Source organism: Streptomyces humicola (genome assembly GCF_024436035.1).
GTDB classification, from domain to species: Bacteria; Actinomycetota; Actinomycetes; order Streptomycetales; family Streptomycetaceae; genus Streptantibioticus_B; species Streptantibioticus_B humicola.
In genome coordinates, this window is sequence record NZ_JANFNG010000011.1 from 110,786 (window position 1) to 168,456 (window position 57,671).

A 57,671-nucleotide genomic window follows, 5' to 3' on the forward strand; every position below is an offset into this window, starting at 1 on the left:
TCGGAGACGGTCGCGACGGCCACCGCCAGCAGCAGCGGCAGCAGGGCGGCGAACAGCCACGGCGCATCGGTGCTGTGGGCGAGGCCCGAACCGGGGTCGGCGAGCAGCGGCCAGCCGAAGGCGACGACCCCGACCGCCGAGACGAGGGCGAGGGCGCACACCGACCGGGCGCCGAGACGCACGGGGTTGACGCGACGCGTCACTGCGACTCCCCAAGGACGCAGGCCACCTGAGTGACCGTCAGCCAGGGCTGTGGCTGCAGCACCTTGGCGACCTGCGGGGCGAAGGCGGGGGAGGAGACCACGACCTCGGCGGTCGGTGCGTCGGCGACGATCTCGCCCTCGGCCATGATCACCACCCGGTGGGCGACCTCAGCGGCGAGCTCCACGTCGTGCGTGGCGAGAACAACCGCATGGCCGCCGCCGGCCAGCGCCCGCAGCTGCGCGACCAACCGGGACTTGGCCGCGTAGTCGAGGCCGCGCGTCGGCTCGTCCAGCAGGATCAGCGGCGGACGGGCGGTGAGCACGATCGCCAGGGCGAGGCTCAGGCGCTGTCCCTCCGACAGGTCGCGCGGATGCGCCCGGCCGGCAACGCCTGGCAGCAGGTCGTCCACGAGCGCCCGGCAGGTGCCGGGCGGGACCTGCGCATCGGCGTCGGCCGCCGCGCATTCGGCGGCCACCGTGTCCGCGTACAGCAGATCGCGCGGCTCCTGCGGTACGAGGCCGACGCGGCGCACCAGTTGCTGCGGGCGCGTGCGGTGCGGGACCGCATCGCCGACGCGCACCGAACCGCCGCCCGGTGCGTGCAGACCGGCGAAGGAGCCGAGCAGCGTCGACTTCCCGGCGCCGTTGCGGCCCATCACCGCGACCACCTCGCCCGGCCGCACGGCCACGTCCACGCCGCGCAGCGCCTGGATCCGGCCGCGCCGCACGCACAGCCCGGACGACTCCGCGACGGCACGTCCGGCCTCCGGCGCCGCGGGAAGCGGATCCGCCGTGCACTGCGCCAGGCGCTCCCGCAGGCCGGACGCCCGGCGCCGCGCGTCGCGCACCGACAGCGGAAGAGGGCTCCAACCGGCCAGCCGGCCCAGCCTCACGACGGGCGGGGCCACCTGCGAGACGGCCATCACCTCAGCCGGTTCGCCCACCACCGGCGCGGCGCCGGGCCCGGGCAGCAGCACCACCTGGTCCGCGTACTGCACCACCCGTTCCAGGCGGTGCTCCGCCATCAGCACGGTCGTCCCCAGGTCGTGAACGAGGCGCTGCAGCACCGCGAGCACCTCCTCGGCCGCTGCCGGGTCGAGCGCCGAGGTCGGCTCGTCGAGGACGAGGACCCTCGGGTGGACGGTGAGCACGGAGCCGATGGCGACACGCTGCCGCTGTCCGCCGGACAGGCTCGCGACCGGGCGGTCCCGCAGCTCGGCGAGGCCCAGCAGATCCAGCGTCTCCTCGACGCGCCGCCGCATCACATCGGCAGGCATGCCCAGGGACTCCATGCCGTAGGCGAGTTCGTCCTCGACGGTGTCGGTGACGAAGTGCGCGAGCGGGTCCTGGCCCACGGTGCCGACCAAATCGGCCAGTTCGCGCGGCTTGTGGGTACGGGTGTCGCGTCCGCCGACCGTCACCCGGCCGCTCAGCGTGCCCCCGGTGAAGTGCGGCACGAGACCGCTCACCGCGCCGAGCAGTGTCGACTTGCCGACCCCGGACTCGCCGACCAGCAGGCACAGTTCGCCTTCCTGGATGGTCAGGTCGACGGAGCGCAGGACGGGCTCGTGCGCCCCGTCGTAGGTGACCGAGACCTCCTCGAAACGGATCACCGCGCATCTCCCCTCGGCAGGAGGGCGGGAACGAGCCCGACGAGCAGCGCGCCCGCGGGCCACAACGGCAGCACCGGTGCAGTGAGCGGCACGGCGGGCGGGGTGAGCGCCCGCGGATCGAGCGCCGCCGCCCAGATCGTCAGCGCCCCCACCGCGACGCCCGAGCCGGAGACCAGCCATGCGCGGGCGCCCCAGCGGTCGGGCCGGTAACGCGTGCGGATGCTGCGCCGTCCGCCGAGCCACAGCCCGGCGAGCGATGCCGTGACGCCAAGCAGCAGCACGGGCAGCCCGAGCCCCGCACCCTCCGCCGCCAGCAGTCCGTACGTGCCCGCGCACACGCCCAGCAACCCGCCCATCGTCAGAGCCGCCGTCAACCGCCGGACGGCGCATGGCACTTCGGCGGTACGGCCGTAGCCGCGGGCGTCCATCGCGGCCGCCAGGGCGACGGAACGTTCCAACGCGCCTTCCAGCACCGGCAGCCCGACCTGCAGCAGCGCCGTGATCCCCGTGTCGGCGCGGCCGCGCAACCGCCTGGCCGCGCACAGCCGTTGCACGTCCGCGACGAGATTCGGGGCGAAGGTCATCGCAACGACGACCGCGACCCCCGCCTCGTACAGCGCGCCGGGCAGGGACTTCAGCAGCCGGGCCGGATGGGCGAGCGCGTTGGCCGCGCCCACGCACGACAGCAGCGCGGCGAGCCTCACCCCGTCGTACGCCGCGAAGACCAGGCCCTCGGCGGTGACGGGGCCGCCGATCCGCACTCCCTGCGCCCAGTGCGGCAGCGGTATGCGGGGCAGCGTCAGGAGCACATGCGTGCCGGGAACCGGGGAGCCGAGCGCGATCGCGAAGACCAACCGGATCACGACCACGGCGATCCCGAGCTTGAGGAAGGCGCCGTAGCTCCGCGACCACGGCGCGTCGGTGCGGCACACGACGACGACATAGCCGGCCACCGCCACCAGCAGCGCGAGCAGCAACGGGTTGCCCGTGCGCGACGCGGCGGTGGCGAGCCCGAGCGCCCACAGCCACCACGCTCCGGCATGCACATGCATGACGTTCACGACTGCCGCCCGCGTCGCCGGGCCTGCCAGAACCCGGCCGCGGCGAGGGCGAGCACGGCCGCGGCCCCGGCGAGGACGCCGACGGACGGTCCGCTGCGAGAGCGGCCCGCGGCCGCCGGTGCGGCGGATGCGCCGCTCCGGACGGGGCCGCTCGCCTCCTCACCGCAGCCGGACTGCGGATATCCCGCGATCGCGCAGATCATCCCGGACGCGCTGTACCGCAGCGGCTTGGCGACCGCGGCGAGCGCATCGGCCGCGCTTGCGCCCGCGGGCACCTGGGCGCACGCGGTGTGCTCGGCGGGCGGGGTGGCGCCGGGCCGGGCGTCGTCGGCGGTGCCGAAGTCCAGCACCAGGGCGATGCGTTTCATCCCCGGCCTGGGCGCCGAACTGGCGCATATCCGGCCGAATGCGGCGTCATCGCGAGGGTGTGCCGCGCCGCCGGAGTCCGCGCTCACCGCGAACCGCCAGCCCTCCACGTCCCCGTCGGGCGGGGTGGTCGCCGCCGGTCCTTCCTGCGCGAACGACCAGGAGCCGCTCGTCCGTTGCCAGAACGACCAGTAGCGGTAACCGGCCGCCCGCGCCGGGCTCACCGATACCGTCAGCAATCCGGTGAGCAGGCAGGCGAGCAGCCCGGCCGACAACAGTGCCCTGCATCCGGTCACTTCTTGCCGTTCCTCCTGCCGCTGCCGCGCATGAAGCTGAACGCAAGGCCGATGCCGATGCCCGCGACCAGGCCCGCGCCGATCACCCACCAGACCGTGCCGCCGCCGGCGCTGCTCTGCCTGCGGACCTGCGCCGGGTCCGACGAGACCGCGGACCGGGGCCGCGGGCCGGTGTTCTCCAACTGCTGGACGAGGTCGGCGCCCGCGAAGTCGCGGGGATCGGCTCCCGTCGCACGGGCGGCGAGGACCAGCGACCCGAGCGCCGCCGGATTGTCCTTCGCCCATGTGCCCGCGTTCTTCGTCAGCCACGTGTACGCCTTCTTCGCGGCGACCGGATGACCGTCGGCGGCCAGCGCGATGACGGCGTCCGTCGTCGTACCGTAGTCCGGCGTCTGCTGGTCGGAACCCGGCTGGGCGGAGGACAGATGCTCCCCGCCCGCAGAGAGCGCCGTGGCGAGATAGGCCGAGGCCGCGTCGGCGGCGAGCGCGGGGTTGAGAGGCGCGGTGGCGCTGCCCGCCGTGGCCGAACAGTCCATCGGCTTGGGGTCCGTGTTCGACTGTGGGGCCGTGACCACGTACCCCTTGCCGAGCGCGGCGAAGGCGGCATCGGCCGTCGCCTTGGCGTTGGCGGCCAGGTGGCCTGAGGAATCGGGACGGTAGGCGAACGCTCCGCGCTGCGACGCCGTCGCAGTGCAGCCGAGCTGGAAGGAGAGCAGTGCGTTGTACGGGGACTTGCCGCCCTTCGTCGTCTGGGTGATGTCCCCGCCAGCCGCCGCCAGCGCGCCGATGACGACGGCCGTGGAGTTGGCGTCACTGGGCTGGTCGGGCTGATAGCCCCATCCGCCGTCGGTGTTCTGCACCTCGGCGAGCCAGTCCATGGCCTGCCGTACGGCCGTCGTGTGGCCGCCGAGCGCCGCCAGCGCCTGCACGGCGAGGGCTGTGGAGTCGACGTCCTCGTTCTGCGCGTCACACGGGGTGGTGCGCGATGCGCGGTACGAGGGGAAGGCGCCGTTCGCGCACTGCTGGTCGACGAGCCATGCCGTCGCCTCGTCCGCCGGTGTCACCCCGGCCGTCCTCAGCGCGAGCAGCGCGGTGGACTGCCGCCAGACGCCGTCGTACGTGGGGTCCGACGAGCCGTAGAGCGCAGCCGGCACGTCCGAGGACGACGTGGCAGGTGACGGGGACGAGGAGGCGGCGGCGGGAGCCGTCGCCGTGACGGTCAGCGCGGCGGCGGCCAGCGCCGCGGCCGTCGAGGTCATGGCGGTGCGGAGGGCCATGGCGAGGTCGTTGCCTTTCGGTGAGCGGAACGCGACCGCGCAGCCGCCCGGGTACGCATGGGTGGAATTGTCCGCAACACCTTATGTCAGACCGCCGCATAAGCCACCGGGCGGGTGCCCGCGACCGGCTCGGCGAGACCCAGCTTGACCAGGCGTCGAAGGTGTGCCTCCGCCTCCGACACGGCGATATTGCGTGAGCCGTACGGGATGTGCTCCCAGGGTCGGTTCCACTCCATCGCCTCCGCCACCTGCCACGGGGTGAGCGGGTGTGCCGCGATCAGCTCGCGCAACGAGGCGAGGCGCGCCGCGTGATGGGAGAGCAACTCGCCGACCCGTCCGGCGGCGTCGGCGAAGGCGTACTGGTGGGCGGGGAGCACCTCGGCCGGGGCGAGCCGGGCGATGCGCTCCAGCGAGTCGAGGTAGTCACCGAGCGGGTCGGTGACGGCGGCATCGTCGGGGTCCTCGTACAGGCCGATGTGCGGGGTGATTTCGGGAAGCAGATGGTCGCCGGAGAAGAGCCGGCCGCCGCGCCCGGGGTGCTGCGCTGGATGCTCCTCCTCAAGGTGGAGACAGACGTGTCCGGGTGTGTGACCCGGCGTCCAGATCGCGCGCAGCCGCCTGCCCGCCAGATCCACCAGTTCGCCGGGGACGATCTCACGGTCGGGCAGCGCGGCGCGCAGCCCGGGCAGCGCACGGCCCCTGCCGGAGGCGCGCGCGGCGCGCAGCGGCGCGAGATGGTCCTCCGGTGCCCCCGCGTCGGAGAGTTTGCCGATCAGGTAGTCGAGCCAGGCCGCCTGCGGCGCCGTACGGGTACGCCGGACCACCGCCGTGTCCGCCGGATGCATCGCGATCCACGCGCCGGACGCCTCCCGCACCCGGCCGGAGAGCCCATGGTGGTCCGGGTGGTGGTGGGTGATCAGGACACCATGGATCTCGGGCATCGACGTACCGCATACGGCGAGGCCGTCGGCGAGCGCGTCGAAGGAGGCGGGGTCGTCCCAGCCGGTGTCGATCAGCACCGGCCCGTGGTCGGTCTCCAGGACGTGCACGAGGGTGTGCCCGAGCGGATTGTCGGGGATCGGAACGGGGACGCTCCACACCCCGCCGCCATGGTCCGTCACGCGCCGCATCAGGTCTCCCGCTCTCTGGCTCTCTCCGACGTCTCTTCAGCAGACGCATTGCCCACTATAACTAGAACTGGTTTCAGGTTCTTCCTCAACTCACGTGACGATTCTGGGTGGTTGGCTGACCTGCAGCGATGCGGGTAGTGGGTGTCATCGTCTGTCGGCGGTGGTCGACGTCGGACGGCCCAGAGACGGCCCGGGAGGGTGTGCACTCGTCCGGCGACATCCGGCGCACGCCGTGACATCGGGCATGCCGAGGGCCATCTCGACCTCTTGCCGGTTGAGCCGGCCGCCGCCGGAGATGCGGCAGTCGCCGCGGTGCACGATGCCCTGGCCGGAGCCGTCTGCCCAGTGAGTCCGGACGATTGGCCCTCTGACCTCTCTCGACGCGGTCCCAGTCCCCAAAACCGTGGGCAAAGCCGCGGAGCCGACCGCCGTTTCACGTTGCTATCGCTTGGCGTAGTCCGCGAAGCCTTGCCAGTCGATGAAGACGCATGGCTCATCACCGATGATCCAGGCATCGTGGCCTGGCGGGCAGATCATGAAGTCGCCTGGGCCGTACTCCGCCTCCTCGCCGTCGTCCATGACGATCTTCATACGGCCCGCGATGAAGTAGCCCATGTGGGCCGCTTGGCAACTGTCGGTCTTCGCGATCGGTTTGATGTGCTTCGACCATTGCCACCCGGGTTCGAACGTTGCCCGGCCCACTGGCCCGGCATCGAGGTTGACAAGTTCGAGCTTCCCCTTGCCCTCTTCGAATGGGCGAACTTCCTCAGGCGTATCAAAGCTTTGCCGGATGAGACCAGCCATTGGGCACTCTCCCGGGTCGATTATCTGGCCTACTACCATCGTTGCTCGGACCCGCAGTACTCGCATCTCAGCAGGGGCACGGCGGTGCCGGGGGTTACATAGGACGGGCCTCGCGCTTTGCGGTGCATTAGCCGCGCGCCGGGCGGAGCCGGTGCGGGCACGGCAAGTTCGGTGGATTGGAGCACCAGTTTGGAAGAGTGCTTATGCGGATGTCCGCCGAGCTGGCACTCGCTGACCTGCGGGGGAGCGGTCGACTCCCTGTTGTTCCCCGTGAGTCCCCGTGTGTTCCCGCCGGAACGGGCACGCGAGGGGCACGGGCTATGCCGGTGATCACTCAAGTGACGGCATGGCGCCCACTCGCCGCCTTCAGAGGATCACCCTGAGCTGCCATTCCTGATTAGTAGACGCGAGTGGGGGCTGCGGGGGGAAGAGCTGAACCTGGGTGCCCGGGTGATTCCCTCCTCCCCTCACATCCATCGCGAGCGTCCCGGGGACCGCCTGGTTGGGTTCGATGCGAAAAATGCCGGGCCGCCCTGGATTCTGCGTGAGTACTCACAATTGGCTGGCGGAATTCGGGTCGTCCACATTGACAACGAGTGGGGTCTGGGGAGCGAAGCCGCCGGCGCCCAGGTCCAGGCTCAGGGTCATCGCATTGGTGGTGTCCGCTGAAGGCCGCTGAATCTTATAAATCCCATCGCCATTGTCTGACGGCGCGAAATACCACCCTGATAGGTGCCTTTAGTGAAGTCTTCCTGTACTACGTTGCCATCCCAAGTTGCACAGAGCGCCATGCTGTCGTCATTCCTGTCAGAAACGATCAACAACGCGGGTGTAGGGATGGGCATAGCCATGGCCAAGCCTCCCGCTTTCTGGAACAGTCGACATGCCGCATGTTTGACGCTTGAGGGCCCAGCCTCGTTCCCCGGCGCCGTAAAGCTTCCCGGGATCACGTACCTGAGCCTGCACTCCCTCTCCACCAGCGAAGCGGACGCAGGCTGGCTGGTTGACCTGTCGGTGAGTACGGCATCCCCTTCACAGTGCGCCGTCCGGCGAAACGGTGCAACCGCAGAGGCGTGTGCTGCGAGCAGGAGACAGGGCTGCCCACGGGCTCCGGTTGGCGCGGGTGCACGGCTTGTTCACGAGTTGCGGATATCCGGGCACAGACACGGGCGTGGCACGAGGCGCGCCTCTCGATGCGAACTATGGGCGGGACGGTCGCTGAGGTCCGCTCGACTGGTCAGTCGGTCGGTTGGAGCTGGTGGCGGTCGGGCGCGGTCAGTGGTTGCCGTACTTCGCTGCTGTACAGCAACCACCGGTTGACCAGCTTCTTGAGGGTCGGCGGCTACGTCTCCCTTCCCGGTGCCGCTGAGGTGTTAGATCGAGCCCTGGGAGTGCACGATTCCAACGCCTTCCGGGTCGGGGCCGATGCCCGTTCTGATGGTGTCGACGACAGTGTTGGTGTTGGTGTCGATGACGGACACGCTGTTCGAGTTGATGTTGGCGACGTAGACACGGCGGTGGTCCGGGGTGATGGCCACGCCGAACGGGAAGGATTCGACCTGAATCGTCGCTACGACCTTGTTGCGGTACGTGTTGATCACCGACACGGTGCCCGGGGTCGTGCCGTTGGTGACGTAGACATGGCGTTGATCCTGGGAAGCCACCGCACCGATCGGGTTGATCCCAACCGGGATGGTGGTAATGATCGCGTTGCGGTGGGTTTTGATCACCGAAACATTTTTTGAGTTGCCGTTAGTGACATAGACGTGACGACGATCCCAGGCCGCCGCCACAGCTGTCGGGCGTGAGCCGGACGAGGACGCGTCGGGGCCACCGTAAACCGTGGCAATGACGGTGCTGGGGGCGTTGATCACCGATACGCTGTTCGACTGGCTGTTGGCGACGTAGACGCGGCGGCTGTCCGGGGTAACCGAGACACCGATCGGGTCGCCGCCGACCGCCACCTTGAACACGACGGTGTTGGTGCGGGTGTCGATCACCGACACGGTGCCCGGAGTCGTGGCGTTCGTGACGTAGACGTACCTGCCGTCAGGCGCCGCTGCGACGCCGAATGGGTCGGGGCCGATGCCGCTGGAGATGGTGGTCGTCACGGTGTCGGTGCGGGTGTCAATCACCGACACGCTGTTCGAAGAGGAGTTGGCGACGTAGGCACGCTTGCCGTTTGGGGTGACCGCCACGCCTTCCGGGTCGAGGCCAATGCCAGCGGTGATGACCTTGATGACGGTGTTGGTGCGGGTGTCGATCACGGACACGCTGTTCCCGGTGCCGTTGGAGACGTAGGCCTTGAGGTGCTCATGCTTGCCTCCGGCGGAGGCCTGGGGGGCCACGCCCAACGAGGTCAGCAGCAAGCTCAGCAGCATGAAGCCGGCCAGTCGTGCCCGGCGCCTACGTCCTCGCCAACCGCCAGCTTGGCCCGCGGGACTCCGCAAGCCAGCCTGAGGCCTGACCAGACCCATCGCATCCTCCTTGCAGTCGACCGCCACGGCACTGCCCCGCCTTTGGCAGGCGACCGCGACGTCTTTGGGATCGACAAAAGTTGCAAAATCCAAATAAATGGATATCAGGCTTGTTGTGGGAGAATGATGCGGCGTGCCAGGGAACGCTCGAATGGCCGCTCAGCGTGGCCGATCATTCGAGGGGTTCACGCCGTGGGCAGCTGAGGACCCGCGCAGAAACGTGCCCACGCGGTCGGCGTAGCAGGGGTGATCCCGAAGCCGGGGCCAGGGGAGAAGTACAAGGAGTCCCGTGAGGACGGCATGCACGCGCTCCGTCACTTCTACGCCTCGGTCCTGCTCGACGCGGGAGAGAGCATCAAGGCCCTGAGTACCTACCTCGGACACAGCGATCCGGGCTTCACCCTCCGCACCTATACCCACCTGATGCCCAGTAGCGAGACCCGGACTCGGCAAGCCGTCGACTCCATGTTCAGGAAGGCTCGGAAGCCTCCCACGGCCCCATGACGGCCCCTGCGGCTTCACACAGCCCCCGGCTCAACGGGAAACCGCTGGTCGGGGGCGTTTTCGTCCCTTCCGTGGACTAGTTTAACTAGAACTGGTATCAGTTCTGAGGTGGCGTCAGGAAGGATGCGGTGATGAGCGGAGATCTCCAGTACGAGTACGGGCAGTTGTCCATCGGCGGCGAGCTCGTCGAGCCGCTCGGCGACGGCACCATCGAGGTGATCTCACCCCACACCGAGCAGGTCATCGGCCGCGTCCCGCACGCCTCGCCCGCCGACGTCGACCGGGCCGTCGCCGTCGCCCGCAAGGCCTTCGACCAGGGCCCGTGGCCGCGCATGACCCTCGACGAGCGGATCGAGGTGGTGACCAGGATCAAGGACGCCATCGCGGTGCGCCACGAGGAGATTGCGCGGATGATCAGCGCGCAGAACGGCTCGCCCGTCTCCTGGAGCATCCTCGCCCAGGCGCTCGGCGCGATGATGGTGTGGGACGCGGCGATCACCGTCACCCGCGACTTCCGCTACGAGGAGCAGCGCACCGGGGTGCTGGGGCCGCTGCTGGTGCGGCGCGAACCGGTCGGGGTGGTCGCGGCCGTCGTCCCGTGGAATGTGCCGCAGTTCGTCGCCGCGGCCAAGCTCGGGCCCGCGCTGCTCACCGGCTGCACCGCGATCCTCAAGCCGTCGCCCGAATCGCCGCTCGACGCCTATGTGCTGGCCGAGATCGCCGCCGAGGCCGGGCTGCCGGACGGCGTGCTGTCCGTCCTCCCGGCCGATCGCGAGGTGAGCGAGTACCTCGTCGGGCACCCCGGCATCGACAAGGTCTCCTTCACCGGCTCGGTGGCCGCCGGCAAACGCGTGATGGAGGTGGCGTCCCGCCATCTCACCCGCGTCACCCTGGAGTTGGGTGGGAAGTCCGCGGCGATCATCCTGCCCGACGCCGACCTGGAGGCCGCGGTCGCCGGCATCGTTCCCAACGCCTGGATGAACAACGGCCAGGCGTGCGTGGCCCAGACCCGTATCCTCGCGCCGCGCCGCCACTACGACGAGATCGCCGAGCGGTTCGCGGCGGCCGCGTCCGCCCTCGTGGTCGGTGACCCGCTGGACGCGGCGACCCAGGTCGGCCCGCTGGTCGCCGAGCGCCAGCAGCGCCGCTCGTTCGACTACATCGCACTCGGCCAGCAGGAGGGCGCGAAGGTGCTCACCGGCGGCGGACGGCCCGCGTCGCAGGCGCACGGCTGGTACGTCGAACCCACCCTCTTCGGCGAGGTGAACAACGCGATGCGGATCGCGCGGGAGGAGATCTTCGGCCCGGTGATCTGCCTGCTGCCGTACGGGGACGAGGAGGAGGCGGTGCGGATCGCCAACGACTCCGACTACGGCCTGTCCGGGAGCGTGTGGACCTCCGACGTCGGCCACGGCATCGACATCGCACGCCGGGTGCGCACCGGCACGTACTCGGTGAACACCTTCAGCCTCGACATGCTCGGCCCGTTCGGCGGGTACAAGTCCTCCGGCCTGGGGCGGGAGTTCGGGCCCGAGGGCTACTCCGAATACCTGGAGCACAAGATGATCCACCTGCCCGCGGGATGGGAGGGCGAGAACTGATGGGCGACCGCTGGCACATCGATGTCGACCGGTCGCTGTGCATCGGCTCGGGAATGTGCGTCAGCACCGCACCCGGCGGCTTCTGCCTCGACGCGGCGCGCCAGTCGCACTCGGTCGAGGCCGAGGCGGACGCCGGCGAACCGCTGCTGCTGGCCGCCGAGGGCTGCCCGGTCGAGGCGATCACGATCACCGTGGTCGGCAGCGGCGAACCGGTCTTCCCGCCGGAGGAGTGACAACACGCCGGTGCCGGACCGTGCATTCCGCACGGTGAATTCGTGACAGTTGTGACTGTTCCGCCCTTCGGGTCTCGTGGAAATCTTGATCCATCAGGCCCGGAGGGGGGACGGACGATGGACAAGCGATACGAGGTCTACTGCCTCGCCGGCACGCACTTCTACGACACGCCGGACCAGACCGGCGCGGACGACTTCGACACCGCCCGGCGTCCGGTGCCCGACGGCTGGACGTCGCTGCGCCACGGCGACTGGCTGCACTTACGCCCCTCGCCTCCGCCGGGCCGTGAAAGCCCGTCCCAGGGCTGGAAGGTCCATGTGTCGGCAACCCTGGAAGGCGCCGACAAGACCGCGGCGAAGGTGTGGGAATACTGCGTACCGCGCTCCATCCCCTTCAAGTTCATCCCGAGCCGCCGCCTGCTGCACCTGCGCAGCTCCAAGTACGCCGACCGAGGCTCCAGCGGGAAGTTCGTCACCGTCTACCCGGCGGACGAGAAGGAACTCCAGGCGATTCTTGGTGAGTTGGGCGACGAACTGCGCGGTGAGCCCGGCCCGTACATCCTCAGCGACTTGCGCTGGGGAGACGGTCCGCTGCATGTGCGCTACGGGGGGTTCGCCCCGAAGTACTGCCCCGGCCCGGACGGCGCTCTCGTCCCGGCGGTGGAGGACGCCGGCGGCCGGCTCGTCCCGGACCGAAGGGGTCCCGCGTTCCACGTCCCCACCTGGGTGAAACTGCCGACCTTCCTCGAACCGCACCTCGCCGCGCGCCGCGCCACGACCACCGACGGGCTGCCCTACCGGATCGAGCGCGCGCTGCACTTCTCCAATGGCGGCGGCGTCTACGCGGCGACGGACACGCGCACGGGCGATGCGGTGGTCCTCAAGGAGGCGCGCCCGCATGCGGGCCTCGCTTCGGACGGGGCCGACGCCGTCACCCGGCTGGAACGGGAGAAAGCAGCCCTCGAACGCGTCGCCGGGCTGGGCGTCGCGCCGCAGGTCCGCGACTGGTTCACCCTCGGGGAGCACAGCTTCCTCGTGATGAGCTTCCTGCCCGGCCGCACCCTCAACTCCTTCTTCGCCGAGCGGCATCCCCTGCTCGGGACGAGACCCGACATACGCGCCGTCGAGGACTACACCCGGTGGGCGCTGCACATTCACGCGGCGGCGGAGGAGGCGGTCGAGGCCGTCCACGGCCGCGGAGTGGTCTTCAACGACCTGCACATGTTCAACATCATGGTCGCCCCCGACGAACGCACCGTCGCGCTGCTGGACTTCGAGGCTGCCGCGGGGGTCGAGGAGGGTCGTCGGCAGTCCGTCGCCCACCCGGGCTTCGTCGCTCCGGCCGACAGGACCGGCTTCGACGTCGACCGCTATGCGCTCGCCTGCCTGCGCATCGCGCTGTTCGTGCCGCTCACCACCCTGCTCGCCGTCGACCGCTCCAAGGCGGGGCATCTCGCCCGGATCGCCGCCGAGCAGTTCCCCGGCATACCACGGGAGTTCCTCGACCGGGCGGTGGACGAGATCGCTCCCGTACGGGGAAGGCGGCGGCCCGCCCCAACGGACGCGCCGCTCACCTGTGGCGCGATGGCGGCAGCGATACTCGCCTCGGCGACGCCCGAGCGCGACGACCGGCTCTTCCCCGGCGACATAGCCCAGTTCGCGCCCGGCGGCGGCCTCGCCCTGGCCCACGGAGCGGCCGGGGTGCTCTACGCACTCGCCGAGACCGGGGCCGCCCGGTACGAGGAGGGCGAGCAATGGCTGCTGCAGCGCGCCGCAGAACCCGAGCACGGCACGCCGCCCGGGCTGTACGACGGACTGCTCGGCATCGCCTACGTCCTCGACCGGCTCGGGCACACCGGTCCGGCGCTCGACCTCGTGGAGCGGGCGCTCGCAGAGCAGTGGCAGCGCCTCGGCCCCGGGATGTACGACGGGCTTGCCGGACTCGGCCTCGTCCTGGACCACTTCGCGCAGACCACGGGCGAGAGCATCCTGCAGCAGCATGCGATGCACGCGGCGCGGCTTGCGTTCGGGCGCCCGGCGCTCCGCGCGGGGCTGCTGCACGGCGTCACGGGCACCGCACTGCTGCTGGTACGGCTCTACGAGCGCACCGGCGACATCGCGCTGCTGGATCTGGCCGCCGAGGCCCTGCGCCGGGACCTCCGCCGGTGCGTCGTCGGACGCCACGGCGCCTGGCTCGTCGACGAGGGCAGCCGGACCATGCCCTACGTGGGCGCGGGAAGCGTCGGGATCGCGATGGTCCTCGACGACTATCTGGGGCACCGTGACGACGAGGAGTTCGCCCGCGCCCGCGCGGGGATACTTCCCGCCGCCCAGTCGCGCTTCTACGCACAGCCGGGACTCTTCCGCGGCCGCGCCGGAATGATCCTTCATCTCGGGCGTACGACGACGCCGGGAGTGACCCCCAGGGCGCTCGACGACCAGATATCGGGGCTGGACTGGTACACCATGCGCTTCGGCGGGGGCACCGCCTTCCCCGGTGACCAGCTGATGCGGCTGTCGATGGATCTCGCGACCGGCACCGCCGGCTGCCTCCTCGCGCTCGGCGCCGCGCGCCGGGACGCCACCACCGGGCCCGGGCCGGCCGGGCTCCCTTTTCTGCCGCCGCCGCAGGGGCGGCGGTCGATGGATGAAACACCGCCTGAAAGGTAGGAGATGATCATGTCGCTTCTTGATCTGCAGACGTTGGAGACCGCCGAGCCGGCCGAGGCCGGCGAGAACTGGGAGAGCGGGCTCAGCCTGCTGCTGTGTGACAGCCTCGCCAGCGTCACCCTCTGCGTCTGATCCACCGTCGCGTCCGGGAGGGGGCCGGTGGGCAGGCGGATTCACAGCCAGCCGGCCCCCTGCGAGATGCGAATGGCGTCCACTCGATTGCGTGCTCCCGTCTTGCGGGTGATCGCCGCCATGTAGTTGCGCACCGTCCCGTTGGACAGGTGCAGGTGACTGGCGATCTCGGCGACGGAGGCGCCCTCGGCGGCGAGTGACAGCACGCTCAACTCGCGTGGTGTCAGCGGAAGATCGGCTGCCTGGAGGAAGTCGAATCCGAGTGAGTTGTCGACGAAACGTTTCCCCGCGGCGACGTGGCGAATCGCCCGTGGCAGCCCCTCCGCCGGCGCGTCCTTGTTGACGTAACCCATCGCCCGGGCCCGCGAGGCTCTCCGCAGCAGACCGGGCTTGCTCGCGGAGGCGAGGACGAGCAGCGCCGACAGCTCCGTCGGCGCGGCCGGGGTGCCGAGCGCCGCCGACCCCGGACAGTCCGCGTCGACCATGCACACGTCGGGCCGTAAGGATCGCGCGCTGTGGGCCGCGGTCCGCCAAGGCGCGGTCATCACATCGAGATCGTTCTCCCGGTCGAGCAGGGCCGCAAGCGCCGACCGCAGCAGACAGGTGTCGTGCACGAAAAGTACCCGGATCACGATTGCCCCTCCCAGAACCCCGTGCATCGCCGTGCGTGAAAGATCCCCGTGGCCCCGGGCACCCCCTCGTACCCCGCGCCGCTCACCAGAGCAGCATCATTCCTACCGGCGATCAACGGCCACTTGGACAGGGATTCCGGCCAAGGGGGTGCGCACCTGGCGCACGGGCGGCGCGCATACCACCACACTGCGCGCCCTGCTGCGCCCTCAGGGGCGGGGAGGCGCGGTGAGGTCGATCAGCCTGCAGACCATCTCTATGTCTATCTTGACCTGCGCGATCGAGGCCCGCCCCGACAACCACGTGACCAGCGCCGAATGCCATGTGTGCTCGATGACGCGGACGGCGGAGAGCTGCTCGTGCGTGGGCGCCCCTTCGAGACGCACCGCGTCCAGGATGATCGCGGTCGTCAGCCGCGAGACGGTGTCGACCTCCGGGCTCACCGAACGGTCGGCGAAGGTCAGCGCCCTGACCATGGCATCGGCCAACTGCGGCTCGCGCTGGAGCGCGCGGAACGCCCGCATCAGCGTCTCGGCCACGCGTGCGGACGGCTCCTCGGCGGCCGGCGGCCGCTTGCGCAGTGTTTCGTGCATCTGCTGCAGCTGGTCCTGCATGGTCGCCACCAGCAGGTGCACCTTCGAGGGGAAGTAGCGGTAGAGGGTGCCCAGCGCCACCTGGGAGTTCTCCGCGACCTCGCGCATCTGCACGGCGTCGAAGCCGCCCCGGCTCGCAAGCTGCGCGCTGGCGTGCAGGATGCGGCGGCGGCGAGCCTCCTGACGTTCGGTCAGAGGCGGGGAGGCCGGCTTGGGGTCTGTCGCCATGTGTCCCTTGCTGCTCCGTTCGCTCCGCCGCGCCGGCGGCTGATGTTGCGGTCGCCCGCTCCCAGGCTCCGCGGACGGCCTCGTTGCTCGGCCGGCCTCCCCTTGCCACGCGGGAGACCTCCTCCGCCTGCTCGCATGTGTCGCTCACAGCATCCGTGGCGTCCGTCCGTCTGCGTGACGTCCGTACATCTCCGTGACGTCCGTCCATCGCGGCGCATCACAACAGCATTTTCCCAGCGCGCATGATGGCAGGAGCCCGCGCCGTGGCGCGAATCACCGCGGTCCTCCGGTGGCGGGCACGGTTACTCCCGGGTAGATTCTGGGGGTGCTGGGCGAGTGGATCTGAAACTTGTTCTAGATTAGCGCGACCGGTTACGCTCCGGCTCAATCACAGCAAGAAGGGGGCCGTGAGTGACAGCTGAGGCCGCTCAGGCAGTCGGGCCCACGCCCGTGCGCCGCGCCCCCGACGGCCGGCGCCCTCCCCTTGCCTGCGACGGGAGGTACCCCCTGCGGGTCGCCCTGCTGACGTACAAGGGGAACCCGTTCTGCGGAGGCCAGGGCGTCTACGTGCGCCACCTCTCCCGTGAGCTCGCCCGTCTGGGCCACACGGTCGAGGTGATCGCCGCTCAGCCGTACCCCGTGCTCGACCTCGACGAAGGCGTCACCCTCACCCGGCTGCCGAGCCTCGACCTCTACCGGCAGCCGGACCCCTTCCGCACACCGCGGCGCGAGGAGTTGCGCGACTGGATCGACGCGCTCGAAGTGGCCACCATGTGGACCGGAGGCTTCCCCGAGCCGCTCACCTTCAGCCTGCGCGCCCGCCGCCACCTCGCGGCCCGGGCCCGCGCCCTCGACACCTTCGACGTCGTCCACGACAACCAGACCCTCGGCTACGGCCTGCTCGGCCTCGACCGCCGCATCGCACCGCTGGTCACCACGGTCCACCACCCGATCACGGTGGACCGCAGGCTGGAGCTGGACGCTGCGCAGGGCTGGAAGCGGCGCACCTCGGTCCGACGCTGGTACGGCTTCACCCAGATGCAAAAGCGCGTCGCCCGCCATCTCCCCAGCGTGCTCACCGTCTCGGGCTCCTCACGCCAGGAGATCATCGACGATCTCGGGGTACGGGAGGACCGCATCCACGTCGTGCCTGTCGGCGCCGACACCCGGCTCTTCTCGCCCGATCCGGCGGTGCCCGAGGTGCCCGGACGCATCGTCACCACCTCCAGCGCCGACGTGCCGCTCAAGGGGCTCGTCTTCCTCGTCGAGGCGCTCGCCAAGGTGCGCACGGAGCACCCACAGGCGCATCTCGTCGTCGTCGGCAAGCGCCCGGAGAAGGGGCCGGTCGCCGCGGCCGTCGAACGGTACGGGCTCGGCGGCGCGGTGGAGTTCGTCAAGGGCGTCAGCGACGCCGAACTGGTCGACCTGGTCAGAAGCGCTCAGGTCGCCTGCGTGCCCTCGCTCTACGAGGGCTTCTCGCTGCCCGCCGCCGAAGCGATGGCCGCCGGCACCGCGCTCGTGGCCACCACGGGCGGTGCGATACCCGAGGTCGCCGGCGCCGACGGCGAGACGTGCCTGGCCGTGCCGCCGGGCGACGCCGACGCCCTCGCCGTCGCCGTGCGGCGGCTGCTCGGCGACGACGCGCTGCGGCGGCGACTCGCCGTGGCCGGCCGTGAACGGGTGCTGCGGCGCTTCACCTGGGAGCAGGCCGCGCTCGGCACCGTGCAGCGCTACCGCGAGGCCATCGCCGCATCGCCCAGTACCCGACAACGCCGCCCTGCGGGGGCAAGCCCCCGGATCCCCGAGTGAGAGCTCCCCGAGTGAATGCTCCCCGAGTGAAAGCCGAGACCCCGTGCTGACCGTCGACTTCTCCCGCTTCCCGCTGGCGCCCGGAGACAGGGTGCTCGACCTCGGGTGCGGTGCGGGCCGCCACGCCTTCGAGTGCTATCGCCGTGGCGCTGACGTCGTCGCGCTCGACCGCAACGGCGAGGAGATCCGCGAGGTCGCCAAGTGGTTCGCGGCGATGCAGGAGGCGGGTGAGGCCCCGTCCGGTGCGACTGCTCTCGCCATGGAGGGCGACGCGCTCCAACTGCCCTTCCCCGACGACAGCTTCGACGTCGTCATCATCTCCGAGGTCATGGAGCACATACCGGACGACAAGGGCGTGCTCGCCGAGATGGTGCGCGTCCTGCGCCCCGGCGGCCGCATCGCCGTCACCGTCCCCCGGTACCTCCCCGAGAAGATCTGCTGGGCGCTGTCGGACGCCTACCACGAGGTCGAGGGCGGCCACATCCGCATCTACCGCGGCGACGAGCTGCTGGAGAAGATGCGCGAGGCCGGGCTCGAGCCGTACGGCACCCACCACGCCCACGGTCTGCACTCCCCGTACTGGTGGATCAAGTGCGCGGTCGGGGTGGACAACGACAAGGCGCTGCCGGTCAGGGCGTACCACAAGCTGCTGGTCTGGGACATCATGAAGAAGCCGCTGGCGACGCGGCTCGCCGAACAGGCACTCAATCCCCTCATCGGCAAGAGCTTCGTGGCCTACGCCACCAAGCCGCACACCCGCCCGGTCGACACAGAGGCGGTCGCGTGACGAGCCCTGGGCGCACCGAGCGGCTCGTGCTCCCCGGGGTGCTCACCGCCGACCAGGCGGCCGCGACCGTCCGCGGGATCGTCGCGATACAGCGGCCCGACGGCGCCATACCCTGGTTCACCGGCGGGCATCTCGACCCCTGGGACCACGTCGAGGCGGCCATGGCGCTCGACGCCGCGGGCGAGCACGAGCGCGCGGAGGCCGCCTACCTCTGGCTCGCGCGCAACCAGAATGCGGACGGCTCCTGGTACGCCGCCTACTCGTACGCCGACGATCCCGCCGGGGCTCACGCAACCCCCGGCGACCGCGGCCGGGAGACCAACTTCTGCGCCTACATCGCGGTCGGGGTGTGGCACCACTACCTGTCCACCGGCGACGACGCCTTCCTCGACGAGATGTGGCCGCACCTGTTCGCGGCCGTGGAGTTCGTCCTCGAACTCCAGCTGCCGGGCGGCGAGATCGCGTGGAAGCGCGAGGACGACGACAGCCACCCGAACGAGGCGCTGCTCACCGGGTGCTGCTCCATCTACCAGGCGCTGCGCTGCGCTCTCGCCGTCGCCGAGCAGCGCGAAGAGCCGCAGCCCGACTGGGAGCTGGCAACCGGCCGGCTCGGGCATGCGATCCTGCGCCACCCCGAGCGGTTCATGGACAAGAGCCGCTACTCCATGGACTGGTACTACCCGGTGCTCGGCACCGCGCTGCGCGGCCCTGAGGCCAAGGAGCGCATCGAGTCGGCCTGGGACCGCTTCGTCGTTCCCGGGCTCGGGGTGCGCTGTGTCGAGGACCGGCCATGGGTGACGGGAGGCGAGAGCGCCGAACTGGCGCTCGCCCTCTGGGCGATGGGGGAGTCCGACCGTGCGGTGGAGATCCTCGCGTCGATCCGTCACCTGCGGGCGGAGGACGGAATGTACTGGACGGGATACGTCTTCGAGGACGATGCCGTCTGGCCCGAGGAGCGCACCTCCTGGACGGCGGGGGCGCTGCTGCTCGCCGTGGCGGCGCTCGGCGGTGACGAGGCGACGACCGCGGTGTTCGACGGAGGGCGGCTTCCGGTCGGTCTCGTCGAGCCCCCGGCGCACGGCTGTTCGTGCGTGTAGGGTTCCGGTATGGCCGGACTCGATCACGAGACGTACTGTTCGCACATCGTCGCTGAGACCGAAGGCTTCCGGGAGGCGCTGCGCGGCGCGGACCTGGAGACGACGGTGCCGACCTGCCCCGAGTGGACGCTGTGGCGGCTGGCGCAGCATCTCGGCGGGGGGAACCTGTGGGCCGAGGAGATCGTCCGCAGCCGGTCCACCGAGGCCCTTCCCTTCGCCGATGTTCCCGGTTTGCAGACGCCCCAGGACCCCGAGGGCCTGGACGCCTGGCTTGCGGACGGTGCGGAGCGGCTGGTGGCGACGCTGCGCGAGGCGGGGCCCGACGCCTCGGTGTGGACCTTCACTGCTCACGGCACGTCCGGCTTCTGGGCGCGCCGCCGGGCGTGCGAGACGCTGGTGCACCGTGCCGATGCGGCGCTGGCGGCCGGACGGGAGTACCAGGCACCGGCGGAGCTGGCCGCGGACGCGATCGACGAGTGGCTGGAGATCGTCTCCTCACCCGAAGCCATTGCCTTCCGGCCGTCGTTGGGCGAGCTGAGCGGCAAGGGAGAGACACTCCACCTCCACGCCACCGACGCCCCGCCGGAGCTGGGCGCCGAGTGGCTGATCGAGCGCACCCCCGACGGTGTGCGCTGGCGGCGCGAACACGCCAAGGGCGATGTCGCCCTGCGCGGAACGCTCACCGACGTACTGCTCGTTTTCAACCGGCGGCTTCCGCTCGACAGCGAGCGGCTCGACGTGATCGGCGACCGCTCGCTGCTCGACCACTGGCTGGAGCGGACGAACTTCTAGAACCTCCCGCGGTGCGGAGGCGGCAGGACGGCGGTTCAGGACGGCGGTTCAGGACGGCGGTTCAGGAGTTGAGCTCGGCCAGCACACGCAGCGTCGCCGGGTCCGGCGCCGTCACCAGCAGGTCGGTGACGGGCCCGCGGCGCCACAACTCCAGCCGCTCCGCAATGCGTTCGCGCGGGCCGACGAGTGAGATCTCGTCGGCGAACGCCTCGGGCACGGCGGCCACTGCCTCCTCGCGACGCCCTTCGAGGAAGAGCTCCTGGACCCTGCGGGCTTCTTCCTCGTATCCCATCCTCGCCATCAGATCGGCGTGGAAATTGCGCGACTTGGCGCCCATGCCGCCGATGTAGAAACCCAGCATCATCCTCACCGCGGCCAGGCCGTCGGCCGGGTCGTCGCACAGCTGCGCCCGCACCATCGGGGCGACCATGAACCCCGGCGCGGCGCCCGCGATCGAGCCCTCGTAGACATCGGTGCGGAACGGCGACCAGTACAGCGGCAGCCAGCCGTCGGCGATCGCTGCGGTCTGCGTGATGTTCTTCGGGCCCTCGGCGCCGAGGAGCACGGGCAGATCGGCGCGGAGCGGGTGCGTGATGGGCTTGAGCGGCCTGCCGAGACCGGTGCCGTCCGGTCCCGCGTACGGCAGGCCGTGATAGTCACCGGTGAGCTCCACGGGCGCGGCGCGGCGCAGCACCTGCCGTACGACGTCGATGTATTCGCGGGTCGCGGTGAGCGGGCTCTTCGGGAACGGCCTGCCGTACCAGCCCTCGACGACCTGCGGCCCGGAAAGGCCGAGGCCGAGCATCATCCGCCCGCCGGAGAGGTGGTCGAGGGTGAGGGCGTGCATCGCCGTCGCGGTGGGGGAGCGGGCGGCCATCTGCGCGACAGCGGTACCCAGCCGAATGCGGGAGGTATGGGCGGCGATCCACGTCAGAGGGGTGAAGGCGTCGGATCCCCAGGATTCGGCGGTCCACACCGAGTGGTAGCCGAGCTGTTCGGCCTCGCGGGCGAGGCCGAGATGGTGCGGTGCGGGGGAGCGGCCCCAGTAGCCGAGCGCCAGACCGAGTCGCATCGCCGAAGCCTTTCTGACGTACCGTCAGTTATTCGGTCGGGTCAGCTTAACGGGAAAGGGACCCCGGGGCGAAGCCCCGGACCCCTTTCCCGATGCACTCTTCGGGTCAGCCGCGCTGGATCCCCGTGGTGTCCTGCAGCACGCCACGTCGGCCGTCCTGCGTCTGTGCCACCAGGGCGCCGCCGCGCTGGTCGACGGCGAGATACCAGGTGCCCGGCGTCAGTTCGGCGACCGGCGACGGCGAACCGTCCTCCGGGTACAGCGGCCGCGTCACCGGCACCGCGAACCAGAACGGCGCAAACCCCTGCACCGGCGCTGCGGCCTGCTGAGCGGTCGGCTGTGGCGCCGGGGCCACCTGCTCGTGCGGCTGGCCGGGTTGCATGCCGTACGGCTGCCCCGGTTGGCCGCCCGGGTAACCGTAACCGCCTCCCGGCTGCGTCCCGTACGGCTGCGCACCTGCGTACGGCTGCGGCTGCGGTTGCGCGAGGCGCGGCGCCGGGAGCAGGGCCGCCTTCAGCGCGGGCGTGCGCGGGGTCAGCACCGCCGCGGCGGTCATCACCAGCAGGGCGACGACGGCGAGGATCATCCCGGTGCCGGGCCCGAGCTGCGAGTTGCCGCCGAACAGCCCCCACACCGCGCCCCAGGTGGCGAAGACCGCAAAGGCGGTGCCCCACTGATCGGGACCGAGGCCAGCCACCTTGCGGGCCTCGGGAAGGAGCCTCGCGACGACGATGAGCCCGGCGGCGATCACTCCGCCCAGGAAGATCGACGGAAGGGTCGGGAAGAACTCCGGCTGCCACCCGGACAGTGACGGGCAGTCCGGACCGCAGCCGCCGTTGACGGAGTAGTAATCGAGGAAGGAGGCGATGAACAGCAACACCGCTGCCCCGATCACCACGCCGTCTCCTCGAGTGAGCGAGCGGATGTTCACGTCGTAATGTCCTCTTATCGGTCGTTATGCTGTCGTCGCTGCGGGGGCGAGTCCCCATCGTACGGGCGTGATATGCACCCGGTCAGCCGGGTTGGGCCGCCATCGGCTGCCGCCCGGAACGGCGCAGCACGCGCAGCGACCGCGTCGTCGGCAGCTCCGTGAACGCCCCCGACTCCAGTGCGCGCCGGTAGATCCGGTACGGCGCCTGGCCGCCGTCCGCCGGATCGGGGAACACATCGTGGATCACCAGCAGGCCGCCGGGCGCGAGGTGCGGGGTCCAGCCGTCGAAGTCGGCGGAGGCGTGCTCGTCGGTGTGGCCGCCGTCGATGAAGACCAGTCCCAGCGGCGTGCCCCACAGCGCGGCGATCCGGGGCGAGCGGCCGACGAGCGCGATCACATGGTCTTCGAGCCCCGCCTTGAACAGGGTGCGGCGGAAGACCGGGAGCGTGTCCATCCGCGCGACATCGGGGTCCGGGTCGACGAGGGACGGGTCGTGGTACTCCCAGCCCGGCTGCTGCTCCTCGCTGCCGCGGTGGTGGTCGACGGTGACCGCCACCGTGCCCCCTTCCCGGGCGGCCTCGGCGAGCAGGATCGTGGAGCGGCCGCAGTACGTGCCGACCTCCAGCAGCGGCAGTCCGAGCCGGGCGGCCTCGCCGGCCGCCGCGTACAGGGCTAGACCCTCGTCGAGAGGCATGAACCCCTTCGCCGATTCGAATGCGGCAAGGACGCTTGGGCGGGGCTTTGTCATGTGCCCATCGTGCCCTACCGCGCGCCGCGGCGCCTCGGTGGGGCCGCGTCGCCCGAGGTCAGAGCCACCCGTTGGCGCGCGCCGCACGGACCGCCTCCATCCGGTTGCGGCTGCCGGTCTTACCGATGGCGGAGGAGAGATAGTTGCGCACGGTCGATTGGGACAGGTGGAGCCTGGCCGCGATACCGGCGACCGTCGAGCCGTCGGCGGCGGCATTGAGGACGTCGACCTCGCGCCGGGTGAGCGGATTCGGCCCGGCGCTGAGCGCGGCCGCGGCCAGTGCGGGGTCGATGACGCGCTCCCCCCGGAGCACCCGCCGTACTGCGGCCGCCAGTTCCTCGACAGGACCGTCCTTGACGAGGAACCCGGAAGCACCCGACTCCATGGCGCGCCGCAGGTAGCCGGGCCGTCCGAAGGTCGTGAGGATCAGGATGCGGCAGTCAGGCAGCGCGGCGCGCAGCTCGGCGGCGGCATCGAGGCCGCTGCGGCCCGGCAGCTCGATATCGAGAAGCGCGACGTCCGGCCCCGCGTCCTGTGCGGCTGGGACGATCGCGTCACCGTCACCGACCTTAGCGACGACCTCGATGTCCTCCTCCAGGCCCAGCAGCAGCGCCAACGCGCCCCGCATCATGCCCTGGTCCTCGGCCAGCAGCACCCTGATCGGCGCGGTCACGCCATCTGCTCCCGGCCCGTCCGTTCCGCCGACGCGTTGACCGGTTCGAGGCGTTCCACGGGCAGTTGGGCGCTGAGCCGGAAGCCCCGCCGGCCGGCCGGGCCGGCCGTCAGCGTGCCGCCCGCCGCCGCGAGCCGCTCGGTCAGCCCCTTCAAGCCGGTGCCACCTGCGGCCTTGCCGCTGCCGTCGGGGGTGCCCGGGCCGGTACCGTTGTCGGTGATCTCCAGGAGCGCCCGGCCGCCGCCGGTGCGCACCTCGACCAGGCAGGACGAGGCCCTGCTGTGCCGTACCACGTTCGTCACGCCCTCCCGTACCACCCATCCGAACAGCGCCTCCGCCTGCGGCGGCAGCGGCGGGCCCGATTCGCGGACGACCGCTTCGATCCCCGAGGCGCTCAGCGCGGAGCGGGCGCGGTCGAGTTCGGTCGTCAGCCCGGCCTCACGGTATCCCGTCACTGCCTCCCGGATCTCGGCCAGTGCCTGGCGTCCCACCGACTCGATGTCCGCGGCCTGGCCGAGCGCCGCATCGAGATCGATCGGAGCGAGGCGTCGTACCGCCTCTGCCTTGACCACGATCACGGACATGGTGTGGCCGAGCAGATCGTGAAGATCGCGAGCGAACCGGAGACGTTCCTCGGCCACGGCGTTCCGGGCCAGTTGCTGCCGGGTCTCGCGAAGCTTGGCCACCGCCTCGTGGAGTGTGAGCACGGCAGCTATCACCAGGCCCGAGATGAAGGTGCTGTACGCGATGGTGGCGCAGTCCCAGAAACCGTTGCCGTGGTAGCCGTCGATGAACCCCGCCGAGCCGGCCAGCGCCAGCAGCAGCATCGCGAACCGCCGGCCGCGTGCGATCGTCCCGCAGCAGAGCGAGACCGGGACGAACAACAGCACGAAGTTGTGGCCGAAGACTATGGCGAGGACGTACTCGATCGCCACGAGCACCGCCAGCAGCCGGTGCGCCGCCGGTCCGTCGCTGTACGGCGGATGAAATGCGGCGAGTACGCACCCCACATAGACGACGGCGAAAGCGGCGAGGCCTGTGCCGGCCAGCCAGGGCAATGGCACCCGGCCGTTCGCGATGTCGGCGGTCGGACCGATGCCCATCGACAGCCAGGGCAACAGCAGGCGGTGACCTGGTGGTTTGAGCCTCTCGATCTCCCGCTCAATCGAGTAAGCGCACGAACTCGCCCGGCGCTCCTCGCGCCACCGCTGCCACGCTCGCGTCCCCCATGCCCAGTCCATGATTTCCCCCGTTCCCCATGTGGTCGTACTTCCGGTCCATCATGCGCTCCCCGTGCCTCGCCGATAAGCGGAGACGGCATACCCGGCGAATATCGCGAACCAGCCTGCCAGGACCGCGGCCGTCCCGAGGCTCGGCAGCGATCCACCGGCGATCGACCAGCCCAGCTGGCCGAAGCGGTTGGTCGGGGTCCACGTGGCGATCGCGGCGAGCCAGTGCGGGAAGAGAGAGACCGGGAACCACAGCCCGCCCAGCACCGCCAAGCCCATCGTGCAGGTCACGTTGACCATTCCCGTGGCCTGAGCAGAGAAGCGGTAACCATTGCCGAGACCGAGCAGGGTGAACGGCAACGTGCCCACCCACAACAGTCCCGCCAGCGCAGCCCACTGACCGGGCGAGAGGCGGACGCCGTTGACGACCACCCCGGCGAGCAGCACGGCGGTTATGCCGGGAAGCACCATCACCGAGCCGGTCACCGCCCGGCCCACCACCAGCTTCATCGGAGACAAGGGAGTGACGCGCAACTGCCGCAGCCAGCCCACCTGCCGGTCCGCGGCCACCCCCATCCCCGTACCGAGCGCCGCACCCACCGCTCCATACGACGCCATGCCGACCATCGAGAACACCGCGGCGGAAGCGTGCTCCCTGCCGTCGACACCGATGTTGGTGAAGAGCAGATACATCCCCACGGGCATGCCTATGCCGAAGACGACGAAACCCACGTCCCGCAAGGTCCGGCGGATCTCGAGCCGTATGTAGTCCAGCATTACGCCGTCACCTTCCTGCTGCCCGGCGCCTCACTGCGGTTGACTGCCAGGTCATATTCCAGGTCGTCGGTCCGGTCATGGGTCCGGTCGTCGGTCAGGGTGAGGAACGCGTCCTCCAGGCTCGTGGGGGCCACTTCGAGGTTGCGGACAAGGCCCAGCTGGGCGAGGGCGATCACCGTCGCGTCGGAATCGGTGGTGTGCAGCAGGGCACGGTCGCCGCGTATCTCCAGTGAGGCGACGCCCGGCAGCTGGGCCAGCCCCTCCGTTGCCGCCCCGGCCAGGTCGAATGAGACGAGATTGCCGCCCACCATTCGCTTGATCCGATCACCGCTCCCGTCTGCCGCTATCCGGCCGTGGTCCATTACCACGATCCGGTCGGCGTTCTCGTCCGCCTCCGCCAGGTAGTGCGTGGAGAACAGCACCGTGTTGCCGCGCCTGGCGTACGTCCGCATCGATTGCCAGAACGCCCGCCTCGCCTCGACATCGAGCGCGGCGGTCGGCTCGTCGAGCACCACCAGCTCGGGGTTGCCTGCCAGTGCGAGAGCAAAGCGCACCCGCTGTGCCTGGCCGCCGGAGAGCTTGTCCGCCCTGCGGTTGCCGAGGCCCGTGAGACCGGCGAGCTCCAGCGCCTCGTCGACCATGAGCGGATGCGGGTAGGCACCGGCGACGAACCCCACCAGTTCGGCGACCGTCACCCGCGGTATCAGACGCCCCTCCTGGAGCATGGCGCCCACCCGGCCGTCGAGCACCGCCTGCTCCGGCGTGCAGCCGAACAGCAAGACCCGGCCGGCGTCCGGCTGCTGGAGCCCCAGTATCATCGCAATGGACGTGGACTTGCCCGCGCCGTTCCGCCCGAGCAGTGCCACCGTCTCGCCCCGCCCGATCCCCAGATCGACGGCGTTCACCGCGCGCACTGCGCCGAAGCTCTTCGAGACGCCGATGAGCCTGACCGCATGCCCGGGAGCGGTGACTCCCATGGTTGGTTCCCGTCCGGCTGTTGCCCGTCCGGCCGCTTCCCGTCCGGCTGTTCCCCGTACGGCTGTTCCCCGTTGTGTCGTCATGGCTTTGACGGTACGGAAGGCCGCTGCGACCTCGGCAGTGGGGAATGTATGCAGATCGGCAGGACAAATGTCATGAGGCCGGCCATGACACCAGGCGAAGAACCGTTCGGCCCCGCCGAATCTGACGCCACGTCAGCTCTTCCCACTCCTTCTCCGATGCGTTATACATGAGGCGATCCACTAGAACGCGTTCTACACATCGCTCCCGGTGGAGCCCCGAAGCGACCCCGGCCCGGCCGACGGTGCGGACGACCGTGCCGGGGTCCCCAGCATCAGGCCACCACCCGGCGACCACCCTGCGAAGGAGCAGCCCCGCAGATGCCCATCGACGCCGTCCTCGCCACCTCGGCCGAGCCTCGCAGCACCGAACTCACCTGGGACCACAAGGACGTCCAGCTCTACCACCTCGGCATCGGCGCCGGCCTGCCTGCCACCGACCCCGACGAGCTGCGCTACACCCTGGAGAGCAGGCTGCATGTGCTGCCCAGCTTCGCCACCGTGGCCGGAGGCGGCATGGCGGTCGCGGGCGGCATGGCGGCCCCCGGCATCGACGTCGATCTCGCCGCCGTGCTCCACGGTGGCCAGCGCGTCGAGCTGCACCGCCCCATCCCCGTCAAGGGCAAGGCGGTCCAGAGCTCCAAGGTCGCCGCCGTCTATGACAAGGGCAAGGCGGCCGTCATCGTGCTCCGTTCCGACGTCTCGGACGCGGACGGCCCGCTGTGGACGTGCGACACCCAGATCTTCGTGCGCGGCGAGGGCGGCTTCGGCGGCGAGCGCGGCCCGTCGGCCCGCATCGAGGCGCCCGACCGCGCCCCCGACCGCACCGTCGACCGCGCCACCCGGGAGGACCAGGCGCTGCTCTACCGCCTCTCCGGCGACTGGAACCCGCTCCACGCCGACCCCGAGTTCGCCAAGCTCGCCGGGTTCGACAGGCCGATCCTGCACGGCCTGTGCTCGTACGGCGTCGCGCTCAAGTCCGTCGTCGACACCGCACTCGGCGGCGACGTCACGCGCGTGCGCTCCTACACCACACGCTTCGCCGGCATCTTCTTCCCGGGCGAGACGCTGCGCATCCGGATGTGGGACGGCGACGGCCGCGTCCAGCTGTCGGCGACCGCCGTCGAACGTGACGACGCACCTGTACTCGCCGACACCGTCATCGAACACACCTGACCGGCGCACCCAGAGCGGAGACACCGAGAGCGGAGACACCGAGAGCGGAGACGCTCAGAGCGGAGACGCTCAGAGCAGAGAAAACACCAGAGCAGGCACGCACAGAGAGGAGCGGGACGTGCGGGCAGCCGTGCAGCAGGAGATCGGCCAGGGCAAGCTCGAAGTCGTCGACGACGCCGAGGCGGTGGGGTTCGGCCCCGGCAAGGTGCGGTTGCGGATCCGGGCCACCGGGCTGTGCCATTCCGACCTCTCCGCGATGAGCGGAGTGCTGCCGCAGCCCGCCCCCTTCATCCCCGGCCACGAGGGCGCGGGCGAGATCACCGAGGTCGGCGAGGGCGTCACCACGCACAAGCCCGGCGACCGGGTGCTGGTGTGCTGGCTGCCCGCCTGCGGGCAGTGCCCGGCCTGCCGCCGCGGCCAGCCGCACCTGTGTCTCGCCGGATTCATGAACGCGGGCACGCCCAACTACAGGCGCCCGTCCGGCGACCTGTTCGGCTTCGCCGGGACCGGCACCTTCGCCGAGGAGGCCGTGGTCGCCGCTGCCTGCGCCGTCCCGATCCCCGACGACGTGCCGTTCGAAATCGCCGCGCTCATCGGCTGCGGCGTCACCACCGGCATCGGCGCCGCGCTCAACACGGCACAGGTGGCGGCTGGTTCGTCGGTCGCCGTGATCGGCTGCGGCGGCGTCGGCATCTCGACGATCCAGGGTGCGCGCGCCGCGGGCGCGGCCGAGATCGTCGCCGTCGACCCCGTCGCATCGCGTCGCGAGGCCGCCGTGCGATTCGGCGCGACTGAAGCCGTCGCGCCGGAAGAGCTGGCGGACGCCAAGAACCGGATCACCGGCGGCGAGGGCTTCGACTACGTCTTCGAGGTCGTCGGCCGGTCCGCCACCGCCCGTACCGCGTACGAGACGACACGCCGCGGCGGCACCCTGTGCATCGTCGGCGCCGGCGCGATGGACGACTTCCTCCAGATCAACATGTTCGAGCTGTTCTTCGACGAGAAGCGCATTCTGCCCTCCCTCTACGGAGGCGGCGATGTGCTGCGCTCGTACGAGCGCGTCATCAAGCTCTGGCGGGCAGGCCGCATCGACCTGGAAGGGCTGATCACCCACCGGGTGCGGCTGGAGGAGATCAACGACGCCATCGACCAGATGCGCAGCGGCGAAGCCCTGCGCACCTGCATCGCCATCTGATGCGTCCGAGACGGGCCAACACGTCCAGGACGAGACGGGCCAACGCGTCCAGGACGAGACGGGCCAACGCGTCCAGGACGAGACGGGCCAACGCGTCCGAGACGAGACGGACCCAAAGGAGCGAGAGGGGACACAATGTCTGCGCTGTCGTTGGTGGGCAAGACCGCGATCGTCACCGGGGCGGGCCGCGGCCTTGGCCGGGCCGAGGCGCTCGAACTGGCCCGGCTCGGCGCCAACGTCGTCGTCAACGACTACGGCCAGCCGGGCCGCGACGGTTCCGGCGCCTCATCGGCGACCCCGGCCGAACAAGTCGCGGCCGAGATCGCGGCCGCAGGCGGACAGGCCGTGGCCCACCAGGGCGACGTCGCCGACTTCGAGCAGGCCCGCGAGCTCGTCGCACTTGCCGTCGACCGCTACGGATCGCTCGACATCCTGGTGAACAACGCCGGCATTCTGCGCGACCGCATGATTTTCTCGATGACGGAGAACGAGTGGGACTCGGTCATCCGGGTCCACCTCAAGGGCCACTTCAACACCACCCACTTCGCCTCCGCGTACTGGCGCGACCGTGCGAAGGTCTCCGGCGGCCCCGTCCATGGACGGATCGTCAACACCTCGTCCGAGGCGTTTCTCGCCGGCTCGGCCGGCCAGCCCAACTACGCGGCTGCCAAGGGCGGGATCGTCGGGCTGACGACGTCGACGGCGCTCGCGCTCGCCAAGTACGGCGTGACGGCCAACGCGATCTGCCCGCGCGCCCGCACGCGCATGACGGAGGACGTCTTCGCCGGCCTCGACGTCCCGGAGACCGGGATCGATCCGCTTGCGCCCGAGCACGTCGCGCCGTTGGTCGGCTATCTCGCGTCGTCGGCGGCGGCGCGCGTCAACGGGCAGCTGTTCGTCGTGCACGGCGGGATGGTCGCCGTCATCGACCGGCCGCGTGTCGCGGCCAAGTTCGACACCGCCAAGGACCTCTTCAGCGTGGCGGAGCTCGATGAGATGCTCACCTCGTACTACGAGGAGCGTGACCCGGACGAGACCTTCGCGGCCACGGAGGTGCTCGGCCTCAGGCACGGCAGCTGACGCGAGCCGCAACACGGCAACCGGCCGCCGCGGAAACGTTCCCGCGGCGGCCGGTGCATGCCGTACTGGCGTGCTGCTTACTGGTTCTGGTGCTCCGGGCGGCGGTGCCTGCCGTGCGCCGGGGCTCCGTCCTCCTCGGCGGAAGAGGCAGGACCGCGGTGCTTGCCGCCCTCGGCGCCCAGGGCGGCCGCCTGCTGGGCGCGGTCGTCGGTGGTGTCGTTTCGGGCTTCGGACATCAGGAGTCTCTCCGTCGGGATCGCTTATGGGGATTGCGAGTCGGGGCGGACGACACGTCATGCGCCTGACACAGCCGCGCCCGTCGCTCACCTCTGGTGGCCAGGCATCGGGCTGTGTACCCCCCGCCCAAGACTAACGTGCGCCATGATCGGCGGGCCACGTACCCCTGTGAGAAGACCGGGTCGTTATCAGCCGGTAATCAGGGCTGCACCGCAAGTGGCGCCTGCTGCAATGGGAGTACGCGGGGGAGTGCGCGGCGCTTTCGCCAGCCCGAGCCCGGCCCCGGCCCCTTCGGCTCGGCCGGCGGCACCGCAGGTGCCGTCGTCGGCTCCGGCGGGACGAGCGGAACCACCGGCTCGACATCGGCCAGACCGCACGGGCACTCCGGCGTCGCGTACGGCAGCCGCAGCGTTCCGCGCGGAGACCACGTCACCGCCCCGGCCAGCCAGCCCTGCGGCGCGGACACCCGCACCGGTGCCGGGCCGTCCGGGCGCCACAGCGCGGGCACCGTGCCGCCGGGACCGTCGATCCGCAGCGCCACCGCGCACGACTCCGGCATCAGCAGCTGCCCCGGCTGCACGGAGACCGGCGTGATCACCGTGTCCTCCGCTCCCGCAGCATCCTCCGCGCCCTCGGCTCCCGCAGCACCCTGCGCACCCTCGGCCCGCAGTGACTCGGGGAACCGCACCGGCCGCCTGCTGCCGAGCACCCCCCACCCCAGCCGCTCCGTCCCCGGAGCGTTGCTGCGCACCAGCAGCAGCCCGCTGTCGGGGTCGGCGAGCAGCACCCGGTCATCGCTGTCGTCGGTGATCTGCAGCAGCGGAGTGGACACGCCCCCGGCGAGATCGACGGCGACGGCCTTGGTGCGGCCGTCGAGCTCCCGGTCCAGGGCGAGGGTGCGCCCCTCCCTGTCGAGCCAGACACCGCCCGTACAGCGCCCCTCGATCTCGGCGAGCTTCTCCAGGCCCGGGCCGCCGTGCACCAGCCAGACCGAACTGATGCCGTCCGCGTACGTCAGCGCATAGGCGCTGCCCGTCGCGAGCGGCGGCAGCAGCCGCACCTCCTCGCCGTAGAGGAAGCCGACCCGCAGTTCGCCGGTGCCGGGCCCGGTCGGGTAGAGCAGTGCCAGGTCGTGGCGGTCGGCGACGCGGCGGCGGATCAGCACCCTACCGTCCGGAAGCGGCAGCGGCTGGGAGTCTGCCTCCTCCGGCTGGTTCCCGGGAAGGGGAACGGTGTACGGCTCGGGGCCGTCCAGCGTCCAGCGCTCCGGATACCAGCAGCCGTCGCCCGCGTCGGCGAGACACGCCGCGTACGAGCCGTCCACTGCGATCGAGAACCCCGACCGCCGCGTGACCCGAGCCCCGGGAACCACGGATGCCTTCGGTTCCGCTTCCGCGCCGTCGATCACTGCCGTGCCGCTCGCCGGGGCACCGTCCGTATCGATCTGCGTTCCGGTTTCTATGGCGCAGGCCGTCATGTCCTCCGTCACCTCCGGCACAGAAGCTAGTTTTCGTACTTCCAACCGAACAACGCGAGTTGGACCCCTTCACACGTAAGGGTGGTGGTATTCCGGTTTACCGGAGATCGAGGCGAGCATGTGCTGGGAGCGGGCTGCGGGACTGCTGGGGGACTGCTGGGAGGCATCGGAGCGTGGCCGGGAGGTAACCTTCCACCCGTGCCCAAACTGTCCGACGTCGTCGCCACCCTCGAAGCCCTCTGGCCCGCCGAGCGGGCAGAGCAATGGGACGCCGTCGGCCTGGTCTGCGGCGATCCGGACGCCGAGGTCGGCCGGGTGCTCTTCGCCGTCGACCCGGTCCAGGAAGTCGCCGACGAGGCGATCAGGATCGGCGCCGACCTGCTCGTCACCCACCACCCCCTCTACCTGCGCGGTACGACGACGGTCGCGGCCACCGGCTTCAAGGGCCGTGTCGTGCACGACCTCATCAAGCACGACATCGCCCTTCACGTCGCCCACACCAACGCCGACCGCGCCGATCCCGGTGTCTCCGACGCCCTCGCCGCCGCCGTCGGACTGCACATCACCGGCCCCCTCGTCCCCGACCCGACCGACCCGGCAGGGCGGCGCGGACTGGGCAGGACCGGCGAACTCGACCACCCGCTCACCCTCGCCGAGTTCGCCGAGCACGCCGCCAAGGGCCTGCCGCGCACGGCAGGCGGGCTGCGCGTCGCCGGGGACCCGCAGCGGATCATCCGTACCGTCGCGGTGTGCGGCGGTTCCGGCGACAGCCTCTTCGACGACGTACGGCGCGCCGGAGTCGACGCCTACCTCACCGCAGATCTCCGCCACCACCCCGCCTCCGAGGCGCAGCAGCACGCCCACCAGCACGGCGGCCCCGCGCTGATCGATGCCGCTCACTGGGCCACCGAGTGGCCGTGGTGCGAGCAGGCCGCGGGCCAGCTCGACGAGATCTCCGACCGTCACGGCTGGGCGCTGCGCACCCATGTGTCGCGTCAGGTCACCGACCCGTGGACGCTGCACGCGGCGTCCGGCGCCGCCGCCCACGACCTTCCCTCCGTCCCGACCACGATCCAGGAGTCCTCCGCTTGAAAGCCGCGCCCGCAGACCAGATCCGACTTCTCGAAGTCCAGGCCCTCGACCAGCGTCTCGGGCAGCTGGACCACAAGCGCAAGAACCTCCCGGAGAACGCAGAGGTCGAGCGGCTGAACGCCGAGCTGACGCAGCAGCGCGATCTGCTCATCGCCGCGCAGACGCAGGAGAGCGACACCGCCCGCGAGCAGACCAAGGCCGAGCAGGACGTGGAGCAGGTGCGCCAGCGCGCCGCCCGCGACCAGAAGCGGCTCGACTCCGGCGCGGTCACCTCGCCGAAGGACCTGGAGAACCTGCAGCACGAGATCGCCTCGCTTGCCAAGCGGCAGAGCGACCTCGAGGACGTGGTCCTCGAGGTCATGGAGCGTCGCGAGGCAGCTCAGGAGCGCGCCGCCGAGCTGGCACGGCGCGTGGAGGAGCTGCAGCGCAAGGCGGCCGAGGCGGAGGAGCGCCGCGCCACCGTGCTGGCGGAGATCGACGCCGAGGGCGCGGGCGCGGCGAAGGAGCGTGAGGTGATCGCCGGCTCGGTGCCCGACGATCTGATGAAGCTCTACGACAAGCTGCGCGCCCAGTCCGGCGGTGTCGGCGCCGCCAAGCTCTACCAGAAGCGGTGCGAGGGCTGCCGTCTGGAGCTCAACATCACCGAGCTGAACGAGGTGCGAGCGGCCGCCGCCGACGAGATCGTCCGTTGTGAGAACTGCCGCCGCATCCTCGTCCGCACCTCGGACTCGGGGCTGTAGGGCCGGCCGCCGCAATGACGTCGGAGACATCGGAACTCATCGTCGAGGCGGACGGCGGGTCCCGGGGCAACCCGGGGCCCGCGGGCTACGGGGCGGTCGTCATCGATGCGACGACCGGCGAGACGCTCGCGGAGATGGCCGAGTACATCGGCACTGCCACCAACAACGTGGCCGAGTACCGTGGCCTGATCGCGGGACTGCGCGCGGCTCGGGCGCTCGCCCCGCAAGCCTCGGTCAGGGTGCGGATGGACTCCAAACTCGTCGTCGAGCAGATGTCGGGACGGTGGAAGGTCAAGCACCCTGACATGCGTCCGCTCGCCGCGGAGGCGAAGGGGCTCTACCCGGCCGGCCGGGTCTCGTACGAATGGATTCCGCGCTCGCAGAACAAGCGCGCCGACCGTCTCGCCAACGAGGCGATGGACGCGGGCAAGCGCGGCGAGCAGTGGCAGCCGAAGCAGCCGTCGGCGGCGTCCGCCTCCGCGGCCGCCTCCGCCCCGGCCCCCGCTCACTCCGCGCCCGTCGAGGCGCCGCGTCCCGTCGCCGTCGGATGGGCCCCCGACCTGGGCACTCCCACCACGTTCGTCCTTCTGCGCCACGGTGAGACGGCGCTCACGCCGCAGAAGCGCTTCTCGGGCAGCGGGGGCGGCGACCCCGAGCTGTCGGAGGCCGGCCGGCGCCAGGCGCAACAGGTGGCGGCAGTGCTCGCCGCCCGTGGCACGATCCAGGCGGTCGTCTCCTCCCCGCTCACCCGATGCCGTCAGACCGCCGACATCGTCGCCGCCCGCCTCGGCCTTGACGTCCGCGTCGACGACGGGCTGCGCGAGACCGACTTCGGCGCCTGGGAAGGACTCACCTTCGCAGAGGTGAAGGAGCGTCACCCGGAAGATCTGGAAGCCTGGTTGGCTTCGGCGAAGGCCGCGCCGACGGGCGGCGGCGAGAGCTTCGCCGCCGTCGCGCGTCGCGTCGCACTCTGCCGCGACAAGCTGCTCGCCCGCTACACCGGCAAGACGGTGCTGCTCGTCACCCACGTCACCCCCGTCAAGACGCTGGTTCGGCTCGCGCTGGGCGCCCCGCCCGAATCGCTCTTCCGGATGGAACTGTCCGCGGCCTCCCTCTCCGCAGTGGCGTACTACGCGGACGGCAACACGTGCGTACGCCTCCTCAACGACACGTCCCACCTGCGCAGTTGACGCGTCGCGGTCGCCCGGGACTCAGTGGATCTCGGTCACCAGCACGTCGAGCTTCCCGGGCGCCTGCTCCTCCACCGCGAACCCGAGGTCCCGCAGCGCCTCAGCGAGCTCGCCCGGGTTCCGGGGCCGCGCCCCGTCCTCCAGCAGCGCACGCACCAGACGCCCCTTCGTCGCCTTGTTGAAGTGGCTCACCACCGACCGCTTCTCCACCCCGTCGACGGTGGTCACCTGCAGCACCCGCACCGTCGCCGTACGGCCGGCGATCTCGCCCTTCGGCTTCCACGCCGCCGCGTAGGCAGCCGAGCGCAGATCGAGCACGAGCCCGCCACCCGCCGCCTCGGGCATCACCTCCGCCATGGCGCCGCGCCAGTACGCGCCCAGCGCACCGAGCCCCGGCAGCTTCACCCCCATCGAGCAGCGGTACGACGGGATCCTGTCCCCGATCCGTACGGCCCCCCACAGCCCCGAGAACACCAGCAGCGAGCGCCCGGCCCGCCGCTTGGCCGCCGCGGAGAGCGTGCCGAGCCCGAGCGCGTCGTAGAGCACCCCGGTGTAGACCTCACCGGCCCGAAGCGTCGGCGCGGTGCGCAGCCCTGCGTTCTTCGCCACCTCACCGCGCAGCTTCGCACCGAGCCCCAGGACTTCCAGCGCCTTCTCCTCGTCACCGGCGCACAACCCGACCAGCTCGTCGAGCACCACCTCGCGCGCCGGATTCAGCCCGGGAAGCGACAGCCCCCCGAGGTCGAGCACGGGACCGGAGCCCGGCGTGGACTTGCCTTCGGACGGCGGAAGCAGGACGAGCACAGCGGATTCTCCCTCGTACGTACGATGCGTCGGCGCCCGGTGCAGCATAAGGCGGCCGGCCCTCCCGTCGCCCTCCCGTCGCCCTCCACCGCCCTCCACTGCCCTCGACCAAGACCCTCCGGGCCGCGGGGAGGCCCCGTCCTCGACTACGATGTCCGGTACGGCGGACGAGCCGGCCGGGCGGCCGCGTCGGAATCCGTGGTTTCCATGGATTCCGCCGAGGAACGTCCGGGCTCCACAGGGCAGGGTGGTGGGTAACGCCCACCCGGGGTGACCCGCGGGAAAGTGCCACAGAAAGCAGACCGCCAGGGGCCGCGAGGCGCCTGGTAAGGGTGAAACGGTGGTGTAAGAGACCACCAGCGTCCGGGGTGACCCGGACGGCTCGGTAAACCCCACCCGGAGCAAGGTCAAGATGAGGCCGCCGCACGGCGGCCTTGCGCGGACGCATGAGGGCTGCCCGCCCGAGTCCGCGGGTAGACCGCATGAGGCCGACGGCAACGCCGGCCCTAGATGGATGGCCGCCTCCCCTGGCGCCGCAAGGCCCCAGGGAGACAGAACCCGGCGTACAGGCCGACTCGTCCGCCTTTAGGCCCCTGACCTGCGAAAACGGGTGCAATCTGTACCAGAGGCCCGCGGAGGGAGTTCCCGCGTCTACCTGCGGTTTCTCGGAAGTTCCCGCGCGATTGTGCGATGGATGTGCAATGGATGTGCAGCGGCCGATGCGTCGGTCCCGCCCGTCCGGCGGGGCTCCCGGAGCGACATCCTCTCGCGAGCCACCGCCGCTACCTCGCAGCGTCGTCCTCTCGCCCGGGCCGCAGGGGACGTTCCGTCGGCGGCGACGGCGCCCGCGCGGGCGCGTGATGGCGGGCCTGTGGTCGGCCGTTACCGGTCACGTGGTCATTCCACTGCTCATGCCGTGGCAGCATTCCAAGCCCAGCAAGACCCCGACCCTGAGGGTGCCGGTAAATCATCCGCCCAGGTGACAAGCTTGATCGCGCGGGTGCGGTCGGCGGTCAGGTCGTAGCGGCGGGCGGTGAGGATGCGCAGGTCCACGGCGATCTCGTCGGTCCCCTGCACGGGGTGCAGGTCGTGGCGCATGCGGGCCTGGTCGGCCATGATGTAGGCGTCGCGGGCGTCGGTCTTGCCGGGTCTTGCCGTCGCCGCGGTAGTCGGCCGAGGCGTGGTGGACGGTGCGGCCGGGGATGTATAGCAGCCGTCGGCCGTGGCTGACCAGGATCGCGATCCACAGCGCGGCCCCGCCCGCGTTCAGGTCGACCGCCCAGGTCACCTCCTCCCCGTCGGCCAAGTACAGGACAAGGTCAAGGAGTTCGAGCAGGTCGGCTCCTTGTTCGCCACTCGGCGGGAGCACCATCCCGCCCTCGGCGTCGATGACCGTGCAGCGGTGCTCGGCCTTGCCCGCATCCGTCCCTGCCCACAAAGCGGACACTCGCGCCTCCCAGTTTTCTCCGTATCGGATCCAGCCGACGACCTCGCCGACGTGTCCTTACGAAGCGACCGTGTTCGCGCATCCCAATGAGCGGTCGAGCCGTCGCGGGGCCTCGGGCGGCCAATCTCCCAGAGCCACACAAACGGCGCCCTCAAGGCAGCCACACCCGGACCCCCTGGGCCTCCCGATCCTACGAGTGACCAGGACCGACCCAACCAGCAAGGTAAGGATCCTCAAGGAGCACGGCATCTTCTCCGGTGCTGAGCCCGGCCAGCCGGGCGAGGCCGTCCACGGCACGAGACGTCACATACCTGTCGGAGTCGGCACATTGCCGTAGCAGAGTCCGCGTCACCACACATCGGGAGGACACATTATCTCCCCGAGTCTGCACAACCATTTCCACATCCGGACGGTCCGGTTCTACATGTATGTGCGCTCCACCGACGGGGCAACCCCAGTCGGGCTAGCCCGTCCCACAGCCGGTTCCGCTCGACCTCACTCAGCCTCAACTTGTGGGCCGTGTCATGAAGACGCGCTCCGGCATGACGCCGTCCACCGCGGATTGCCGGAACTGGGCCAGCAGCCCGGCCACCGCAGCCTTCAGCCCCGGCGTGCGCCCTGTTCGTTCTCGGGTTGGCGTCTCACGCGACCCACCCTCTGCCCGATGACATCCCAGAGGATAATGTCGGTACGTTTACGTTGTCAACGGATGTACTCCATGCCGAAGTTGACGGATTTCGTGTACGGTGACGGCTGTCACACGTTCCGTTCTGACACGCGGAGCGGGCGGCCACAGGGGTTGGGCACAGTCCGTCGCCGGACCGTGCGATAAAGGGGTGAAGGAGTGCCCATGAGCCACGAGTTGATCGATGGCAGATTCCGCGTCGGACGGGTCGTCGGCAAGGGCAACATGGGGGAGGTCCACCAGGCGGAGGATCTGCAGGCCGCTGAGGGCGCCCCCGAGCGCACGGTCGCCATCAAGACCATCCTCCGGCGTCGCACCGGCACCCGGATCGACACCGACACCGACCCCAAGGCCGTCGAACGCTTCGCCCGCGAAGTGCGCATCATGCGCCGCCTCGGCCACCGCAACCTCACGCGGCTCATCGCCGGCGGGATCGCCGAGGACAGCGGTCTGCCCTACCTCGCAATGGAGTTCCTGGACGGCGAGACGCTCCGCGACCTCATCGAGGAGGAGTCACAGCTCCCCGTCTCCTGGGCCGCCGCCATCGGCGCCCAGATAGCCGATGGCCTCGCCGCAGCGCACGCCGCCGACATCGTCCACCGCGACCTGAAGCCCGCCAACGCCATGCTGACCCGCGGCGGTACGGTCAAGGTGCTCGACTTCGGCATGGGCCGCATAGTCGACGACCCCGACGAGGCCCGGCTGACCAGCACCGGCGTCAGCGTGGGGACCGCCCGCTACATGGCTCCCGAGCAGTTCCAGGCCAAGCAGGTCACGCAGGCCGCCGACCTGTACGCGCTGGGCTGTGTCCTGTACGAGATGCTCGTCGGCGTACCCCCCTTCACCAGCGAGTCTCCGTATGAACTAGCCCGCAAGCACATTGGGGAGGCACCGACACCGATCGGGGTGATACGCAGCGAGATACCCGCCGAACTCGCCCGCCTCATCGACCGGTTGCTCGCCAAGGACCCGGCGGTCCGTCCGGTGGACGCCGTGGCCGTCCGCGACGCCCTGCTGCCGCTGGCCGGGCAGGACGAGAACACCACCCATCTGCCGCACTGGAGCGCCCTGGACCCCACCCGCCTGCTGTGCGGCACGGCAGTCGGCGAGGGCCCCGCCGGGGCGGCTCCCACCGCGCAGCCGGTTCCAGTGACCGCCTCCGGCTCCGCCATGGACGTCTTCGGCGTCCACCGCGCGCTCATCAAGGACTACCGCTCCTTCACCGAGGGCGGCACGGTCATCCGCGACGACCGCATCGCCGCCTTCGTCGAGGAGGACCTGAACGACAAGTCGCAGTGGCCGGACCCGTGGCTCTCCCTCAACCCGTTCTTCAAGGGTGGTGGCACCGTCGCGGAACTGGCGGGGCAGGGCGTGTTGCACGAGGAGTGCGCCCGGATCTTCCAGGCGAACAAGACCGAGAACGGCACGGTCCCCGACGGCCGCCCGCTCACCCTCCATCAGCACCAGCGTGAAGCCGTCGACGCCGCCAACTCCGGTGCGTCCTACGTGCTGACCACCGGCACCGGCTCCGGCAAGTCGCTCGCGTACATCGTTCCGATCGTGAACAAGGTGCTGCACGAGCGGGACGCCGGGGGGCCCAGCGCCTCAAGGCGCGTGCGGGCGATCATCGTCTATCCCATGAACGCGCTCGCCAACAGCCAGCTCAAGGAGTTGGAGAAGTACCTCCGCGACGGCTACGGCGCAGGTCGCGAACCGGTCACCTTCGCCCGGTACACCGGCCAGGAGGACGACGAGAAGCGCAAGGAGATCCGCGACAACCCGCCGGACATCCTGCTCACCAACTACGTGATGCTCGAACTGATGCTGACCCGTCCCGCGGACCGGGCCAGCCTCATCAAGATGGCCCAAGGCCTGGAGTTCCTCGTCTTCGACGAGCTGCACACCTACCGCGGCCGGCAGGGAGCCGACGTCGCCCTGCTGATACGACGCGTCCGCGAGGCCTGCCAGGCACAGAACCTGCAGTGCATCGGCACATCGGCCACCATGTCCACGGAGGGCACCCTCGACGACCAGAGGAACGTCGTCGCCCAGGTGGCGAGCACTCTGTTCGGCACGCCGGTGAGCCCGGAGCACGTCATCGGCGAGACCCTCGTCCGCGCGACCGGCGAAACGCCCGACACCGTCCCCGCCCAGCGCCTCACCTCGCCCGCCGCCCCGCGCTCGTACCACGATCTGGTGCGCGACCCGCTGGCCCGCTGGATCGAGACCCGCTTCGGCCTGGCCACGGACGAGGCCACCGGACGCCTCGTGCGACGGCGGCCCACCAAGATCGAGGTCGCCGCCAAGGAGCTGGCCGAGCAGTCCGGGGTCAGCGAAGACGCCTGCGCCGACGCGATCCGCGCCACCCTGGAGGCCGGCTCGCAGGCGCTGCATCCGGTCACCGAGCGACCGCTGTTCGCCTTCCGGCTCCACCAGTTCCTCTCCAAGGGCGACACCGTGTACGTCACCCTGGAGGACAAGCTCTCCCGCCATCTCACCCGCTCCTACCAGCTCGAACAGCCGGGCAGCGACGGCAAGCTGCTGATGCCGCTGGCGTTCTGCCGTGAGTGCGGTCAGGAGTATCTGACGGTGTGGCGCAACGAGAAGGACGGCGAGGTCCGGTACGAGGCGCGACGTGACACCTCCGCGACCGGCGGCCGTCAGGGCGACGGCTATCTCTACGTCGACCACGAACGGGAGTGGCCGTCCAACGTGCAGTACGCGGTGGACGACCGCCGGCTGCCCGAGTCCTGGCTGGAGCTGGACGACAAGGGCCAGGAGGTCGTGAAGAAGGCGTACCGGGACCGGGTCCCGCGCGCCGTCACCGTCGACCCGTTCGGCTACGAGGGGCGCGGCGAACTCCGCGCCGCCTTCATACCGTCCCCCTTCCTGTTCTGTCTGCACTGCGCAGTGGCGTACGAGCAGACGCGCGGCCGGGACTTCGCCAAGCTCGCGACACTCGCCCAGGAGGGACGGTCCTCCGCGACCTCGCTGATCTCCGCCTCGGTGGTGCGTTCGCTGAAGTCGGTGCCGGAGGAGGCACTCGACAAGGAGGCCCGCAAGCTCCTCACCTTCGTCGACAACCGGCAGGACGCCTCCCTCCAGGCGGGCCACTTCAACGACTTCGTCCAGATCACCCAGTTGCGCGGCGCGCTGTACCGGGCGGCGGTGGACGCCGGTGAGGACGGCATCCACCACGAGGAACTGGCCTCCGCGGTGACCAGCGCGCTCGCCATCGACCCGGCCGACTACACCGGGCAGAGCGAGCTGCCGCCGTCGCTCGCCCGCAACGCCGCCAGGACGCTCCGCGACGTGATCGCCTTCCGGCTCTACCTCGACCTGGAGCGCGGCTGGCGCATCACCATGCCGAACCTGGAGCAGACCGGCCTGCTGGAGATCGACTACGCGGACCTGGCCTGGGTCGCGGAGAAGCAGGACCGGTGGGCCGACACGCACCAGGCGCTGCGCGACGCGGATCCGGCGCTGCGCGCGGAGATCACCAGGACGCTCCTCGACGAGATGCGCCGCTCCCTCGCCGTCGACGTGTCCTACTTCCGCGACGACTTCGACGCGCTCCAACGGGCGAGCGAGGAGCGGCTGGCGGACCCCTGGGTGCTCTCCGCCTCCGACAAGCCGCGGGTCGGCACCGCCTATCCGCACCCGTCCCGACCGGGCACGGACCGCTCGGCCCTCTTCCTGTCGGCGCGCGGCAAGTTCGGCAAGTACCTGCGGCGCGCGGACGCGTCCTTCAAGGAACTCGGCCCCGACGACCTCCAGCTGGTCATCGAGGAGCTGCTCAAGGTCCTGGCCACGGCGGGCCTGGTGAAGGAGGTCGCGGACGCCCCGCGGGGGGTCCCCCCGCGGGGCAGGGGGAGCGCCGGCCGCTACCGGCGGCCCTCCGCCCCGGTACGGACCGGCTACCGGGTGGCCGCCCAGTCGCTCATCTGGCGGGCCGGAAAGGGCGAGACCGGCGCTCACGACCCGCTGACGCGCACCTACTCCAGCGGCGACGGCCCCCGCGTCAACACCTTCTTCCGGGACCTGTACAGGGACGCGGCAGGCGCCCTGTCCGGCCTGTTCGCCCGCGAACACACCGCGCAGGTCGTGCCGGAGGAGCGGGAGAAGCGTGAGGACGCCTTCCGCAAGGCCGAGTTGAAGCTGCTGTACTGCTCACCGACGATGGAACTGGGCGTCGACATCTCCTCGCTCAACGCGGTGATGATGCGCAACGTGCCTCCCACGCCCGCCAACTACGCGCAGCGCTCGGGCCGCGCGGGCCGCAGCGGCCAGCCCGCCCTGGTGACGACGTACTGCGCCACGGGCAACAGCCACGACGAGTACTACTTCCGCCGCTCGGAGCGCATGGTGGCGGGCGCGGTCGCCCCGCCGCGCCTGGACCTCGCCAACGAGGACCTGGTCCTCTCCCACCTCCAGGGCATCTGGATAGCCGAGGCGGGCCTGAAGCTGGGCCGCGCCATCCCCGAAGTCCTCGATGTGTCCTACCCGGACACCGGCGACCGTCCGGCACCGGCCCTGGGGCTGCTGCCCGACATCCTCGCGGCCTCCCTCGACGAGAGCGCCCAGCGCCGTACCGTCGACGCCGCACTGCGCGTCCTCGGCCCGCTGCTGCCCGACTTCGCCGAGACCACCTGGTGGCACGACGACTGGATCCAGGACAGGGTACGAACGGTCCCGGAGCGGTTCGACAACGCCTTCGAGCGCTGGCGGAAGCTCTTCCGCGCCGCCCTCGACGACCAGTACATCCAGAACAAGCGCCGCCTCGACTACACCCTCACCGAGGGCGACCGCAACCGGGCCAACGCCCGCCGCCGCGAGGCGGAGACGCAGCTGAACCTGCTGATGAACGAGAGCGTCGACAGCAAGTCCGTGCTCTCCGACTTCAACCCGTACCGCTATCTGGCGTCCGAGGGCTTCCTGCCCGGCTACAGCTTCCCGCGCCTCCCGCTCGCCGCATACATCCCTACGGTCGGCCGCCGCCGAGGGGACGGCGACTTCCTCCAGCGGCCCCGCTTCCTCGCCATCCGCGAGTTCGGCCCGGGCGCGCTGATCTACCACGAGGGCGCCCGCTACCAGGTGACCCGCATCCAGCTGCCGCCCGACTCCTCAGGCGACCTGGCGACCAGTGAAGCCCGCCGCTGCGCCCACTGCGGCTACCACCACGACCCCGAAGAGCGCGAGGACAACTGCGAGATGTGCAAGGAGCGGCTGGGCTCGGCGACCTACGGCCTGCTGCACCTGCACACCGTGTACACCACGCGCCGCGAACGCATCTCCTCGGACGAGGAGGAGCGGCGCCGCGCCGGCTTCAAGCTGGAGACCTCGTACCGCTTCCACGACCACGGCACCCGCAAGGGCCGCCTGAACGCGTCGATCGCCGACGCCTCGGGCGGGCAACTGGCCACGGTCACGTACGGCGACTCGGCGACGGTGCGGATCACCAACATCGGTCGGGTCCGTGCCAAGAGCGACGAACCGGCGGGCTACTGGCTGGACATGGCCGACGGCCGCTGGATGAACGACAAGGACGCCGCCGAGGCCTCCGGCGACTCCAGCGAGCTCCCGGTGATCGACGCGGACGGCAACGAGCGGCGTCGCAAGAAGCGTGTCATCCCCTACGTGGAGGACCGCCGCAACATCCTCGTCGTCACCCTCGACGAGCCGCTGCCCGAGCCGGTCGCGCTCTCCCTGATGTACGCGCTGGAGCGGGGCATCGAGGCCGCGTTCGAGCTGGAGGACGCCGAGCTCACCGGTGAACTGCTGCCGCCGGACGGCGGTCCGCGCAACCGCATCCTGTTCATGGAGGCCAGCGAGGGCGGAGCAGGTGTGCTGCGCCGCCTCCAGGCGGAGCAGGACGCCCTGGCCAAGGCCGCCCAGCAGGCCCTCGCCATCTGCCACTTCGGGCCGGGCGGCGAGGACCGCGGCGGCGAGGAGCACCGTCCCGGCCGGGCCTGCGCGCTCGGCTGCTACGAGTGCCTGCTGACCTACGGCAATCAGCTCAACCACGCCCTGATCAACCGCCATTCGGCGCGCGACCTGCTGGTGCGGCTCGCCTCGGCGACGGCGCACCGGGAGTCCCGCGGGGAGTCGCGGTCGGAGCAGTACCGGCGGCTGCTCGACCAGGCCACCGCCCAGCCCCCGGCCGCGCTCACGCCGGTCGAGACGTCGGCCGCTGAACTCGCGGCGCAGGGCGACTTCCTGGGCTGGGTGAAGGCCCGCGGCCTGCGGCTGCCGGACGAGCCCGGCACGTTCCTCACGGAGGCGAACGCCACCCCGGACTTCGTGTACCGGCTGCCCGGCGTGAACCTGGCCGTCTTCGTCGACTCCGCGGACGAGGAGCGGGACGCCTTCCGGGACGAGGACGCCGAGGACCGGCTGTTCAGCGCCCGCTGGGACGTCGTCCGCTTCCCGCACGGCGCGGACTGGGACGCCATCGCCGCTGCGAACAGCCGCTACTTCGGCACGCCCGCCGCCAACTGACCCCATCGCTCTGCACGAGGACTTGACGACTGACATGGCACTTACGTACTCCGCCGGATCCCTGGTGAGGGCCCGCGGCCGCGAATGGGTGGTGCTCCCCGAGAGCGAGCCCGACCTGCTGGTGCTGCGCCCGCTGGGCGGTTCGGACGACGACATCGCCGCGGTCTTCCCGGCGTTGGAAGAGATCAGGGGCGCCGAGTTCGCGCCACCGGAACCGGGCGACCTCGGCGACCAGCGCGCGGCGGGCCTGTTGCGTACGGCGCTGCGGGTCGGCTTCCGCTCCGGCGCGGGACCGTTCTGCTCACTCGCCGGCATCGCGGTGGAGCCGCGCGCCTACCAGCTGGTGCCGCTCCTCATGGCCCTGCGACAGCAGACCGTCCGCATGCTCATCTCCGACGACGTCGGCATCGGCAAGACCATCGAGGCGGGCCTGATCGCGAGCGAACTCCTCGCGCAGGGCGAGGCCACGGGCCTGGCGGTGCTGTGTTCCCCCGCGCTCGCCGAGCAGTGGCAGCAGGAGCTGCGCACCAAGTTCGGCATCGACGCCGAGCTCGTCCTCGCCTCCACGGTCTCCCGGCTGGAGCGCGGCCTGGACCTCGGCCAGTCCCTCTTCGACAGGTACCCGCACGTCATCGTGTCGACGGACTTCATCAAGTCCACGCGCCACCGCGACGACTTCGTCCGCCACTGCCCCGACCTGGTGATCGTCGACGAGGCGCACACCTGCGTGGCCGCCGACGACACCTCGGCCGGATCGCAGAACCAGCTCCGCTACGAGCTCCTGCGCCGCGTCGCCGAGGACGCCACCCGGCACCTGCTCCTCGTCACGGCGACCCCGCACAGCGGCAAGGAGTCCGCGTTCCGCAACCTCCTCGGCCTGGTCAAGCCGGAGCTGTCGTCGGTGAACCTGGACTCGGAGGGCGGCCGGAAGCTCCTGGCCCAGCACTTCGTGGCCCGCAAGCGCGCCGACGTACGCCAGTACCTGACCAAGGAGGACGGCCTCGGCGACGACTCGCTCGCCGAGCGCACGGCGTTCCCCTCGGACCGCTACTTCAAGGACGAGACGTACAAGCTGTCCCCGGCCTACCGCGCCCTGCTCGACGACGCGATCGCGTACGCGAGTGAGCGCGTCGAGGCGGCCGACAACCAGGGCCGGCGGGAGGCGCGGATCGCCTGGTGGTCGGCGATCGCGCTGCTGCGTTCGCTGGTGTCGTCGCCGAGGGCGGCCGCGCAGACTCTTCGGACCCGCTCGGCCGCGGCGGTTGCGGCGTCTGCGGAGGAGGCCGACCGGCTCGGCGCCCCGCTCACCAGCGACTCGGCGGACAGCGACGCGCTGGAGGGCATGGACGTGGCGCCCGGCGCTGAGACCGAGGAGCACGCGGGCTCCCGGCTGGCCGAACTAGCCGACCGAGCCGTGCAGTTGGAGGGCCCGGAGCAGGACCTGAAGCTGAAGGCGCTCATCAAGCACCTCAAGGCGCTGCTCGCCGACGGCCACAACCCCATCGTGTTCTGCCGCTACATACCCACGGCGGAGTACCTGGCCGCCCAGCTCGCGAACGACCCGGAGACGAAGAAGCGCGGCCCGCTCGGCGCGAAGACCGTGGTGAAGGCGGTCACCGGCACCCTCTCCCCGCAGCAGCGCATCGAGCGCATCGAGCAGCTCGCCGAGGAGGCCGGCGAGGACGCCGCCGCCCGCCGCGTCCTCATCGCCACCGACTGCCTGTCGGAGGGCGTCAACCTCCAGCACCACTTCGACGCCGTCGTCCACTACGACCTGGCCTGGAACCCGACCCGCCACGACCAGCGCGAGGGCCGCGTCGACCGCTACGGCCAGAAGAGGGACCAGGTCCGCGTCATCACGCTGTACGGCGAGGACAACGGCATCGACGGCAAGGTCCTCGACGTCCTCATCAAGAAGCACCGGCAGATCAAGAAGGACCTCGGCATCTCCGTCTCCGTACCCGACGAGATGTCGACCGGCGTCACGGACGCGATCGTCGAGTGGCTGCTGCTGCGCGGGCGGCAGGGCGAGCAGCAGGCCCTGTTTGGCTCAGACGCCTTCCAACAGAGCTTCGCGGACCTGGACAAGGACTGGAACTCGGCCGCGGAGCGCGAGAAGGCGTCCCGTTCACGGTTCGCGCAGCGCTCGATCCACCCGGAGGAGGTGGCCCGCGAGGTCGCCGCGATCCGCGAGGCCCTCGGCGGCGCGGGCGAGATCCACACCTTCGTACGGGAGTCGCTGGGCGCGCTGAACGCGGTACTCCGCGGGAACACTGACGGCGACTTCACCGCGGAGGTGGGCGGCACCCCCGCCGGCCTGCGGGACGCGCTCGCGCCGGTCGTCGGCGCGGAGGTGATCGAGAAGGACCGCCCGATCCCGTTCCGCACCGACCCCGCGGTCGCGCGCGGCGAGGCGGCGCTGGTGCGGACCGACCCCGTGATCGGCGCCCTCGCGGCCCACGTCCTGAACGCCGCCCTGGACACCCGGGCCGACGGCGCGCGCCCGGCCCGCCGCTGCGGCGTGATCACCACGGACGCGGTCGGCACGCTCACCACCCTGCTCCTGGTCCGCTACCGCTTCCACCTCACGCTGCCCTCCCGCAGCGGCGAGAAGCAGCTGGTCGCGGAGGACGCCCGCCTGCTGGCGTTCCAGGGCTCCCCGAAGAACGCGGTGTGGCTGTCGCAGGAGGAGGCCCTGGCCCTGCTGGACGCCTCGGCCTCGGAGAACACCGACCGGCACTTCGGCGAGCGCACGATGACCCGGATCCTCGGCCGCCTCCCGGACGTCTCGGACCACCTGGCGGCGCACGGCGACGAACTGGCCGCCGAGCTCGACGCCTCCCACCGCCGGGTGCGCGCCGCGTCCGGCGAGATCGTCCGGGGCCTGTCCGTCGCGGCCCAGAAGCCCGCCGACATCCTCGGCGCCTACGTCTACCTGCCCGCCATGCCTGCCGCCTCCGTCGCCGGTGCCGCACCCGGCTCCGCCGCTTCCGCTGGAGTGTCCGCCTGATGTCCGCCACCACCCGCAACCAGGTGTTCTCCGCCGTCCACACGGTCGGCGCACTGCTGCCGGCCGACATGCTGGTCCGGATATCCGAGGGCAAGGACGTCCCCGGCGCCAAGCCCGCCGAGTACGGCCTGCCGTCGTCCCGTTCGGTACGGGACGAGGCCGAGCGCAGCTGGGAGTACCTCAAGCCGCTCTGGCGCGAGCTCCGCACCCGGCTCCCCGAGAACCCGGAAACGGGCCTCCCGGCCGCCGACCCCACGGGCATAGCCCAGGCCGACTGGCTGGCGCCGCTCTGGCGCGAGCTGGGCTTCGGGCGGCTGACGTCGGTGGGCGCGGCGGGGGTTACGGCCGACTCCGACGCGGAGAAGAGGTTCGAGGTCTCGCATCGCTGGCGGCACGCCCTCATCCACCAGACGGCATGGAACGCCGACCTGGACAAGCGCCCTGGCGGCGCGGGCACGGTCCCGCCGCAGTCGATGCTCCAGGAATGCCTCAACCGGACCGAGGCCCACCTGTGGGGAATACTCACGAACGGCCGACAGGTCCGCCTGCTGCGCGACTCCAGCGCGCTGGCCACCGCCTCGTACGTCGAGTTCGACCTCGAAGCGATCTTCGACGGTGAGCTGTTCAGCGAGTTCGTGCTGCTGTACCGGCTGCTGCACGTCTCCCGCTTCGAGGTCGCGGAGGACGCTGCGCCCTCGGCGTGCTGGCTGGAGAAGTGGCGCACGGAGGCCATCGCCTCGGGCACGCGGGCGCTGGACCAGCTCCGCAAGGGCGTCCAGACGGCGATCACCACGCTCGGCACGGGCTTCCTCAAGCACCCCGACAACCGCGAGCTGCGCGAGAACCTGGACGTCAAGACCTTCCACTACGCGCTGCTGCGCCTGGTCTACCGGCTCCTGTTCCTGTTCGTGGCCGAGGACCGCGACGTACTGCTGTCCCCGGCGGCGGACGAGACGGCCAAGGACCGGTACGCCAAGTACTTCTCGTCCGCGCGGCTGCGGCGCCACGCCCAGCGGCGCCGGGGTACGGCCCACGGCGACCTGTACCGGGCGCTGCGCTTCGTCCTGTCCGGTCTCGCCAACGACGACGGCCGCCCCGAGCTGGGCCTGCCCGGTCTCGGCGGCATCTTCGATGACACGGAGGCGGACAAGGTCCTGCACGGGCTGGCCCTGTCCAACGAGCCGCTGCTGGAGGCGGTTCGCGCGCTGTCAATCGTGCGCGACGCGGGCACCAAGCGGAACCGTGTCGTTGACTACCGCCACCTGGACGCCGAGGAGCTCGGCTCCATCTACGAGTCCCTGCTGGAACTCGTGCCGAAGCACAACGCGACCGACCGCACCTTTGAGCTGGTGGAGCTGGCGGGCAACGCCCGCAAGACGACGGGTTCTTACTACACCCCTTCCTCGCTCATCGACTGCCTGCTTGATTCGGCCTTGGACCCGGTCATCGACGGCGCGGTCAAGCGCGGTGAGATCCGCGCAACGCGCTCGGGGCAGCCGGACCCCCGCGACGCCATCGTGGAGGAGCTGCTGTCGCTGACGGTCTGCGACCCGGCTTGCGGCTCCGGCCACTTCCTGGTGGCTGCGGCTCGTCGCATCGCCAAGCGGGTGGCTGCGGTACGGGAACAGAACCCTGAGCCGACGCTCGATGCCGTACGGCACGCACTGCATGAGGTCGTCGCGCGGTGCATCTACGGCGTGGACCTCAACCCCATGGCGGTTGAACTGGCCAAGGTGTCGCTGTGGCTGGAGGCCCTGGAGCCGGGCAAGCCGCTGGGCTTCCTGGACGCGCATGTGAAGCACGGGAACGCGCTGATCGGGGCGACGCCTGCGCTGCTGGCCGGGGGCATCCCGGATGACGCGTTCAAGCCGATTGAGGGGGATGAAAACAAGATCGCGGAACGCTTGAAGATTCGGAACGCCTCTGAGAGAGGTGGCCAGTTGAGCTTTCACACCGAAGAGCGCATGTGGGTGTCCAACGCCACCTTCGCAGCGAGTTTGCGGGACATCACTTCCGCCCCTACGGACACCCTTCGCGACGTGCGGCTTCAGTCGAGCCGCTTCCGTGACCTGGAGCAGTCCGCCAGCTACCTCCACGCCCTCCACATCGCTGATGCTTGGTGTGCCGCCTTTGTCTGGCCCAAGGTCCAGGGGGCACCGACACCTGTCACCGAGGGCGTGTTCCGCGACCTCCAGAATCCCAGTGCTGGCATACCCATCACCACCAACGACGAAATCATCCGTCTTGCCCAGCAGTACAAGTTCTTCCACTGGCATCTGGAGTTTCCCGAAGTCTTCGCCGTCGTCGAGGGCAGCAAAGCGGCTTCAGACATTGAACCTGCGGCGGGATGGGCCGGTGGATTCTCCTGCGTTGTGGGCAACCCACCGTGGGACAAGGTCGACTTTGAGGACAAGAAGTACTTCAGCGTAGTCGAGCCATCAGTCGCTGTGATCTCAGGGACTGCCAGGCGCACCCGGATCACCGAATGGGAACGAGAGAATCCGGAGGCGGGCGGGCGGTACCGGGCGGCGCGACGTATGGTGAAATCGACGTTCCTGTTCGCCTCGAGCTCCCGTTCCTTTCCCTTGTGCGCGAAGGGGCTGACTGTCAAAGGGGTCAACTCTCTTCAGACAGACCAACTGTTCGCTGAACGGTTCGCAACGATCGTGGCACCCAAGGGCCGCTTCGGTGCCATCATCCCGACCGCGATTGCCACAGGCGCGGGCGCCCAGCATCTCTTCAATGACTTCACCCAGCGCGGCGCGCTGGCCTCTCTCTACGATTTCGAGAACAGGAAGAGCCTCTTCGAAGGCGTAGATTCTCGCTACAAGTTCTGTCTGCTCTCACTCGCGGGTCGAGGTCTCGCCGAACCCGCCGCCAGGTTCGCATTCTTTCTCTACGACACCTCGGACCTCGAAGACGCAGGCCGCCTCTTCGCGCTCAGTCCAGAGGAGATCAACCTCATCAACCCAAACACCGGAACGCTCCCGATCTTCCGCTCGCGGCGAGATGCCGACCTTACAGCGGCCATCTATCGGCAAATTCCGGTGCTATGGAATGAGACGAAGAAAGATGGAAACCCCTGGGGTATTGCCTTTAAGCGCCTCTTTGATATGACTGACGACTCCGATCTGTTCCGTACCCGCGAGGCCCTGTTTCGGGAGGGATGGGAACTGGAGGGGAATGTCTTCGTGCGGGGCGCGCAGCGGATGTTGCCACTGTACGAGGCGAAGATGGTTGGCTTCTTCAACCATCGCGCCGCCGATGTCGTGAAGAGCGAGACAGCAGTTAACCGCCAAAACCAACCCCGTTATCTGCGCCAGGACGAGCTCCAAGACGCTGGGCGGTTCGCCCTCCCCATACACTGGATCGCCGAGCGCGGCCTCATCCCCACCCGGCGGAAGGACAGAGACGTCGCGGTTGCGGGCGTGAGCGTTCGGTTGGACGAGGTGAAATGGGACCGGGAGTGGCTCTGCGGCTGGTGCGATGTCACCGCCTCGACGAACGAGCGCACGGCCATTCCCGCCTTCCTCCCCCGAACTGCCGTCGGCCACAAGTTCCCGCTGATGCTTCCGCGTGTGTCGCCCGACCTCGCCGCGGCCCTGATCGCGGCCCAAAGCTCTCTAGTCTTCGACTACGTGAGTCGGCAGAAGATCGGCAGCACCAGTATGGGTCTATTCATATGGAAGCAGCTTCCCGTTCCCACACCAGAGTCGCTGACCCCCCATTTGTCCTTCCTCATTCCGCGGGTCCTCGAACTTGTCTATACCGCCTATGACATGGATCCACTTGCCCGTGATCTCGGCGAAGCTGGCGCCCCCTTCCGGTGGGACGAGGAGCGTCGTGGCGTGATCCGCGCTGAGCTGGACGCGTACTTCCTCCACCTCTACGGGATCAGCCCCGATGATGCGGAATACATACTGGAGGCCTTCCAGACCGACTCGGGCGGCGGCCTGAAGAACAACGAGATCGCCAAGTATGGCGAGTACCGCACCAAGCGCATGGTGCTCGCCGAGTACGACCGCATGGTGGCGGCCGGGCTCAGCCTGGAGAACCCTCTCGTGGATGGCGAGAACTACACCTCCACCCTCACTCCGCCCCCGGGCCAGGGCCCGCGTCACGAGCCCTGGCCCGAGGCTGGGTGAGGTTCCACCGACGTGCGGCTGGGCCCGCGAAGGGCTCAGCCGTGCGCGGCGAAGCGCACGAACTGCACCCACTCGTCGCGGCCGATGGTGAGCTCCGGGCCATCCTTGTCCTTGGAGTCCCGCACGTGGACGGCCTGTTCGGTGACGGCGACCTCCGCACAGCTGTCACCCTGCGTGCCGCTGTAGCTGGACTTGAACCAGGCGAGTTCTCTCGTGCTCATAGCTCTCCTCGCAGTCGCTCCAGCAGGCCCCGTGAGTCTTTGGGGTTGAGGGCCTGCGAGCGCAGTGTGTCATAGCGCTGGTGGAGGAGGCTCACCTCTTTTACGTCGGCGATCAGCCGTCCGTTTTGCTGCCCTTCTGAGTACGCAAGGCGCTTCCCTTCTGGCGTTTCCAGCAACTGCACCGGTCCGTCCAGACATGCATGTACCTCGGCCTCTAGCGGCACGACTTGCAGCGTGACGTTGCGCTGTGCGCTGAGCTCCAGCACATAGTCGAAGAGGCGCCGCATCACCTCCGCACCTCCGAGCCGCATTCGGAAGACCGACTCCTCCACGATGAAGCTGAATGGGACGTGTGGACGCTCAGACAGCATCTTCTGGCGCTGCAACCGAGCGGTGACTTGGGCCTCCAACTGGTCATCGGTGAGCAGCGGAATGCTGTTGTCGAACACCGCCCGCGCATACCCCTCCGACTGCAACAACCCCGGCACCAGCCGGCACTCATACGTACACAAGCTCACCGCCACCCGCTCCAGCCGCGCCCACCGCCGGAACCAGACCGCGAGCCCGGCCTCGCCCCGCGTCAGGTACCGGGCCGCCTTCCGCAACGCGCCCGTGTTGCCCAGGGCTTCCTCCGCCCGTTCCACGAAGGCCTCGTCGGGCATGCGGCGGCCCAACTCCACGGACTCCACGGTGTGCTTGGAGAAGCGGACGCGTTCCGCGAACTGGGCCCGGCTGAGGCCCGCATGCTCGCGTAGGGCCTGGACGACGGCCCCGAAGGTCCGCAGACTGTCCGAGGGATCGGGCTCCCGCTCCCAGTCGACGTTACCGGCCACCTCGGCGTTGTCGGTTGTCATGCGCGGCCCCTCCCGGTGCTGTACCTGGCGCTGTGTGCGACGTCCCGCGATCGACTCACCCAGCGTGACGGAGAGACCGGCGTACGGTCCACCAAACGTGCCCGTACGCTGACGCACCGTACGGGGCGTGCCGCTTCCCAACGCCGGTGGACGCCCGCCACCGTGGCCACATGAGCGCAACCACGCCCCAAATCCCGCCCACCGTACGGGCGTTCGCCCAGCTGCTGCCCTCCACGCGGGGCGGGGCTCGCCTCGCCCGGCTGGTCGCCGCCGAGCAACTGCGGGCCTGGTCGGCGGAGCCCGACGTCACCGAACGTGCCGTGCTGATCGTGGCCGAGCTGGCCGCCAACGCGGTCCTGCACGCACGCGTGAGGGGCCGTGACTTCCGGCTCGCGCTGACGCTCGACGCCTCGACCGACACCCTCCGCATCGAGGTCACCGACGCCCGCGGCGACCGTCACCCCACGCGCCGGAACGGCGCAGGGGCGGACGAGGAGTCCGGCCGCGGCCTGCTCCTCGTGGATGCGTTGGCTGACCGCTGGGGTACGCGACCGTTCCCGCCGAGCGGGAAGACCGTCTGGGCGGAAACACGCCTCGGTCCCAGGTCGCAACCGGAGCAGCGCCGCTCCGGCCTTCTGTGAGGCATCGTCGGCACTCCCGCACCCGGCCTTGGAGGTCACCAAGGCCGGCACGCGCAGTACAGCCCAGCCCGAGCTCGACGCCCGTCAGCTGTCGAGCACTGCCCCGGATTCCGAACCTGCGTGTGTACACAAATTCGATTACCTGCCTATCAGAGAATACGTTGACAGCGCTAACACGCCTCCGTCATGGTTAGGGCCAACGGTGCGGTGCGGGCTGAGTCGCCCTGATCCCACCTCAACTCCCGTGGCGCCCAAGGAGCAGCGCGATGTCTGACGAGCCATCCCCCCCTATGCTTCTACGAGACGTACTCCTCAGTCGCCTGCTCGAATCCGGCCTGGCGCCCGAGGCGCAGGATGTGCTCAGGGAGGTGGTGCCCGAAGCTCCCGTCAGGAGCGACGGGCAGGCCCGCTCCCTCTTCCTGCGGTCCATCACTGCCGCCGGATGGCGCGGCATCGGCCCCGCCACCAGCCTCGACCTTCGGCCCGAACCGGGCCTGACGGTCATCGCGGGACGCAACGGCTCCGGTAAGTCCAGCGTCGCGGAAGCGGCCGAGATGGCGCTGACGGGCGGCAACTACCGTTGGCAGGACCGGACCTTGATCTGGAAGAAGGGGTGGCGCAACCTGCACGACCACGCCGACCCCCAGGTGTCCGTCGAACTGTGCGCCGACGACGGGAGCGCTCCGGTGACGGTCCGTCGGCGCTGGAGCGGCCCTGGTGTGGACGACTGCCGCACCGAGGTGGAGGGCGGCGCATCCGCTCTACACGAGGTCATCGATCCGGAACAGATCTCCCTCTACCGGCCCTTCCTCCCGTACAGCGAGCTCGGGGCGGTGATCACCGGGCCTTCCACCGCGCTCCATGACACTCTCGCCAAACTCCTGGGCCTGGAACTGCTCAGCGACATCTACAAGCAGGTGAGTGCCCTGCTGAAGAAGCACCAGGACGAGGTCGCGGCGTCGAAGGCACTCACCGAGACCGTCCTGCGTGAACTGTCCGAGCACGACGACCCGCGTGCCGCGGAAGCGGTCGCCGCGCTCGAAGGGCGTCACCCCGACCTCGACCGCATGCGTCTGCTCCTCGCGGGCAACACCGTCGCCGACGACACCGCGCTCGCCCGGCTGCGCCGCCTGGCGGTTCTGCAGGCTCCCGACCGGCAGGCCGTCGCCGCCGCCGTTGCCCGGCTCCGGAAGGCGGCCGCTGACGCGGAGGACGTGCGGTGTACCTCCGCAGAGGACGCACGGCAGCTGATCGACCTGCTGGAGAGGGCACTCGCCCATCGCCGCCGCCACCCCGACTCCACCGAGTGCCCGGTCTGCGGAAGCGCCGATCGCCTCGACGGGCGCTGGGCCGAGGGCGCCCGCGAGCAGGTGGAGCGGCTGCAGTCGGAAGCGGAGGCGGCGCAGGCCGCGCGCCGGGAGCTGGCGGCCGCCGTGCGGGACGTCCACGATGCGGTTCAGCCGGTCCCGGCCTGGCTCCAGGCCGACGAGCCGTCGCTCGCCGCCCTCTGGCGCGACTGGGCCGCGTGCCGTGCCGTACCGGACCCACGTGAACTGGCGGACCGGGCGGAACGCGCCGAGGCCGTGCTCGGCGATGCCTGCCACCAGGTGCGGGAGGACGCCGCGCGGCGCCTCGACGAGCAGGACGGCCGTTGGCAGACGGTCGCGGGACGCCTCACCGAGTGGCTCCGGCACGCCGAGGCCGCACAGCGGGCGGAGGACCGGATCAAGCAGGTCAAGGCGGCACGTACGTGGCTACAGAAGCTCACCGACGAACTGCGGGAAGCGCGCCTGAAGCCGATCGCCGACCAGTCGCAGATGGTGTGGAAGCTGCTGTGCGAGCGCAGCAGCGTCTCGCTCGGTTCGATCAGCCTCGCGGGAGCGGCCGCCCAGCGCAAGGTCGTGCTCGACGTGTCCGTCGACGCCATGGACGCGCCGGCCTTCGGGGTCATGAGCCAGGGCGAGCTGCACTCGCTGGCCCTGTCGCTGTTCATCCCGCGGGCCACGCACGAGAGCAGCCCGTTCAAGTTCCTGGTGATCGACGACCCGGTCCAGTCCATGGACCCGGAGAAGGTCGACGGCCTGGCCAGGGTCCTGGACCTGTACGCCCAGCACCGGCAGGTCGTCGTCTTCACCCATGACACCCGTCTTGAGGAGGCCATCCGCCGCCTCGGCATCAGGGCGACGATCAAGCAGGTCTCCCGTCAGACCGATTCCGTCGTCCGCATCGTCCCCGTCAGCGACCCGGTGACCCAGGCTCTGGACGAGGCGCGCGCGATAGCGCTCGACGGAAACCTGCCGCCGGACGTGGCAGACCGGGTGCTTCCGGCGATGTGCCGCGTGGCCCTGGAGGCGGCCCTTCTCGCCCGGGCGCGCAGCACCTTGCGGGCGGCCGGGCTCGACTGGCGTGCCATCGAGGACAGGATCGCGAAGGCCGACTCGCTCACCGCACTCGCCGCGATCGCCCTGGACGTGCAGCACGCCATCGTTCTCGACGTCATCGCCCAGGACCACGGCGCCTGGGCCACGGACTTGATCCGGCAGTGCAACAAGGCGTCCCACCAGGCGTCCGAGCCCGTGGGCGACCGCAGGGACCTGGTCCGCCGGACCGAGCGGCTCGCGAAGGCGGTGCTGGCCCGATGACTCTTCCCACCAGCGGCCTCCTCGCCGCCGCCGACCGGCTGCTCAACCCGCCACCGGACACCGCGCTCACTCTCGCCCCCGGGCTTCGGGCACGCGCCGCGGCGGTCCTGCTCCGGCTGGCCCTGGACGAGACACTCGACGCGTTCTGGCGCGGCATCAGCCCGGCCATGACCCGCAACGGGCGCAGCAGAATGCTCTGCCTCCAGTGGTACGTGCGGCCGTCCGTCGCCCGGCACTGGCACACCACATGGGCCGCGCTCAGCGCCGCCTGCCACCACCACACCTACGAACTGCCGCCCACGCCCGGTGAAGTACGGGCGTGGCATCAGGACGTCACCGAACTGCTGAACGTCCTGCCCTCCGCCCGGATATAAGCCCGGCCCGGCGTACGCCGTCGCCCGGACACGTTTCCGAGCATGCTGCGATCCACGTGTTCGGGCCTCGCCGGTACTGTCGCAGCGACGAGGCGCACGCAAGGCAGACATCAGCACGAGGAGTGTGTGTGAGCCAGCAGCACATAGCGGCGTCCGAGGCGGCGCCGTCTCCCGAGTTCCAGTTGCGTATGCCGAACGGCGGGCCGCTCGCGCGAGGACGGCTGCTGCCGGAGAAAGGGACGAACGGGAGTCAGAAGTTCCTCGTGCTTGCCGGTTCTCCCGCCCGGCCCCAGGTAGTTCCTTCGTTCCCGCTTCGTATGCCGTCCTCTCATCGCCTCAGGGAGCGGCTGATCGAAGGAGGGGCCATCACCCGGTCCGCCTCGTGGCCGGGCCAACTGGAGACGACGCGGGACATCGAGTGCAACTCACCCTCTGCCGCCGCCGAGATCCTGATGGGACGCAGCGCCAATGGCTGGGTGGAGTGGAAGACCTCCGACGGTCACCCCTTGGGCGACTTCCTCAACCACGTGGGGTGGGGGCCGAACCGGACCTGGCTGGTGCGCGGGTCGAACGTCTCCGGTCTTGACCTTGTCCAGCGGATGTGGCTTCCCGAGCAACGCGTCACGCTCGCCGCCGCTCGACTGAGGCAAGGAGTCGAACACGGGGTCGCCAAGGACTCGCTGCGGTCGATCGTCGAGGAGGACTACGAATCGACGGCCACCTACAGCCAGAAACTGGAGCTGGTCGAGGGGCTCCATGCCTTCTTGTCCCGAATGAAGCCGGGCGACACCGTGTGCACGATCTCCGGCGGCAGGTTGTACGTCGGCGAGATCACGGGTGCTGTGGAACAGGTGGAGTCCGAGGACGGACGATCCAATCTGCGCCGGCCAGTTGAGTGGAAGACGGCCGGGTACGCCTACGACGAGTTGCCGGAGGCCCTTCAGCAGAAGCTGTCCGTGCAACATGACGTCGTGGACCTCACCTCGGTACGCGCCCTCGTCGACGGGCTCGGGTTGACGGACGAGGAACTTGCCGACGAGGCGGCCGAAGTCGTGGAGCGGGATCCGAGCGTCGAGATACCGGCGATCACCGCCCGGCGGGTGCTGGAGCTTCCGGTGCCGACGGACGCCCTGGCCGACGAACTCCTGGTACACGACACCGAGTGGCTGCGCGAGGTTCACGACCTGCTCTGGGACGACCGGCAGGTGGTGCTGTACGGGCCGCCGGGCACGGGCAAGACCTATCTGGCGCTGAAGCTCGCGGAGTTCCTCGGAGGAGGACCCGAGCAGGTGAAGCTGGTGCAGTTCCACCCCTCGTACTCCTACGAGGACTTCTTCGAGGGCTTCCGGCCGCGGGAGGACCCCGAGACGCG

At 70.3% G+C, this 57,671-nt stretch carries 45 protein-coding genes, 1 other RNA gene and 1 pseudogene (2 of these 47 running past the window's edge); 23 read left to right on the forward strand and 24 right to left on the reverse strand.

Annotated elements, in window-relative coordinates:
• The 9 genes from NGB36_RS16365 to NGB36_RS16405 form a co-directional block, all read right to left on the reverse strand.
• Window positions 1–203, reverse strand: partial view of an ECF transporter S component gene (locus NGB36_RS16365; RefSeq protein WP_255921024.1) — the 5' portion only. 601 nt of this gene lie to the left of the window's left edge; the window shows 203 of its 804 coding nt (coding positions 1–203); it begins with the start codon at window positions 201–203; its stop codon lies off the left edge, out of view.
• Complete coding sequence (locus NGB36_RS16370; RefSeq protein WP_255921025.1) at window positions 200–1,816, reverse strand: ABC transporter ATP-binding protein; 1,617 nt, start codon at window positions 1,814–1,816, stop codon at window positions 200–202. The genes NGB36_RS16365 and NGB36_RS16370 overlap by 4 nt, the downstream gene beginning before the upstream one ends.
• Window positions 1,813–2,868, reverse strand: a complete 1,056-nt coding sequence (locus tag NGB36_RS16375) for an energy-coupling factor transporter transmembrane component T (RefSeq protein WP_372509461.1) — start codon at window positions 2,866–2,868, stop codon at window positions 1,813–1,815. Before NGB36_RS16375 ends, NGB36_RS16370 begins: the two co-directional genes overlap by 4 nt.
• 5 nt (window positions 2,869–2,873) lie before the next feature.
• Window positions 2,874–3,539: an SCO2322 family protein gene (locus NGB36_RS16380; RefSeq protein ID WP_372509459.1), complete on the reverse strand. Its 666-nt coding sequence runs from the start codon at window positions 3,537–3,539 to the stop codon at window positions 2,874–2,876.
• Window positions 3,536–4,816 carry an SCO2321 family membrane protein gene (locus tag NGB36_RS16385; RefSeq protein WP_255921026.1) on the reverse strand — a complete coding sequence of 427 codons (1,281 nt, stop codon included), beginning with the start codon at window positions 4,814–4,816 and terminating at the stop codon, window positions 3,536–3,538. The genes NGB36_RS16380 and NGB36_RS16385 overlap by 4 nt, the downstream gene beginning before the upstream one ends.
• Window positions 4,817–4,902: 86 nt before the next feature.
• Window positions 4,903–5,946, reverse strand: a complete 1,044-nt coding sequence (locus NGB36_RS16390) for a Strvi_7410 family MBL fold metallo-hydrolase (protein WP_255921027.1) — start codon at window positions 5,944–5,946, stop codon at window positions 4,903–4,905.
• 441 nt (window positions 5,947–6,387) lie between these two features.
• The gene (locus NGB36_RS16395; protein WP_255921028.1) at window positions 6,388–6,750 is read right to left on the reverse strand and encodes a cupin domain-containing protein; all 363 of its coding nucleotides are present in this window, start codon (window positions 6,748–6,750) and stop codon (window positions 6,388–6,390) included.
• A 644-nt stretch (window positions 6,751–7,394) separates the two neighbouring features.
• Entirely contained in the window at window positions 7,395–7,601 is a 207-nt protein-coding gene (locus tag NGB36_RS16400) for a hypothetical protein (RefSeq protein ID WP_255921029.1), read from the reverse strand.
• 522 nt (window positions 7,602–8,123) lie between these two features.
• Window positions 8,124–9,119, reverse strand: coding sequence for a cytochrome D1 domain-containing protein (locus NGB36_RS16405; RefSeq protein WP_255921030.1), 996 nt, complete (start codon window positions 9,117–9,119; stop codon window positions 8,124–8,126).
• A gap of 408 nt (window positions 9,120–9,527) precedes the next feature.
• Between NGB36_RS16405 and NGB36_RS16410 the strand changes: the two genes are divergently transcribed.
• The 5 genes from NGB36_RS16410 (at window position 9,528) to NGB36_RS16430 (ending at window position 14,367) form a co-directional block, all read left to right on the forward strand.
• Complete coding sequence (locus NGB36_RS16410; RefSeq protein ID WP_255921099.1) at window positions 9,528–9,731, forward strand: tyrosine-type recombinase/integrase; 204 nt, start codon at window positions 9,528–9,530, stop codon at window positions 9,729–9,731.
• A 131-nt stretch (window positions 9,732–9,862) separates the two neighbouring features.
• Window positions 9,863–11,332, forward strand: coding sequence for an aldehyde dehydrogenase (locus tag NGB36_RS16415; protein WP_255921031.1), 1,470 nt, complete (start codon window positions 9,863–9,865; stop codon window positions 11,330–11,332).
• A complete protein-coding gene (locus NGB36_RS16420) occupies window positions 11,332–11,565 on the forward strand; it encodes a ferredoxin (protein ID WP_255921032.1) in 234 nt (77 codons plus the stop codon). Before NGB36_RS16415 ends, NGB36_RS16420 begins: the two co-directional genes overlap by 1 nt.
• 117 nt (window positions 11,566–11,682) lie before the next feature.
• Window positions 11,683–14,235: a class III lanthionine synthetase LanKC gene (gene lanKC, locus NGB36_RS16425; RefSeq protein ID WP_255921033.1), complete on the forward strand. Its 2,553-nt coding sequence runs from the start codon at window positions 11,683–11,685 to the stop codon at window positions 14,233–14,235.
• Between the two features lie 9 nt (window positions 14,236–14,244).
• Window positions 14,245–14,367 (forward strand): SapB/AmfS family lanthipeptide, encoded by a 123-nt coding sequence (locus NGB36_RS16430; RefSeq protein WP_255921034.1) that lies wholly within the window; start codon window positions 14,245–14,247, stop codon window positions 14,365–14,367.
• A gap of 41 nt (window positions 14,368–14,408) precedes the next feature.
• Here NGB36_RS16430 and NGB36_RS16435 read toward each other — a convergent pair whose 3' ends face one another.
• Window positions 14,409–14,999, reverse strand: a complete 591-nt coding sequence (locus NGB36_RS16435; protein WP_308288864.1) for a response regulator transcription factor — start codon at window positions 14,997–14,999, stop codon at window positions 14,409–14,411.
• A gap of 207 nt (window positions 15,000–15,206) precedes the next feature.
• Window positions 15,207–15,818: a TetR family transcriptional regulator gene (locus tag NGB36_RS16440; protein ID WP_255921036.1), complete on the reverse strand. Its 612-nt coding sequence runs from the start codon at window positions 15,816–15,818 to the stop codon at window positions 15,207–15,209.
• 411 nt (window positions 15,819–16,229) lie between these two features.
• On the opposite strand from NGB36_RS16440, the gene NGB36_RS16445 reads away from it, so the two are divergent.
• The 4 genes from NGB36_RS16445 to NGB36_RS16460 are packed head-to-tail and all read left to right on the forward strand — an operon-like array spanning window position 16,230 to window position 20,303.
• Complete coding sequence (locus NGB36_RS16445; RefSeq protein WP_372509460.1) at window positions 16,230–17,627, forward strand: glycosyltransferase family 4 protein; 1,398 nt, start codon at window positions 16,230–16,232, stop codon at window positions 17,625–17,627.
• A gap of 43 nt (window positions 17,628–17,670) precedes the next feature.
• Complete coding sequence (locus NGB36_RS16450) at window positions 17,671–18,414, forward strand: class I SAM-dependent methyltransferase (protein WP_255921037.1); 744 nt, start codon at window positions 17,671–17,673, stop codon at window positions 18,412–18,414.
• Window positions 18,411–19,511, forward strand: coding sequence for a prenyltransferase/squalene oxidase repeat-containing protein (locus NGB36_RS16455; RefSeq protein WP_255921038.1), 1,101 nt, complete (start codon window positions 18,411–18,413; stop codon window positions 19,509–19,511). Before NGB36_RS16450 ends, NGB36_RS16455 begins: the two co-directional genes overlap by 4 nt.
• A 9-nt stretch (window positions 19,512–19,520) precedes the next feature.
• The gene (locus tag NGB36_RS16460) at window positions 19,521–20,303 is read left to right on the forward strand and encodes a maleylpyruvate isomerase family mycothiol-dependent enzyme (RefSeq protein ID WP_255921039.1); all 783 of its coding nucleotides are present in this window, start codon (window positions 19,521–19,523) and stop codon (window positions 20,301–20,303) included.
• A gap of 61 nt (window positions 20,304–20,364) precedes the next feature.
• On the opposite strand, the gene NGB36_RS16465 is transcribed toward NGB36_RS16460, so the two are convergent.
• The 7 genes from NGB36_RS16465 to NGB36_RS16495 form a co-directional block, all read right to left on the reverse strand.
• Window positions 20,365–21,375 carry an LLM class F420-dependent oxidoreductase gene (locus NGB36_RS16465; RefSeq protein WP_255921040.1) on the reverse strand — a complete coding sequence of 337 codons (1,011 nt, stop codon included), beginning with the start codon at window positions 21,373–21,375 and terminating at the stop codon, window positions 20,365–20,367.
• 106 nt (window positions 21,376–21,481) lie between these two features.
• On the reverse strand, window positions 21,482–22,306 hold the full coding sequence (locus tag NGB36_RS16470; protein WP_255921041.1) for a DUF5336 domain-containing protein: 825 nt from the start codon (window positions 22,304–22,306) through the stop codon (window positions 21,482–21,484).
• 82 nt (window positions 22,307–22,388) lie between these two features.
• The gene (locus NGB36_RS16475) at window positions 22,389–23,054 is read right to left on the reverse strand and encodes a class I SAM-dependent methyltransferase (protein WP_255921042.1); all 666 of its coding nucleotides are present in this window, start codon (window positions 23,052–23,054) and stop codon (window positions 22,389–22,391) included.
• Between the two features lie 58 nt (window positions 23,055–23,112).
• On the reverse strand, window positions 23,113–23,685 hold the full coding sequence (locus tag NGB36_RS16480; protein ID WP_372509462.1) for a response regulator transcription factor: 573 nt from the start codon (window positions 23,683–23,685) through the stop codon (window positions 23,113–23,115).
• Window positions 23,686–23,723: 38 nt separating this feature from the next.
• Entirely contained in the window at window positions 23,724–24,968 is a 1,245-nt protein-coding gene (locus NGB36_RS16485) for a sensor histidine kinase (RefSeq protein ID WP_255921044.1), read from the reverse strand.
• A 39-nt stretch (window positions 24,969–25,007) separates the two neighbouring features.
• Window positions 25,008–25,733: an ABC transporter permease gene (locus tag NGB36_RS16490; protein WP_255921045.1), complete on the reverse strand. Its 726-nt coding sequence runs from the start codon at window positions 25,731–25,733 to the stop codon at window positions 25,008–25,010.
• Window positions 25,733–26,710: an ABC transporter ATP-binding protein gene (locus NGB36_RS16495; RefSeq protein ID WP_255921046.1), complete on the reverse strand. Its 978-nt coding sequence runs from the start codon at window positions 26,708–26,710 to the stop codon at window positions 25,733–25,735. Before NGB36_RS16495 ends, NGB36_RS16490 begins: the two co-directional genes overlap by 1 nt.
• A gap of 402 nt (window positions 26,711–27,112) precedes the next feature.
• On the opposite strand from NGB36_RS16495, the gene chsH3 reads away from it, so the two are divergent.
• From chsH3 to NGB36_RS16510, 3 genes are all read left to right on the forward strand, one after another.
• Window positions 27,113–27,967, forward strand: a complete 855-nt coding sequence (gene chsH3, locus NGB36_RS16500; RefSeq protein WP_255921047.1) for an enoyl-CoA hydratase ChsH3 — start codon at window positions 27,113–27,115, stop codon at window positions 27,965–27,967.
• Window positions 27,968–28,085: 118 nt separating this feature from the next.
• Window positions 28,086–29,162 carry a Zn-dependent alcohol dehydrogenase gene (locus tag NGB36_RS16505; protein WP_255921048.1) on the forward strand — a complete coding sequence of 359 codons (1,077 nt, stop codon included), beginning with the start codon at window positions 28,086–28,088 and terminating at the stop codon, window positions 29,160–29,162.
• A gap of 135 nt (window positions 29,163–29,297) precedes the next feature.
• Window positions 29,298–30,242, forward strand: a complete 945-nt coding sequence (locus NGB36_RS16510) for a 3-oxoacyl-ACP reductase (RefSeq protein ID WP_255921049.1) — start codon at window positions 29,298–29,300, stop codon at window positions 30,240–30,242.
• A 77-nt stretch (window positions 30,243–30,319) separates the two neighbouring features.
• On the opposite strand, the gene NGB36_RS16515 is transcribed toward NGB36_RS16510, so the two are convergent.
• The gene (locus NGB36_RS16515) at window positions 30,320–30,478 is read right to left on the reverse strand and encodes a hypothetical protein (RefSeq protein ID WP_255921050.1); all 159 of its coding nucleotides are present in this window, start codon (window positions 30,476–30,478) and stop codon (window positions 30,320–30,322) included.
• 200 nt (window positions 30,479–30,678) lie between these two features.
• Window positions 30,679–31,956: a hypothetical protein gene (locus NGB36_RS16520; RefSeq protein ID WP_269470253.1), complete on the reverse strand. Its 1,278-nt coding sequence runs from the start codon at window positions 31,954–31,956 to the stop codon at window positions 30,679–30,681.
• Between the two features lie 198 nt (window positions 31,957–32,154).
• Here NGB36_RS16520 and NGB36_RS16525 point away from each other — a divergent pair, with 198 nt between their 5' ends.
• From NGB36_RS16525 to NGB36_RS16535, 3 genes are read left to right on the forward strand one after another with little or no spacing between them, the layout of a single operon-like run.
• Window positions 32,155–33,048 carry a Nif3-like dinuclear metal center hexameric protein gene (locus NGB36_RS16525; RefSeq protein WP_255921052.1) on the forward strand — a complete coding sequence of 298 codons (894 nt, stop codon included), beginning with the start codon at window positions 32,155–32,157 and terminating at the stop codon, window positions 33,046–33,048.
• On the forward strand, window positions 33,045–33,788 hold the full coding sequence (locus NGB36_RS16530; RefSeq protein WP_255921053.1) for a zinc ribbon domain-containing protein: 744 nt from the start codon (window positions 33,045–33,047) through the stop codon (window positions 33,786–33,788). Before NGB36_RS16525 ends, NGB36_RS16530 begins: the two co-directional genes overlap by 4 nt.
• Window positions 33,789–33,802: 14 nt before the next feature.
• Window positions 33,803–34,978: a bifunctional RNase H/acid phosphatase gene (locus tag NGB36_RS16535; protein WP_255921054.1), complete on the forward strand. Its 1,176-nt coding sequence runs from the start codon at window positions 33,803–33,805 to the stop codon at window positions 34,976–34,978.
• Between the two features lie 21 nt (window positions 34,979–34,999).
• Here NGB36_RS16535 and yaaA read toward each other — a convergent pair whose 3' ends face one another.
• Entirely contained in the window at window positions 35,000–35,782 is a 783-nt protein-coding gene (gene yaaA, locus NGB36_RS16540; RefSeq protein WP_255921055.1) for a peroxide stress protein YaaA, read from the reverse strand.
• Between the two features lie 168 nt (window positions 35,783–35,950).
• On the opposite strand from yaaA, the gene rnpB reads away from it, so the two are divergent.
• An RNA gene (gene rnpB, locus NGB36_RS16545) (RNase P RNA component class A) lies at window positions 35,951–36,364 on the forward strand.
• A 405-nt stretch (window positions 36,365–36,769) separates the two neighbouring features.
• Here the strand turns inward: rnpB and NGB36_RS16550 are convergent.
• Window positions 36,770–37,229 (reverse strand): annotated as a pseudogene (locus NGB36_RS16550) (IS110 family transposase); the annotation flags it as partial.
• A gap of 850 nt (window positions 37,230–38,079) precedes the next feature.
• On the opposite strand from NGB36_RS16550, the gene NGB36_RS16555 reads away from it, so the two are divergent.
• The 3 genes from NGB36_RS16555 to NGB36_RS16565 are packed head-to-tail and all read left to right on the forward strand — an operon-like array spanning window position 38,080 to window position 51,567.
• Complete coding sequence (locus tag NGB36_RS16555) at window positions 38,080–44,412, forward strand: protein kinase domain-containing protein (RefSeq protein ID WP_255921056.1); 6,333 nt, start codon at window positions 38,080–38,082, stop codon at window positions 44,410–44,412.
• 34 nt (window positions 44,413–44,446) lie between these two features.
• Entirely contained in the window at window positions 44,447–47,422 is a 2,976-nt protein-coding gene (locus NGB36_RS16560) for a DEAD/DEAH box helicase (RefSeq protein WP_255921057.1), read from the forward strand.
• Window positions 47,422–51,567: an Eco57I restriction-modification methylase domain-containing protein gene (locus NGB36_RS16565; protein ID WP_255921058.1), complete on the forward strand. Its 4,146-nt coding sequence runs from the start codon at window positions 47,422–47,424 to the stop codon at window positions 51,565–51,567. The genes NGB36_RS16560 and NGB36_RS16565 overlap by 1 nt, the downstream gene beginning before the upstream one ends.
• 35 nt (window positions 51,568–51,602) lie before the next feature.
• Here NGB36_RS16565 and NGB36_RS16570 read toward each other — a convergent pair whose 3' ends face one another.
• The gene (locus tag NGB36_RS16570) at window positions 51,603–51,788 is read right to left on the reverse strand and encodes a DUF397 domain-containing protein (protein WP_255921059.1); all 186 of its coding nucleotides are present in this window, start codon (window positions 51,786–51,788) and stop codon (window positions 51,603–51,605) included.
• A complete protein-coding gene (locus NGB36_RS16575; RefSeq protein WP_255921060.1) occupies window positions 51,785–52,642 on the reverse strand; it encodes a helix-turn-helix domain-containing protein in 858 nt (285 codons plus the stop codon). The genes NGB36_RS16570 and NGB36_RS16575 overlap by 4 nt, the downstream gene beginning before the upstream one ends.
• Window positions 52,643–52,812: 170 nt before the next feature.
• On the opposite strand from NGB36_RS16575, the gene NGB36_RS16580 reads away from it, so the two are divergent.
• The 4 genes from NGB36_RS16580 to NGB36_RS16595 all read left to right on the forward strand — a co-directional run.
• The gene (locus tag NGB36_RS16580; RefSeq protein ID WP_255921061.1) at window positions 52,813–53,283 is read left to right on the forward strand and encodes an ATP-binding protein; all 471 of its coding nucleotides are present in this window, start codon (window positions 52,813–52,815) and stop codon (window positions 53,281–53,283) included.
• Window positions 53,284–53,549: 266 nt separating this feature from the next.
• Window positions 53,550–55,925: an AAA family ATPase gene (locus tag NGB36_RS16585; RefSeq protein ID WP_255921062.1), complete on the forward strand. Its 2,376-nt coding sequence runs from the start codon at window positions 53,550–53,552 to the stop codon at window positions 55,923–55,925.
• On the forward strand, window positions 55,922–56,299 hold the full coding sequence (locus NGB36_RS16590) for a hypothetical protein (RefSeq protein ID WP_255921063.1): 378 nt from the start codon (window positions 55,922–55,924) through the stop codon (window positions 56,297–56,299). The genes NGB36_RS16585 and NGB36_RS16590 overlap by 4 nt, the downstream gene beginning before the upstream one ends.
• 188 nt (window positions 56,300–56,487) lie before the next feature.
• A protein-coding gene (locus NGB36_RS16595; protein WP_255921101.1) for a DUF4357 domain-containing protein crosses the window boundary here: on the forward strand, window positions 56,488–57,671 show its 5' portion. Its footprint extends 607 nt past the window's final position; 1,184 of the gene's 1,791 nt are visible here — the first part of the coding sequence; the start codon lies at window positions 56,488–56,490; its stop codon lies off the right edge, out of view.

Excerpts from the sequence above, each read along its gene's own strand:
- NGB36_RS16375 (WP_372509461.1), bottom strand. The coding sequence starts at position 2,868 with ATGCATGTGCATGCCGGAGCGTGGTGGCTGTGGGCGCTCGGGCTCGCC.
- NGB36_RS16385 (WP_255921026.1), bottom strand. The coding sequence starts at position 4,816 with ATGGCCCTCCGCACCGCCATGACCTCGACGGCCGCGGCGCTGGCCGCC.
- NGB36_RS16390 (WP_255921027.1), bottom strand. The coding sequence starts at position 5,946 with ATGCGGCGCGTGACGGACCATGGCGGCGGGGTGTGGAGCGTCCCCGTT.
- NGB36_RS16395 (WP_255921028.1), bottom strand. The coding sequence starts at position 6,750 with ATGGCTGGTCTCATCCGGCAAAGCTTTGATACGCCTGAGGAAGTTCGC.
- NGB36_RS16400 (WP_255921029.1), bottom strand. The coding sequence starts at position 7,601 with ATGGCTATGCCCATCCCTACACCCGCGTTGTTGATCGTTTCTGACAGG.
- NGB36_RS16410 (WP_255921099.1), top strand. The coding sequence starts at position 9,528 with ATGCACGCGCTCCGTCACTTCTACGCCTCGGTCCTGCTCGACGCGGGA.
- NGB36_RS16415 (WP_255921031.1), top strand. The coding sequence starts at position 9,863 with ATGAGCGGAGATCTCCAGTACGAGTACGGGCAGTTGTCCATCGGCGGC.
- NGB36_RS16420 (WP_255921032.1), top strand. The coding sequence starts at position 11,332 with ATGGGCGACCGCTGGCACATCGATGTCGACCGGTCGCTGTGCATCGGC.
- lanKC (WP_255921033.1), top strand. The coding sequence starts at position 11,683 with ATGGACAAGCGATACGAGGTCTACTGCCTCGCCGGCACGCACTTCTAC.
- NGB36_RS16430 (WP_255921034.1), top strand. The coding sequence starts at position 14,245 with ATGTCGCTTCTTGATCTGCAGACGTTGGAGACCGCCGAGCCGGCCGAG.
- NGB36_RS16440 (WP_255921036.1), bottom strand. The coding sequence starts at position 15,818 with ATGGCGACAGACCCCAAGCCGGCCTCCCCGCCTCTGACCGAACGTCAG.
- NGB36_RS16460 (WP_255921039.1), top strand. The coding sequence starts at position 19,521 with ATGGCCGGACTCGATCACGAGACGTACTGTTCGCACATCGTCGCTGAG.
- NGB36_RS16465 (WP_255921040.1), bottom strand. The coding sequence starts at position 21,375 with ATGCGACTCGGTCTGGCGCTCGGCTACTGGGGCCGCTCCCCCGCACCG.
- NGB36_RS16475 (WP_255921042.1), bottom strand. The coding sequence starts at position 23,054 with ATGACAAAGCCCCGCCCAAGCGTCCTTGCCGCATTCGAATCGGCGAAG.
- NGB36_RS16480 (WP_372509462.1), bottom strand. The coding sequence starts at position 23,685 with ATGATGCGGGGCGCGTTGGCGCTGCTGCTGGGCCTGGAGGAGGACATC.
- NGB36_RS16485 (WP_255921044.1), bottom strand. The coding sequence starts at position 24,968 with ATGGACTGGGCATGGGGGACGCGAGCGTGGCAGCGGTGGCGCGAGGAG.
- NGB36_RS16490 (WP_255921045.1), bottom strand. The coding sequence starts at position 25,733 with ATGCTGGACTACATACGGCTCGAGATCCGCCGGACCTTGCGGGACGTG.
- NGB36_RS16495 (WP_255921046.1), bottom strand. The coding sequence starts at position 26,710 with ATGGGAGTCACCGCTCCCGGGCATGCGGTCAGGCTCATCGGCGTCTCG.
- chsH3 (WP_255921047.1), top strand. The coding sequence starts at position 27,113 with ATGCCCATCGACGCCGTCCTCGCCACCTCGGCCGAGCCTCGCAGCACC.
- NGB36_RS16510 (WP_255921049.1), top strand. The coding sequence starts at position 29,298 with ATGTCTGCGCTGTCGTTGGTGGGCAAGACCGCGATCGTCACCGGGGCG.
- NGB36_RS16515 (WP_255921050.1), bottom strand. The coding sequence starts at position 30,478 with ATGTCCGAAGCCCGAAACGACACCACCGACGACCGCGCCCAGCAGGCG.
- NGB36_RS16520 (WP_269470253.1), bottom strand. The coding sequence starts at position 31,956 with ATGACGGCCTGCGCCATAGAAACCGGAACGCAGATCGATACGGACGGT.
- NGB36_RS16535 (WP_255921054.1), top strand. The coding sequence starts at position 33,803 with ATGACGTCGGAGACATCGGAACTCATCGTCGAGGCGGACGGCGGGTCC.
- NGB36_RS16555 (WP_255921056.1), top strand. The coding sequence starts at position 38,080 with ATGAGCCACGAGTTGATCGATGGCAGATTCCGCGTCGGACGGGTCGTC.
- NGB36_RS16560 (WP_255921057.1), top strand. The coding sequence starts at position 44,447 with ATGGCACTTACGTACTCCGCCGGATCCCTGGTGAGGGCCCGCGGCCGC.
- NGB36_RS16565 (WP_255921058.1), top strand. The coding sequence starts at position 47,422 with ATGTCCGCCACCACCCGCAACCAGGTGTTCTCCGCCGTCCACACGGTC.
- NGB36_RS16570 (WP_255921059.1), bottom strand. The coding sequence starts at position 51,788 with ATGAGCACGAGAGAACTCGCCTGGTTCAAGTCCAGCTACAGCGGCACG.
- NGB36_RS16575 (WP_255921060.1), bottom strand. The coding sequence starts at position 52,642 with ATGACAACCGACAACGCCGAGGTGGCCGGTAACGTCGACTGGGAGCGG.
- NGB36_RS16580 (WP_255921061.1), top strand. The coding sequence starts at position 52,813 with ATGAGCGCAACCACGCCCCAAATCCCGCCCACCGTACGGGCGTTCGCC.
- NGB36_RS16585 (WP_255921062.1), top strand. The coding sequence starts at position 53,550 with ATGTCTGACGAGCCATCCCCCCCTATGCTTCTACGAGACGTACTCCTC.
- NGB36_RS16590 (WP_255921063.1), top strand. The coding sequence starts at position 55,922 with ATGACTCTTCCCACCAGCGGCCTCCTCGCCGCCGCCGACCGGCTGCTC.